The 57,671-nt window shown below is 51.8% G+C and carries 45 protein-coding genes, 1 tRNA gene and 2 other RNA genes (2 of these 48 cut by a window edge); 32 read left to right on the forward strand and 16 right to left on the reverse strand.

Annotated features, from left to right (window positions below):
* Positions 1 to 698 carry the 5' portion of a formate dehydrogenase accessory protein FdhE gene (fdhE, locus tag NR177_RS12375; RefSeq protein WP_109717921.1) on the reverse strand. It extends 226 nt beyond the left edge of the window, so only the first 698 of its 924 coding nucleotides appear in the window; the start codon lies at positions 696 to 698; its stop codon lies off the left edge, out of view.
* 474 nt (positions 699 to 1,172) lie between these two features.
* On the opposite strand from fdhE, the gene fdhD reads away from it, so the two are divergent.
* Positions 1,173 to 1,997, forward strand: a complete 825-nt coding sequence (fdhD, locus tag NR177_RS12380) for a formate dehydrogenase accessory sulfurtransferase FdhD (RefSeq protein ID WP_342353043.1) — start codon at positions 1,173 to 1,175, stop codon at positions 1,995 to 1,997.
* A gap of 263 nt (positions 1,998 to 2,260) precedes the next feature.
* Positions 2,261 to 2,878, forward strand: a complete 618-nt coding sequence (sodA, locus tag NR177_RS12385) for a superoxide dismutase [Mn] (protein ID WP_006121393.1) — start codon at positions 2,261 to 2,263, stop codon at positions 2,876 to 2,878.
* Between the two features lie 18 nt (positions 2,879 to 2,896).
* Here the strand turns inward: sodA and NR177_RS12390 are convergent, their stop codons facing one another.
* Entirely contained in the window at positions 2,897 to 3,160 is a 264-nt protein-coding gene (locus tag NR177_RS12390) for a hypothetical protein (RefSeq protein WP_256852989.1), read from the reverse strand.
* Positions 3,161 to 3,226: 66 nt separating this feature from the next.
* Here NR177_RS12390 and NR177_RS12395 point away from each other — a divergent pair, with 66 nt between their 5' ends.
* The gene (locus tag NR177_RS12395) at positions 3,227 to 4,189 is read left to right on the forward strand and encodes a VirK/YbjX family protein (protein ID WP_096012909.1); all 963 of its coding nucleotides are present in this window, start codon (positions 3,227 to 3,229) and stop codon (positions 4,187 to 4,189) included.
* 8 nt (positions 4,190 to 4,197) lie between these two features.
* Here NR177_RS12395 and NR177_RS12400 read toward each other — a convergent pair whose 3' ends face one another.
* The 5 genes from NR177_RS12400 to NR177_RS12420 form a co-directional block, all read right to left on the reverse strand.
* On the reverse strand, positions 4,198 to 4,560 hold the full coding sequence (locus tag NR177_RS12400) for a YibL family ribosome-associated protein (RefSeq protein WP_063877845.1): 363 nt from the start codon (positions 4,558 to 4,560) through the stop codon (positions 4,198 to 4,200).
* 102 nt (positions 4,561 to 4,662) lie between these two features.
* Positions 4,663 to 5,265 (reverse strand): MltR family transcriptional regulator, encoded by a 603-nt coding sequence (locus NR177_RS12405; RefSeq protein WP_074180985.1) that lies wholly within the window; start codon positions 5,263 to 5,265, stop codon positions 4,663 to 4,665.
* Between the two features lie 7 nt (positions 5,266 to 5,272).
* On the reverse strand, positions 5,273 to 6,421 hold the full coding sequence (gene mtlD, locus NR177_RS12410) for a mannitol-1-phosphate 5-dehydrogenase (protein ID WP_109717918.1): 1,149 nt from the start codon (positions 6,419 to 6,421) through the stop codon (positions 5,273 to 5,275).
* Positions 6,422 to 6,515: 94 nt separating this feature from the next.
* The gene (locus tag NR177_RS12415; protein WP_256852990.1) at positions 6,516 to 8,450 is read right to left on the reverse strand and encodes a PTS mannitol transporter subunit IICBA; all 1,935 of its coding nucleotides are present in this window, start codon (positions 8,448 to 8,450) and stop codon (positions 6,516 to 6,518) included.
* 437 nt (positions 8,451 to 8,887) lie between these two features.
* On the reverse strand, positions 8,888 to 9,604 hold the full coding sequence (locus NR177_RS12420; protein WP_063877849.1) for a DUF3053 domain-containing protein: 717 nt from the start codon (positions 9,602 to 9,604) through the stop codon (positions 8,888 to 8,890).
* Positions 9,605 to 10,662: 1,058 nt separating this feature from the next.
* On the opposite strand from NR177_RS12420, the gene NR177_RS12425 reads away from it, so the two are divergent.
* The gene (locus tag NR177_RS12425) at positions 10,663 to 10,956 is read left to right on the forward strand and encodes an HTH-type transcriptional regulator (protein WP_063877850.1); all 294 of its coding nucleotides are present in this window, start codon (positions 10,663 to 10,665) and stop codon (positions 10,954 to 10,956) included.
* A gap of 122 nt (positions 10,957 to 11,078) precedes the next feature.
* Here the strand turns inward: NR177_RS12425 and tnaB are convergent, their stop codons facing one another.
* From tnaB to NR177_RS12440, 4 genes are all read right to left on the reverse strand, one after another.
* A complete protein-coding gene (gene tnaB / locus NR177_RS12430; protein ID WP_063877851.1) occupies positions 11,079 to 12,326 on the reverse strand; it encodes a low affinity tryptophan permease TnaB in 1,248 nt (415 codons plus the stop codon).
* 114 nt (positions 12,327 to 12,440) lie between these two features.
* Positions 12,441 to 13,856: a tryptophanase gene (tnaA, locus tag NR177_RS12435; protein WP_109717915.1), complete on the reverse strand. Its 1,416-nt coding sequence runs from the start codon at positions 13,854 to 13,856 to the stop codon at positions 12,441 to 12,443.
* A 267-nt stretch (positions 13,857 to 14,123) separates the two neighbouring features.
* Complete coding sequence (gene tnaC, locus NR177_RS24010; RefSeq protein ID WP_074181043.1) at positions 14,124 to 14,201, reverse strand: tryptophanase leader peptide; 78 nt, start codon at positions 14,199 to 14,201, stop codon at positions 14,124 to 14,126.
* Between the two features lie 374 nt (positions 14,202 to 14,575).
* Positions 14,576 to 15,169, reverse strand: a complete 594-nt coding sequence (locus NR177_RS12440) for an HD domain-containing protein (protein ID WP_063877853.1) — start codon at positions 15,167 to 15,169, stop codon at positions 14,576 to 14,578.
* Between the two features lie 60 nt (positions 15,170 to 15,229).
* Between NR177_RS12440 and NR177_RS12445 the strand changes: the two genes are divergently transcribed.
* The 21 genes from NR177_RS12445 to NR177_RS12545 all read left to right on the forward strand — a co-directional run bounded on the left by NR177_RS12445 (position 15,230) and on the right by NR177_RS12545 (position 43,374).
* Entirely contained in the window at positions 15,230 to 15,694 is a 465-nt protein-coding gene (locus tag NR177_RS12445; RefSeq protein WP_063877854.1) for a MarR family winged helix-turn-helix transcriptional regulator, read from the forward strand.
* A gap of 94 nt (positions 15,695 to 15,788) precedes the next feature.
* On the forward strand, positions 15,789 to 16,217 hold the full coding sequence (locus NR177_RS12450; protein WP_028725402.1) for an organic hydroperoxide resistance protein: 429 nt from the start codon (positions 15,789 to 15,791) through the stop codon (positions 16,215 to 16,217).
* A 250-nt stretch (positions 16,218 to 16,467) separates the two neighbouring features.
* The gene (gene eptB / locus NR177_RS12455; protein WP_063877855.1) at positions 16,468 to 18,159 is read left to right on the forward strand and encodes a kdo(2)-lipid A phosphoethanolamine 7''-transferase; all 1,692 of its coding nucleotides are present in this window, start codon (positions 16,468 to 16,470) and stop codon (positions 18,157 to 18,159) included.
* Positions 18,160 to 18,282: 123 nt separating this feature from the next.
* A tRNA-Pro gene (locus tag NR177_RS12460) sits at positions 18,283 to 18,359 on the forward strand.
* A gap of 34 nt (positions 18,360 to 18,393) precedes the next feature.
* A non-coding RNA gene (locus tag NR177_RS12465) (RtT sRNA) lies at positions 18,394 to 18,523 on the forward strand.
* 33 nt (positions 18,524 to 18,556) lie between these two features.
* A non-coding RNA gene (locus NR177_RS12470) (RtT sRNA) lies at positions 18,557 to 18,672 on the forward strand.
* Positions 18,673 to 19,581: 909 nt separating this feature from the next.
* On the forward strand, positions 19,582 to 21,192 hold the full coding sequence (gene dppA, locus NR177_RS12475; RefSeq protein WP_241568127.1) for a dipeptide ABC transporter periplasmic-binding protein DppA: 1,611 nt from the start codon (positions 19,582 to 19,584) through the stop codon (positions 21,190 to 21,192).
* Between the two features lie 203 nt (positions 21,193 to 21,395).
* On the forward strand, positions 21,396 to 22,415 hold the full coding sequence (gene dppB / locus NR177_RS12480; RefSeq protein ID WP_063877857.1) for a dipeptide ABC transporter permease DppB: 1,020 nt from the start codon (positions 21,396 to 21,398) through the stop codon (positions 22,413 to 22,415).
* Positions 22,416 to 22,424: 9 nt separating this feature from the next.
* The gene (dppC, locus tag NR177_RS12485; protein ID WP_063877858.1) at positions 22,425 to 23,327 is read left to right on the forward strand and encodes a dipeptide ABC transporter permease DppC; all 903 of its coding nucleotides are present in this window, start codon (positions 22,425 to 22,427) and stop codon (positions 23,325 to 23,327) included.
* A gap of 12 nt (positions 23,328 to 23,339) precedes the next feature.
* On the forward strand, positions 23,340 to 24,326 hold the full coding sequence (dppD, locus tag NR177_RS12490; protein WP_063877859.1) for a dipeptide ABC transporter ATP-binding protein: 987 nt from the start codon (positions 23,340 to 23,342) through the stop codon (positions 24,324 to 24,326).
* Positions 24,316 to 25,344: a dipeptide ABC transporter ATP-binding subunit DppF gene (dppF, locus tag NR177_RS12495; protein WP_096012917.1), complete on the forward strand. Its 1,029-nt coding sequence runs from the start codon at positions 24,316 to 24,318 to the stop codon at positions 25,342 to 25,344. Before dppD ends, dppF begins: the two co-directional genes overlap by 11 nt.
* An 860-nt stretch (positions 25,345 to 26,204) precedes the next feature.
* Positions 26,205 to 26,804: a cellulose biosynthesis protein BcsO gene (gene bcsO, locus NR177_RS12500; RefSeq protein WP_145394598.1), complete on the forward strand. Its 600-nt coding sequence runs from the start codon at positions 26,205 to 26,207 to the stop codon at positions 26,802 to 26,804.
* Positions 26,795 to 27,598 carry a cellulose biosynthesis protein BcsQ gene (bcsQ, locus tag NR177_RS12505; RefSeq protein WP_063877863.1) on the forward strand — a complete coding sequence of 268 codons (804 nt, stop codon included), beginning with the start codon at positions 26,795 to 26,797 and terminating at the stop codon, positions 27,596 to 27,598. The genes bcsO and bcsQ overlap by 10 nt, the downstream gene beginning before the upstream one ends.
* A 54-nt stretch (positions 27,599 to 27,652) precedes the next feature.
* Positions 27,653 to 29,758: a UDP-forming cellulose synthase catalytic subunit gene (gene bcsA, locus NR177_RS12510; RefSeq protein ID WP_063877864.1), complete on the forward strand. Its 2,106-nt coding sequence runs from the start codon at positions 27,653 to 27,655 to the stop codon at positions 29,756 to 29,758.
* Positions 29,755 to 32,616, forward strand: a complete 2,862-nt coding sequence (bcsB, locus tag NR177_RS12515; RefSeq protein ID WP_256852991.1) for a cellulose biosynthesis cyclic di-GMP-binding regulatory protein BcsB — start codon at positions 29,755 to 29,757, stop codon at positions 32,614 to 32,616. The genes bcsA and bcsB overlap by 4 nt, the downstream gene beginning before the upstream one ends.
* An 11-nt stretch (positions 32,617 to 32,627) precedes the next feature.
* Complete coding sequence (locus NR177_RS12520; RefSeq protein ID WP_256852992.1) at positions 32,628 to 36,434, forward strand: cellulose biosynthesis protein BcsC; 3,807 nt, start codon at positions 32,628 to 32,630, stop codon at positions 36,432 to 36,434.
* A complete protein-coding gene (bcsD, locus tag NR177_RS12525) occupies positions 36,434 to 36,880 on the forward strand; it encodes a cellulose biosynthesis protein BcsD (RefSeq protein WP_063877868.1) in 447 nt (148 codons plus the stop codon). Before NR177_RS12520 ends, bcsD begins: the two co-directional genes overlap by 1 nt.
* 9 nt (positions 36,881 to 36,889) lie before the next feature.
* Complete coding sequence (locus tag NR177_RS12530; protein ID WP_256852993.1) at positions 36,890 to 37,897, forward strand: glycosyl hydrolase family 8; 1,008 nt, start codon at positions 36,890 to 36,892, stop codon at positions 37,895 to 37,897.
* Between the two features lie 205 nt (positions 37,898 to 38,102).
* Positions 38,103 to 40,112, forward strand: coding sequence for a biofilm formation regulator HmsP (gene hmsP / locus NR177_RS12535; protein WP_109717906.1), 2,010 nt, complete (start codon positions 38,103 to 38,105; stop codon positions 40,110 to 40,112).
* 218 nt (positions 40,113 to 40,330) lie between these two features.
* Positions 40,331 to 41,620, forward strand: coding sequence for a dicarboxylate/amino acid:cation symporter (locus NR177_RS12540; RefSeq protein ID WP_172823917.1), 1,290 nt, complete (start codon positions 40,331 to 40,333; stop codon positions 41,618 to 41,620).
* Positions 41,621 to 41,865: 245 nt separating this feature from the next.
* A complete protein-coding gene (locus NR177_RS12545) occupies positions 41,866 to 43,374 on the forward strand; it encodes a pitrilysin family protein (protein ID WP_256852994.1) in 1,509 nt (502 codons plus the stop codon).
* 4 nt (positions 43,375 to 43,378) lie between these two features.
* On the opposite strand, the gene NR177_RS12550 is transcribed toward NR177_RS12545, so the two are convergent.
* Both NR177_RS12550 and NR177_RS12555 read right to left on the reverse strand, forming a co-directional pair.
* Positions 43,379 to 44,251 (reverse strand): alpha/beta hydrolase, encoded by an 873-nt coding sequence (locus NR177_RS12550; protein ID WP_256852995.1) that lies wholly within the window; start codon positions 44,249 to 44,251, stop codon positions 43,379 to 43,381.
* Between the two features lie 559 nt (positions 44,252 to 44,810).
* Positions 44,811 to 45,743, reverse strand: coding sequence for a sugar kinase (locus NR177_RS12555; RefSeq protein WP_256852996.1), 933 nt, complete (start codon positions 45,741 to 45,743; stop codon positions 44,811 to 44,813).
* A gap of 268 nt (positions 45,744 to 46,011) precedes the next feature.
* On the opposite strand from NR177_RS12555, the gene pdeH reads away from it, so the two are divergent.
* Together pdeH and NR177_RS12565 are read left to right on the forward strand one after the other, a co-directional pair.
* Entirely contained in the window at positions 46,012 to 46,785 is a 774-nt protein-coding gene (pdeH, locus tag NR177_RS12560) for a cyclic-guanylate-specific phosphodiesterase (protein WP_063877878.1), read from the forward strand.
* A gap of 63 nt (positions 46,786 to 46,848) precedes the next feature.
* Complete coding sequence (locus NR177_RS12565; RefSeq protein ID WP_172898151.1) at positions 46,849 to 48,906, forward strand: AsmA family protein; 2,058 nt, start codon at positions 46,849 to 46,851, stop codon at positions 48,904 to 48,906.
* On the opposite strand, the gene ppiC is transcribed toward NR177_RS12565, so the two are convergent.
* Positions 48,907 to 49,188, reverse strand: coding sequence for a peptidylprolyl isomerase PpiC (gene ppiC / locus NR177_RS12570; protein WP_063877880.1), 282 nt, complete (start codon positions 49,186 to 49,188; stop codon positions 48,907 to 48,909).
* A gap of 157 nt (positions 49,189 to 49,345) precedes the next feature.
* Between ppiC and rep the strand changes: the two genes are divergently transcribed.
* Complete coding sequence (gene rep / locus NR177_RS12575) at positions 49,346 to 51,367, forward strand: DNA helicase Rep (RefSeq protein ID WP_256852997.1); 2,022 nt, start codon at positions 49,346 to 49,348, stop codon at positions 51,365 to 51,367.
* A 30-nt stretch (positions 51,368 to 51,397) separates the two neighbouring features.
* Here the strand turns inward: rep and gppA are convergent, their stop codons facing one another.
* Positions 51,398 to 52,882: a guanosine-5'-triphosphate,3'-diphosphate diphosphatase gene (gene gppA, locus NR177_RS12580; protein ID WP_063877882.1), complete on the reverse strand. Its 1,485-nt coding sequence runs from the start codon at positions 52,880 to 52,882 to the stop codon at positions 51,398 to 51,400.
* A gap of 7 nt (positions 52,883 to 52,889) precedes the next feature.
* On the reverse strand, positions 52,890 to 54,182 hold the full coding sequence (gene rhlB, locus NR177_RS12585) for an ATP-dependent RNA helicase RhlB (protein ID WP_063877883.1): 1,293 nt from the start codon (positions 54,180 to 54,182) through the stop codon (positions 52,890 to 52,892).
* Positions 54,183 to 54,299: 117 nt separating this feature from the next.
* On the opposite strand from rhlB, the gene trxA reads away from it, so the two are divergent.
* The 4 genes from trxA to wzzE all read left to right on the forward strand — a co-directional run.
* A complete protein-coding gene (gene trxA, locus NR177_RS12590) occupies positions 54,300 to 54,632 on the forward strand; it encodes a thioredoxin TrxA (protein ID WP_003851963.1) in 333 nt (110 codons plus the stop codon).
* 342 nt (positions 54,633 to 54,974) lie between these two features.
* Positions 54,975 to 56,234: a transcription termination factor Rho gene (rho, locus tag NR177_RS12595; protein WP_063877884.1), complete on the forward strand. Its 1,260-nt coding sequence runs from the start codon at positions 54,975 to 54,977 to the stop codon at positions 56,232 to 56,234.
* A 278-nt stretch (positions 56,235 to 56,512) separates the two neighbouring features.
* Entirely contained in the window at positions 56,513 to 57,598 is a 1,086-nt protein-coding gene (gene wecA, locus NR177_RS12600; protein WP_241568134.1) for a UDP-N-acetylglucosamine--undecaprenyl-phosphate N-acetylglucosaminephosphotransferase, read from the forward strand.
* 27 nt (positions 57,599 to 57,625) lie between these two features.
* On the forward strand, positions 57,626 to 57,671 hold the start of the coding sequence (wzzE, locus tag NR177_RS12605) for an ECA polysaccharide chain length modulation protein (protein ID WP_256852998.1). Its footprint extends 1,004 nt past the window's final position; 46 of the gene's 1,050 nt are visible here — the first part of the coding sequence; it begins with the start codon at positions 57,626 to 57,628; its stop codon lies off the right edge, out of view.

Here is a 57,671-nt window from a genome sequence, read left to right on the forward strand (position 1 = left end):
TCACAGTTGGTGCATTTGCTCCGCACCACGTACCACTCACTTTCGCACAGGTTGCAATGCAGGTAACGCGCCCCTTCATGTGAGCCCATGTGCACCATGCTGGCAACCGGCATGCTGTTGCACACCGGGCAGAACTGGCGCTGGTTGCCCATCTCCGCCTGAGCTTTGCCGGGAATCAAGGCCGCCATTTGCGCCCAGTAGATCGACAGTGCAGCCCAGATAAAAGGTGCTTTGTCACTGCTGACCTGAGCATATTCGCCCGCAAAGAGCGCGCTGGCCATCGTTTCCAGCTCAGTGGCAGAGGCTTTTTCCAGGTTCTCCAGTACCGCCAGTGCCTGGCCGCTCATCTCGGGCTTGAGCTCGGCAATCAGCGAATGCAGCAGGCGGTGCCAGTGTGTGTCCCGCGGTAAGGTATGAATATCCAGTGGCGGCTTAGCTTCCTGATTGCTTTGCACCAGACGCGCGTGCAGATTCATCTGCAGGGGATGGTCGTACAGGACAATTTCCTGTGCCTGTGCTATCACCGCGGCAAAGCGTAAATAATCCCCAAGGGGATTTTTAGCAGCCAGGTCGCGCAGTCGCGCAGCACGACGGCTATATAAATTTTTCAGCCGGGGAAAAAGTAACGGCGGAATCGTCTCCGCTGGGTTTTTTTCGCTCTTCTCCAACTGATCTTGCGGGATAATGCGGATGCTCATAGAAGGCATTTTCCTGTTTTGTTGGCTGATTACGCTACTCACGACACCAGCAAGAATAGGGTTCTCGGTACTCACGCGCGCCATATTGACGTGCGCGCTCTTGCCCGTTTGCTCTTTCTGTTCTCGCAGCTTGTCACGCCGGCTGCTGACATCAAAGCAATCATATTTGTGAGTCAGGAGACCGCGGCATGGCTGGATGCCACGATCCGACCCGACAGGCTGATCATAGCAGCCCAAATCCTGTCCTTCTGTGTGAAATGCATTTTTTCCCTGACTGACTGCGCGTGAACCGGATGATTGAACATCGACTTGCACAACGGATGCCAGGCCATCAGGAAGCAATTTCACGCTTTATGCTCTCGGGGTGACATGCGCTTGTTGCCGCCTTTGACCCGGTTCAGAATAGGCACTATTCAGGATAGCGGAATACTATTACCTTTTAATCCATGCGGAATTAGCCAGGATCAGAACAAAGTGAATAAAAACAAAGCGAGATGTGATGCTGGTGTAAGCGAGCTGGATGGTCTGCGTGAAACTCAGGTGTGGCAACGTGACGATTTACACCATTCCCAGGCTGACTGGTTAGCAGAAGAGGTGCCGGTGGCGCTGGTTTACAATGGCATTTCTCACGTCGTGATGATGACGACGCCCAAAGACCTGGAGGCTTTTGCCATCGGTTTTTCTCTCTCAGAGGGCATTATTGACGCCCCGACAGATATCTTTGGTATGGATGTCGTCGCGGGTTGCAGTGGTATTGAGGTGCAGATTGAGCTATCCAGCCGCCGTTTTATGGCGTTGAAGGCGCATCGGCGCGCTCTGGCAGGGCGAACGGGCTGCGGCGTTTGTGGCGTGGAGCAACTGGACCAGATTGGTAAGCCGCTTACGCCGCTGCCGTTCACTCAGCGCTTCACGTTAGCGCACCTGGACCGCGCGCTGGGGCAACTGAAGCATTTTCAGCCCGTGGGGCAAAAAACGGGCTGCACTCATGCTGCCGCCTGGATACAGCCTGAGGGTGAGCTTGTTCACGGCTGCGAAGATGTGGGCCGTCATGTCGCGCTCGACAAGCTGTTGGGCTATCGCAGTCAGGCCACGTGGGGCGACGGTGCTCTGCTGGTTTCCAGCCGCGCCAGCTATGAAATGGTGCAGAAATCAGCCATGTGTGGCGTTGAAATTCTGTTTGCCGTTTCCGCAGCAACCCGACTGGCCGTAGAGGTTGCAGAACGCTGTAACCTTACCCTGGTGGGGTTCAGTAAGCCGGGCCGTGCAACCATTTACAGCCATCCACAGCGGCTCATGTAAATCCTGTTTTGTGCAGGTGCGTTGCGCGCAGAACCAATGAGTGCGGCGACACGCGCCTGCTGATCAGCCGCCGCATCGGCCATTTTGCGGGCAGCATAAAACTTAAAATTGCGCAGTCTTTGCATGTTTTTTCAAAACCTTATGTTTAATAGGGCATTGATTACGCTTTTACCGATCATGAATTTAACTATAATGATACGACTGCTTACGCGGCACGTGCCGACATTGTCGTGCTGCTCAAACACTAAATGGAGAGGAAGAACATGAGTTATTCACTGCCATCCCTGCCTTACGCTTACGACGCACTGGAACCGCACTTTGACAAGCAGACGATGGAAATCCATCACACCAAACATCATCAGACCTATGTCAACAACGCCAATGCGGCGCTGGAAGGCACTGAATTTGCTGATCTGCCTGTTGATGAACTGATCACGAAACTGGATCAGCTGCCAGCAGACAAAAAAGGCCCACTGCGTAATAACGCAGGTGGTCATGCTAACCACAGTCTGTTCTGGAAAGGCCTGAAAACGGGCACAACGCTTCAGGGTGAGCTGAAGGCGGCGATTGAGAAAGATTTTGGTAGCGTTGAAAAATTCCAGGAAGAGTTTGAGAAAGCGGCGGCAACCCGTTTCGGTTCTGGTTGGGCCTGGCTGGTTAAAAAAGGTGACAAACTGGCCGTGGTTTCGACCGCTAACCAGGACAACCCACTGATGGGTGAGGCTATCGCTGGCGTTTCAGGTTATCCGATCATCGGTCTGGATGTGTGGGAACACGCATACTACCTGAAGTACCAAAACAAGCGTCCAGATTACATTAAAGCATTCTGGAACGTGGTTAACTGGGACGAAGCGGCAGCCCGCTTTGCCTCCGCTAAGTAAGCGATAACCACACGAGTCTCAACCGGCAGAATCTGTTCTGCCGGTTTTTTTTCGCCTGAACGTCACGTTTTCTCTCTTCGCCGTTGGCATGATGCCACTACGATTGCCGATTGCCGATTGCCGATTGCCGATTGCCGATTGCCGATTGCCGGTGCAGTTTTCCGTTGCAGGCGGGCTGCCTGCAAATCGCCGCAATAGAAAAGTCCCTTGCGATAAATCAGTTAAACCATTTTTAAACGAAGCGTAAGTTGACCCCGTTAAGTTTTTAACAATTTGAGTCATTAACCTGTCGTTGATGCCGGTCGTTTTATCATCAATGCCACGATCAGACTAATAAGAACTTACACCATGTCCATTTACACTACACACGATCCGGTTGCCGATTCGTATGCCTCTTTATTTTTTCAATTAATCAGCGGAAAGTACGTACCCAATAAAATCTGGCTGAGTCGTCGTTTTCGTCTCAAATTTGCCTTAAGGACGCTGATTGCACCCATTACCACGTTGCGCTATTTACAGCAGCTCTCTGAGTTACCCAGAATTTCGCAATTAATGCGCGTACAGGGTTTATTACCCGCTAAGTTACATCGCCCTTATCTGCACGCCGGAATGCGCGTAGCAGCACGTGCGCAGGCTATTCTTGATCACTACCATTTGCTGAGTAATCTGGAAAACATGTCACTCCGTCAGATCCTGCAAAGCGGTGAAGAGAATGTTCTGGCCAGACTGTCGGGCAAAAATAACGAAGAATTCGTCATTGCCTGTAGTGCGGGCTATTACGATCGCGAGGGGGAAGTAACCTTAGTGCTGCGTTATCAGGATGAAGGCATCGCGTCTCTGACATTTACGATCTTAAATGAGGAAAACGCACGGACTTTATTAATCGGTGGTTTACAGGGGCCGCGTAAAAGCATCAGTAATGATGTTATTCGCGATGCAACCAAAGCGGCGCATGGCTTATTTCCTAAACGCTTACTGATGGAAGTCGTGTTTATTTTAGCGCAGCAATGCGGCGTCCGAAAAATAGCAGCGGTAGGAGACAAGACGCATGTTTTTCGTAGCCTGCGTTATCGCCAGAGTAAAGGGGATAAATTCCATGCCAGCTACAGTGAATTTTGGCTGACGGTTAACGGGCAAGAACGTGCAGATGGCATCTTTATCCTGCCGCTGACGTTGCCGCGTAAAACGCTGGAGGACATTGCCAGCAAGAAGCGTGCAGAGTACCGTCGTCGTTATACGCTGCTGGATTCGCTGGCAGAGCAGGTAGGGACTGCTACTGGCCAGCAAAATAGCGAACAGGCCGCCGCCTGACCCCGATATTAAAAGGCGCTTTTCGCAAATCCGGTCATGACGTCAAGACCCATTTCTCGTCCCAGCGCGGTCATTGGATGTACCACCACCAGGCCGCGCACGCTTTTCTTCAATGCGCCTAAATTTGCCTGCTCTTTTTTGGTAATCGCCCGGCTAAACGGTAGCTTTTGCAGTTTCTGCGCTTCCAGACTCAGTTTAACCTCGCGCTGACTGCGAAGACGCTCGATTTCAGTCACCAGCGTTTCTTTCTCTTTCAGTAGCGCACCCAGCTTTTCAGCATCACCGGATTCTAGCAACTGAGGCTCTTTACGATTCAGGGCGTCCAGTTGATCGCTGAGGCGTTTAATTTCGTTCTTTTCTTGCTCTTTCATGACAACAACTCGTTGAGGAAAACAGGCTAAGGATACACCAAATTTAACGTAGATTCTCGGTGGTTAGCGCGAAAAGGGGAGCCGTCAGGCTCCCGGCAGGATTTAGCTGGCTGACTTCTTAAAAGCCTGTTTCAGGCTGATGCGGGAAATCAGTTCGGTGAGTGACAGGACCATGGTGGAGCGCACCATTTGCAGATAACGCTGCTGCTGCATAGCCTGCAGTGCAGCATCCTCAGCATGTAACGCGGGCACCGGCGGCCAGGCCGCTACGCAGTGTAACTCACCAAACGGTCCCAGGATTTCATCGTCGGTAAAGCGGTAATCGCCTGCATCGTGATTGAGCTCTTCGCGCAGGGCCAGAAGTAACTCGCAGTCTTCATATTCATGCCGGCTAATAACGCCAAGACCATAAATCAGCTTGAGCCGGACAGAGAGTTCCCCTAACGGGCCATCGCCCAGCAACAGGGGCTCCACGGCGTATTTCACCGCGTAGTCATCTTTACGGAATACCTGCAGTACCAGCAAATTGACAGCTTCAGCTAACAGCTCGACGGCGGCGAACAAAAAGCTTCTCACCGAGCGTCCAGCGTTCAGGCGTTCAAGCACCCGGTTTTCAAAAGCCTGCTTCTCTTCCATTATTGCCTGCGTCAATGTAGTGCTGCTGTCGAGGGCCCGTTCATCGCCCCCGATCTGGGTCGCTAACATGGGCCTGTTATGCCATGGCGTGCCAGGCACTCACGGCCTCTTTGATAATTTCACTCTCAGGATCGAGTCCTGAAACCTGCGCCAGGGTCGCCTGTGGGCCTTTTTCTGCCAGTAGCGTAGCCAGCTCCTGCGCCTGGGGATCTTGATCGCTGCGGTAATGCATGGCAGCCGCAATCCCCTGCACCAGGTTCGCGTGTGGCAGACCGTATTCCAGCGTCCCCAGGGTCGGTTTAATCAGGCGATCGCCCGCGCTCAGCTTGCGAAGTGGCTGGCGGCCTACGCGCTCAACGTCGTCTTTCAGATACGGATTTTCAAAGCGACCAAGAATTTTTTGAATATAGGCAGCATGTTTATCCGCTTCAAAACCATAACGCCTGATGAGCACCGCGCCGCTTTCTTCCATTGCACCCTGAACGACAGCACGAATTTTACCATCGAGGATCGCATCGCGAATAGTCTGGTGACCCGCCAACTGCCCCAGGTAGGCCGTAATAGCATGACCGGTATTCAGTGTGAAAAGTTTACGTTCCACAAATGCCATCAGGTTATCTGTCAGTTCCATGCCCGGAATAGTAGGCAGCTCGCCTTTAAACTGGGTTTTATCCACAATCCATTCGCTGAAGGTTTCGACCGTGACTTCCAGCAGATCCTGGCTGCCTGCTTCAGAAGGCGGAACGATACGGTCTACCGCTGAATCCACAAAGCCGACATGTTGTTCAAGCCAGACATGATACTCAAAGGGCAGCGCTTGCAGTACATGTTGTTTTAACTGACTGGTGCCGCGCACCATGTTTTCACAGGCGATAATATTTAACGGCCGAACATTGCCGTTATCACTGCGTTTGGCCAGACCTTTTGCCACGCTGGCAGCAATGCGCTCAAGGATTTGCGGACCAACGGCAGTGGTAACGAGATCGACGTCAGCGACCAATTCGATAATCTCGTCGCTGGTACTGTTAACGGCGCTAACGCCCTTAACCACTTCAACTTTGGCCTGTTCACCCACGACGTGGACGGGATATTCATGACGTGCATTAAGGGCATCCAGCACTGCCTGATTGACATCTGCAAAAATCAGTTCAATACCGGCATCAGCCAGGAGTTTGCCAATAAAACCGCGACCAATGTTGCCTGCTCCGAAATGTAACGCTTTCATAAAATTGACCCATATCAAATGACGATGGGGCGGGCATGTCCGCCCCAAAAAAGTGGGACGGGCACAACCGCCCCAGGGAAAATGTCGAACCGGATTATGCTACAGCGGGCTTGCCTGATAACAGATCCAGAACATCCTGTACGCTCTCAGTGTGCGCCAGTTTTTCAATGACCTGATCATCATCCAGCGCGTTCGTCAGGCTGGTGATCACCTGAATATGTTCGTTATTGCGGGCAGCAATACCAATCACCAGACGCGCCACTTCATCAGGTTCCTCGCCAAACTGTACGCCGGCAGGATACTGACAGAAAACCACGCCCGTTTTCAGTACACGATCTTTCGCTTCAACGGTACCGTGTGGCACGGCAATCGACTCGCCAAGATAAGTCGGGGTCAGCTTTTCGCGCTCCAGCATGGCATCAATGTATTCAGGTTCTACGTAGCCGCCTTTGACCAACTGCTCACCGGCGAAGCGAATCGCCTGCTCTTTATTGCTGGCACTCAGTCCCAGGAAAACGTTGCTGTGACCGAGCTTAAACAGGTTGGCATGGCTGTTATCGTAGCTGTCACCCAGCGTCTTCTGTACGGCTTCACGGTTGGCTTCACTGCGATTAGCCGCGACCAGGCGCTCTGTCAGCGTGCTGTAGAGCGCACTGTCCAGGAAGTTGTTTAAGGAAATATGCTGAGCATGGGGTGCCTGACGGATAGCCCGCTCAGTTAAATCGCGATGGGTAATCACCAAATCAACATCGCCCGGTAACGCATTAATGGCGCTGTTGGTCACCGAGATATTACTCAGCCCGGCATCATGGACTTTCTTACGCAGCACACCTGCGCCCATTGCACTCGACCCCATGCCCGCATCGCAGGCGACAATGATTTTGCGCACATGGTCCAGGTCAACGCTCATCGCATCACTGGCAACCGGGGCACCTGTCAGACTCTGCCCTTTCGACTGCGCTTTCATGTCGTGCATACGTTGCGTCGCGGCTTCGATATCGTCATCTTCTTTCACTTTGCTCGTTTTCAACAAAATGGCAGAAATAACAAAAGACACGGCGAAAGCAGCAAAGATGGCAGCAATATTGGCGAAGTAAGCGCCTTTTGGCGTCATCGCTAATACCGCTAAAATTGAACCGGGTGAAGCAGGCGAGACCAGGCCACCGTGCAGCACGGTCAAGGTGAATACGCCGGTCATACCGCCCAGGATCACCGCCAGCAGCAGGCGAGGTGCCATCAGCACATAAGGGAAGTAGATTTCGTGGATACCGCCAAGGAAGTGGATAATCGCTGCACCGCCAGCAGACTGCTTAGCACTGCCCCGACCAAAGAACATATAGGCCATCAGTACGCCCATACCCGGACCTGGGTTTGCTTCGATCAGGAAGAAAATCGATTTGCCTGCTTCGCTTGCCTGCTGAATACCCAGCGGCGAGAAAATGCCGTGGTTAATCGCATTGTTGAGGAACAGGATTTTTGCGGGTTCAACAAAGATCGACGTCAATGGCAGCAGGTTGTTCTGCACCATCAGGTTAACGCCCGTGGCAAGAATATGTGACAGGCCTTCAACCAGTGGACCAATCGCCATAAATGCCAGGATGGCTAACAACATACCGATGATACCGGCAGAGAAGTTGTTCACCAGCATTTCAAAGCCGCTTTTGATTTTACCGTCAACCATACGGTCAAAGGATTTAATCGCCCAGCCGCCAAGCGGACCCGCAATCATTGAGCCGAGGAACATTGGCATATCGGCACCGACAATCACGCCCATGGTTGTGATTGCGCCTACGACACCACCGCGATCGCCACCGACTAAACGTCCGCCGGTAAAGCCGATCAGTAATGGCAGCAGGTAGGTGATCATCGGGGCGACCAGCTTCGCCAGCGTTGCGTTAGGAATCCAGCCTGTTGGAATAAACAGCGCGGTGATAATACCCCAGGCGATAAATGCGCCAATATTAGGCATCACCATATTACTCAAAAAGCGACCAAAGCTTTGTACTTTGACCTTTACTGATGAGGACATAAGCCCACCCCTTGTTGAGACGCGCTGCAACAGGAGCGCGCGTTTGTTTTTGTTTAGCCACTACGGCGATAAACCGTCAGTATTACTGTATGCAGGCGGACTTTATCACGCGAATATGGGGCTGCGTAGTACAGGCAGTTTGATGTGATCTTAATCACGTTTATGGTGGGGTGGTAGGGGGATGTTTAGTGATACATATCACAAAAACAGGCTATTTCCGGCCTGGACTGAACAAATTTACACCGCTAACAATGGATTTTAGTGATGCTCATCACATTTATAGCCCGTGGCTTTGTTTGATAAATGAGATATAGATCACAAAGTAATTTAATGAAAAACGGCCCTGATCACACTTTGATCAGGGCCGTTTAAATAAATGATCTTTATTAAATGATGTTCAGATCAGCCAGGCAGAACAGGGGGTGCCGGAGCGATGTTTATTGCACATTCCCCTGAACGGCATTTTTAGCCTGCGTCAGCGCCTGCACATTGGCAGATAAGCTGTTCATCAAGTCATTATATTGTGTTGCCTGCTCCTGAGTCGGGAACTGAACGCCACCGTTATTGAAACTGACTCGGGTGCCCTGAGCCTGTAAAAACTCACCGGTTTGCACCGCATCCTGGCTGAGTGCCTGAAGTTTGGGTAACAGCGGGATAAGCTGACTGGCGGGCTGCGACACGACTTTATCGTAAGCGGTGTCGAAGACTTTCTTCAGATCGTCCGTTTGTTTAAGCGCGGCTTTGCTTTTATCTGCCTGCATTTTGGCGCTTTCCAGCTGCTGCGTGGCTACCGTTAATGCGCTGTTAGCCTGAGCAAGAGAGTCGCGGCGGCTCAGATAGTCTTGCGGTACGTGGATCGCTGAAAGTTCATCCACTACCGGGCGCATGCCCTGATCTACCGCTTTGTTAGCCTGCTGCGAGAAGCCATACAGAATGGCGTAATCCCCTGCGAAAGGACCAAAACTTTGTTTCTGGTTTTCGCTCAGGCTGGGCAGATGCTCGCCGCTACGCATAACGGTATTTTGCAGGAAATCGATAAACGCTTTGCGCTGGTCGCCCTCTTTGTCACCACATGCGGTGAGCTGTAATACGAGAAGCACGCCAGTCAGCAAAATGCCGCCGCGTGCCAGAATACGGGAAATTCCTGAAGCCATGATGTCAACTCCTGTCGGTAAAGCTGGCTGATGTCCGGAAAAGCAGTGGCCTAAAGAATAGAACAAACGTGAACTGCCACACAATGTGAAAGCGCTGTGTAAGGCCATTACCTGCAAGAAAGTTTGCTTGCAGCGGGTTTATAAGGCCATTTGAGACTTCAGGCACCCGAGGCCGGGAGCTGAATGAGGATAACAGGGCCTTTACGCCGCGACGAAGACGGGCTGCTGAATGGGCTGGCGCGCCAGCATTGACGTGGAGCACCTGCAAACTGAGCCGGAATGGGCCATAAATACATGGTCTGAATAATTAACACCAGCTTAAGTTTTAAAGCGAAGCACGTGCGCGGTGTGGTGCATTACCGTTAAATCTTCATTAACGAGTTGCCCTAAAATTGTTCACTTGCATTAAAGTGGTGCGGGTTGTGCCATGTGCTCGCGTCTGGCATGAACGGCACAAATTATCTTCTCCGCTATAATCGTAACGTCACATTGCCCTCCGAAGATAGTGTTGATCACCCATTCAGCGCGGCTCTTGCTCGCACTATCAGGCCCGGTAAGCGTTTGCTCAGTATCAGTGGGCGGGATCGAAGATGGCTGGCAGTGAACTGCCGCATTTCTTTGTATTAAAAAATGAAAGCCTGGCGCATATTTTGCAATCATTATGAGTGACAGGCACGGTTTTCGGTGTGCGTTGAGTCGAAAAAGGTTGGCAAGGACAAAAAAGCGATCTGTACTTTTCATGTACCGTGTGGCAACAAAATCAATGGCTTCAACTGGTTAGGTTGTTTAACCATTTTTCAGAATTGTAAAGTTAAAAAAAATGTTTAATTTGCACTGCAAATTGTCAGGTATCTATCCATAATTAGTCTCCCGGCATTTGTTGCATTGTTTTGATATGTTTAACAGCGATGCAGGTCAGGCTGTGTCCCATAAGGGTTTTCTTACAATAAAAACAAACTCTTAAGGGATGCAGCTTGCTTAATCCGGTTTCTGAGCCTGATTTCAGGTTCTTGTACCTTCTTTCACGTGATTCATAGTGAGTTTTTAAGGAGTTCTCTATGGAATTAAAAGACCCAATGTTTGAATTGCTCAGCAGCCTTGAGCAGATTGTTTTGACACGTGATAACAGCCCTGTGGCGCTGCAAGCTCAGCGTCAACCCGCGATGCCAGAGCCACAGCGTTTACGCGAAATGGCAGGAATGCAGGTTGACGAATTTGCCAGGATCATGGGCGTTAGCGTTTCTTCGGTTAAAAGTTGGGAAGCACAGCGTACGCGCCCTTCCGCAACGGCACGGAAATTGATGAAATTACTTCACGCCAATCCTTACCTTGGGCGTCAGTTACTCGATTAAGTCATTAAGTATTAAAGCGTTATCCCGGCTATTGTTGAAGCCGGTCACATGAGTGACCGGCTGTTTAACACCTCTTCCCGATAACGCTTCCCTTCAAAATAACGCTCAGGCCTGTCGGACAATCAGCTCAACTTGGGTAAAACGTTGAGAACATTGCCAAACCAGCAAACAATAACCACGACACCAAATAAAATAACAAACACGGGAATTACCTTGCCGCCCCAGACGGTGAACGTTTTGTCGGGAAAGCGTTTTCTGGCTTTCAATGCCAGCAGCGCAGGGACAATCACTGCCCATATGGTTGCGCATAATCCCGCACCACCGATGCCGTAGAGAAAGCCGTCAGGGTAGAACACATACAGGATGCTGGGAGGAAGAAAGGTCAGCAGTACCGTTTTAAAGCGCCCTGCATGGGAATTGTCAATGTTGAACAGGTCAGCCAGATAATCGAATAACCCCAGCGTCACGCCAAAGAAAGAGCTTGCTACCGCAAGGTTAGAAAAAACCAGCAGGAAGAATTCTATCAGGCTACCGGGATGGGTTCCCATAAAGGATTTCACCAGCACGTCAACATTTCCGCCCGAGGCAATAATCCCCTTAAAGTTTTCACGCGGGATATTTCCCATTGTGCAATACAGCCAGAAAAGGTAAATAAGCAGCGCCAGCAATGAACCCAAAACAATACTTTTAACCAGTTTATCTTTTTTCTTTCCATAACAAATAATCAGGCTGGGAATATTTCCATGGAAACCAAATGAAGCCAGGCAGACAGGTATTGCCATAAATATATAAGGAAAGTAACGGTTGTTTTCACTGATGCCGCGCACATCCCGCAGAAGGGACATATCGACTTTAAAAAATAGTGAACCAAAGACAATCACAAAGGCTAAAATTTTAATACCTAAAAATAGCGAAGTGATTCTGCTGGCGGCCAGTGAACTTATCCATAATACACAGGCAACGAAAACCGCTGTTCCTAAACCAATCAATTCTGACTTTATATTGATACTGGAATGCATCGAAAGCGTTTCGCTGATAATTGCACCGTTAGCGGAGATATAAGCATATGTCAGTATATACAGCACAAAGGCGACGGTAATACCGCTGATGATATTCCACGTTTTACCCAATAGATCTTTGGTTAACGTGTTGAAACTCGAACCTACGGGATAGTTTAAGTTAGCTTCCAGTAACAATAAACCGGAATGAAGCATTGAAAACCAGGCGATGATTAAGATAAATGCGCCCCAGAAGAACCAGGCACCTGCGAGATCGACAGGGAGTGCAAACATCCCACCACCGATTACCGTTCCTGCTATAACCATTACGCCCCAGAAGGAGGAATGTTTCTGATCTGTATTGTCTTCCATGGTGTCCTCTCAATACGCTTTTTTACTTTTATCATTTTTATAATTTTTCAGGTTGACCAGCAGAGTGACGGAGCAGCTGTTGCCAGACAGCTGCTCACTGTACAGGTATGACTATTAGATCTCTTTAAGTTTTGCGGTGAAGTGGCGCAAAACTTTAGGCTCATAGGTAAACGCTAAGCCTTTTATGTTCGCGGCATTCTCTTTCACATGCTCAAACGCTTCAATAATGAAATCCATATGCGTTTGTGTGTAGGTGGCTCGGGGAATGGTTAAACGCAGCAGTTCTGCCGGGCAGGGCAGCTGTTCACCGGTTTTTGGATCACGGCCGAGTAAAAACGATCCGATCTCTACTGCCCTGATACCGGCCACTTTATACAGTTCACAGGCGAGTGCCTGAGCGGGGAAGTGATCCGCCGGTATGTGCGGCAATAATTTTCCGGCATCGACAAAGGCGGCATGACCGCCGGCTTGTTGGCAGGTCACGCCAATTGATTCAAGACCATCGACCAGATACTGAATCTGACTGATGCGATAAGCCAGCCAGTCCTGATTCATGCCGTCATACAGGCCAACCGCCAGGCGTTCCATCGCCCCACCTTCTAAGCCACCATAGGTGGGGAAGCCTTCCTGAACCACGCAAAGCGTTCTGCAATCGGTGTACACGTCAAAGAAGCTGTCGTCTTTAAATGAGAGTAAGCCGCCCATCGGTACCATGGCATCTTTTTTGGCCGACATGGCCAGCATGTCAGCATATTTATAGGTTTCTCGGGTGATCGCTTCAATTGTCCAGTTTTTATAGGGTTTTTCCCGTTGCTGGATAAAATAGGCGTTTTCAGCAAAGCGTGCTGAATCCATGACAACGGGGATGTCGTATTTTTGTGCAATCTGGTACATGGCTTTTAAATTTGCCAGCGATACAGGCTGTCCACCCGCGGAATTACAGGTAATCGTGGCAACAATGTAGGGCACATTATTCGCCCCCACGTCCTGTATACCCTTTTCCAGACTTTCAAGGTCAAAGTCGCCTTTGAAGTCATGGCGAACCGCCGTATCGAAAGCTTCTTTGATATAAACATTCCTTACGGTACAACCATTTATCTGGCTGTGGCCTTGGGTGGTATCGAAAAAGTAGTTAGAAAAGGCCACCATTTTGTTTCGGTCCAGGCCTTTTTCTTGTTCGCGTTTCTTTATTAAAACCGGGATATAAATTTGTTCTGCACCGCGCCCCTGATGCGTAGGAATCGTATAGGCATAGCCAAAAATCGCTTTTACCGCTTCTGCCAGGGCGTAATAACTGCGGCTGCCACTATAGGATTCATCGCCCCGCATCATCGCAGCCTGCATATTTTGCGTTACGGCACCGGTGCCGCTATCGGTGAGCAAATCGATAAAAACGTCTTCGCTGTCCAGCAGAAATGGATTCATTCCGGCTTTGATAATTGCTGTGTCCCGGTGTTCACGCGTGGTACGTTTGACAGGCTCAATCACCCGAATGCGAAATGGCTCAGGTAAATGTCTAAAATTATTCATAATGATGTCCTTTAATGCAGACATGTCGAAGCCGTGGTTTTTTAACCGAATTAATAAAAACCAGGTCGAATGCTGTTATTACTGTATTTCAGCCGATAAAAGATCGTAACTGCATTACGTGCAACATTGCGTTTTCAATGCCCTGATCGGCAAATAAACGGACGTCATCGACGAGGCAGTTTTTTTTATGACTGAATGATTGAAAATACACCCGATAAATCACGGCCATATCAGCCGGAACAGAAGGGTGAAGAAAGCAAGGGGACGTTAAGGCAGGTGGTTGACAATGATATTATCAATGTTAAACCATTTTGAAATTACACAGGTGCTGTTTAAGATGATCATAATATTTCAACTCTCATTAAACATAGCGCTACCCTATTATATTGATTGGGTATGTCCAGGGTTACTTTAAATTATCGTGATTGGTATCACAGTAAAATCTCTTTTCGCCATGACGATTATTTATTTATGATATTAAAAATACTGTTTTTTGACAGTTTTCCAGCCAATAAATTACATTTTTTTGGATTCAATCCTTCTTAACATTTCTGTTTTACAGAGACATATTGAGGCAGCGTGAAAGCCTCATGGTTTGCCCTTAGGCACGAAAGCCATACCGCGCCCGCCGGCGCGCTTTAAGCCGTATAGCCGGCGCCTCATTTCCAGGCTAACGTACGCCGTTGGCATCAATGAATCAGCGCATGGCGAGGATGGCGTTAGCTTAATCCACCGTATTTGGCCGCTTGTTTAACAAACCATTTTTCAGGCACGTTATAGGGCGCATCGGCCAGCTGAGCAATACCACTTTCAATGTTGGCGGAAGCCTGGCGCCAGAGTTCTGCGTTGCCCTGCTTAAGCAATTCAATTTGCACCTTTTTTTCAATCAGATAAACGCGGGCAAAATGGGGATCGAAGCGAACAATAGAGCGCGTATTGTCAATGATGTCAGCCAGCTTGATGGTTTGTGCGTCAGGGCTGGCCTGCGCAGTATGGCGAAAATGGGCCATTTTGCGTTCTGTACGATTCCCTGCACTTTGCGGTGCGGTATTGGTCAGCATTTCAACCAGCTTCGCGACCTCATTACCGAAGTGATTTTCGATATCGCTAAGTGTCGTCGTCGTATCTTCCACGGTATCGTGTAGCCAGGCCGCAGCCAGTAAGACGGGGTTATCCGTAATGCTTCTGACCAGTTCCACAACGGCTGCAGGATGGACGATATAAGGTTCGTCGGTGTATTTACGGCGTTGGCCCGCTGCTGCATGGGCTTGCGTGGCATAGCGTCGCGCCTGTTCTTCCAGAGAATCCTGCATGCACTACCTCGTTTTCATAAATTGCTTGCAATTAACTAGTGCGCTATTTATATTGCGTCCATGAACAGTAATAAAGATGACAAAAAAGTGAAAGCTGCGCCACTGTTGCTCGATCAGCAACTTTGCTTTGCACTGTATTCCGCCAATCTGGCGATGCATAAAGTGTATCGTAAGTTACTTACGCAGATGGATATTACCTATCCGCAATATCTGGTGATGCTGGTATTGTGGCAACAGGATTCACTTACCGTTTCTGAGATTGGTGAACGCCTCTTTCTGGATTCAGCGACATTAACGCCGCTGTTAAAACGTCTGGAAAATGCGGGCTTACTCAATCGCCAGCGCTCCCGTCAGGATGAGCGTCAGGTGGTCGTCAGCTTAACGGATACCGGACGTCTTTTGCGTCAGCAGGCTGAGAGGATTCCCGATGAAATCCAGTGTGCCTCTGATTGCAGTGAGGATGAGATGGCGGCGCTTAAACTGCAGTTGAACCAGTTACGTGACAAACTGATGGTGCCGCGCTAAATTTTTATCTGGATGTATGAAATAAGTCAGACTTCGCAGCTCGACTGCTGACCAATAAGTAGCGAGCGATTAAATAGTACAATGGAGATAAGATATGTCTTTAGAACAAGTGGTTTACCGTGCAAAAGCTAAAGCTACCGGTGGTCGTGATGGTCGTGCAACCTCATCTGACGGCGTTCTGGATGTCAAACTGGGCGTACCAAAAGAGATGGGCGGTGCAGGTGGTGAAGTCACTAACCCAGAGCAGCTTTTTGCAGCGGGCTACTCAGCTTGCTTCCTGGGCGCAATGAAGTTTGTTGCTGGCCGCGACAAAATCGCGATGCCAAAAGACGCATGGATTGAAGGCGAAGTCGGTATTGGTCCAATCCCTAATGGTTTTGGCATTGAGGCGACGCTGAATATTCACCTGCCTGAGATGGACGAAGCAGAAGCACAGAAACTGGTTGATGCTGCTCATATCGTTTGCCCATACTCAAATGCGACACGTAACAACATCGACGTAACGCTGAATATCCTTCGCTAAATGATTAAGGGCCTGAACACCGGCCCTTTTTTCTTTTCACCCACGCTGTTAATTGCCCCTTCTCCAGACTATTTTCTGGCCTAAATGCATGTCACATGCTTAACTGTGCCACTTCGCGTGATGACGTGTAAAAACGTTCAGAATATTCTTCTTTATTTAACCGGCCCGCTTAATTCGCGAACTCTGCCGAAATATGGCAGTCAGATTAACGTTTAGTTAAGCGCTTCGTTCCGGGGAAACACCATTTTTCATGAATTATATAAAATCATTAACACAGCAAAAGCTGTCGCTCTTGCTGGCTCTGTATCTCGGTATCCTGCTGAATTTGCCGATCTTTTACCGCCGTTTTGATGGCTTTCTGACGAAATCAACCGTGACAAACTGGCTGACCGCCTTTACCGAGGTCGTAGCAATTGTGTTACTGACGTTTTTCCTGATGCGACTGTTATCATTGGGCGGAAAGTGGCTGTACCGTGTTCTTGCGACCTTAATTGTATTGATTTCCGTCGCTGCCGGTTATTACATGGCCTTTTTCAATGTGGTCATTGGCTACGGCATTGTGGCATCAGTCATGACGACGGATACCGATCTGTCTAAAGAAGTCGTGGGTTATCACTTTATCCTGTGGATGGTGCTGGTCAGCGCGCTGCCGCTGTTTATGATTTGGCGTAACAACCTCAGCATGACGCTGAATGAGCAACTGCGTACGCCAGGGCAGCGACTAAAACCCGTTTTACTTTTGCTGGCCTGCGTCGCGTTGGTGTGGTTACCCATCCGTTACTTCGACAAGTTGCAAAAAACCAACGAGGAAGTGACCAATATCGACCTGCCGAGCTATGGCGGTATTGTGGCGCACTCTTATTTGCCGTCTAACTGGCTGGCTGCACTGGGTCTGTTTACCTGGACGAAGGTTGACGAGACGCTGGAAAATCACGAACTGTTGGACCCTGCGCAGAAATTTACCTACGTTGCACCGCCGGGGTTAGATGATACCTATGTGGTGTTTGTCATTGGTGAAACCACGCGCTGGGATCACATGGGCATGTTGGGTTATGAGCGCAATACCACACCTAAGCTGTCGAAAGAGAAAAACCTGGTCGCGTTTCGTGGTGAATCTTGTGATACCGCGACCAAACTGTCTTTGCGTTGTATGTTCGTGCGTGAAGGCGGCACCATGGACAACCCTGGCCGTACCCTGAAAGAGCAAAATGTTTTCGCGGTGATGAAAGAGCTGGGCTTTACCTCTGAGCTGTTCGCGATGCAAAGTGAGGTTTGGTTCTACGATAATATCAATGCGAATAACTTCTCCTTCCGCGAGCAAATTGGTTCAGAGCCACGCAATCAGGGTAAATCAGTGGATGATATGCTGCTGGTCCCGGAGTTGCAGGCATCACTCCAGCGCTATCCCAAGGGTAAACACCTGGTGGTTTTGCACACCAAAGGCTCACATTACCTTTACTCGCAACGCTATCCGCGCAGTTTTGCGCGTTATCAGCCTGAATGTATGGGCGTCGATGAAACCTGTAGCAAAGCACAGCTGATTAACGCCTACGATAATTCGGTTCTCTATGTCGACAGTATGCTGGACAGTGTGTTGGATCAGCTGCGTGATAAGAAAGCGATCGTGTTCTATGCGTCTGACCATGGTGAGTCGATCAGCGATAATATGCATCTGCATGGTACACCGCGTGAAATGGCACCGCCGGAGCAGTTCCGTGTTCCCATGATGGTGTGGGCATCGGATAAATATCTGGCTGACCCGACCAACCGCGACAACTTCGAGCGTCTGCAGGCGCAACAGCGCACGGGTAAAACCCATCGTCACGTCGAGTTGTTTGATACGATCATGGGCTGCCTGGGTTATACCTCTCCAGATGGTGGTATTAAGGCGGCCAATAACTGGTGCCAGGCACCCGCCGGAACAACCGCTAAACCGCTGTAGTGGCGTAGCGATGCAGCACGGAACGGGGAAAAGCCGCTGACCGCCTGCTTTCCAGGCGATCAGGCGCGAAAGCGCAAAAAGCGGTTGACGCTTCCCAGGGGTAGCAGTAACATGCGCCCCCATCGGCGAGTAGCGCAGCTTGGTAGCGCAACTGGTTTGGGACCAGTGGGTCGGAGGTTCGAATCCTCTCTCGCCGACCACTTTTAAGAAACCTGTCTGAAAAGACAGGTTTTTTTTCGCCTGAATAAAATGAGGATGAGAACCTCCGAAGGAGGTTTGCGCCGAGCGAAGCGAGACAACGTTGCGAATGCAACGGCCCGAAGGGCGCGTCCCGCAGGGGCGCGTAATCCTCTCTCGCCGACCATATTTAAGAAACCTGTCTGAAAAGACAGGTTTTTTTTCGCCTGTGTAAAATGAGGATGAGAACCTCCGAAGGAGGTTTGCGCCGAGCGAAGCGAGACAACGTTGCGAAGGCAACGGCCCGAAGGGCGCGTAATCCTCTCTCGCCGACCATATTTAAGAAACCTGTCTGAAAAGACAGGTTTTTTTTCGCCTGAATAAAATGAGGATGAGCACCTCCGAAGGCCGTTTGCGCCGGGCGAAGCGAGACAACGTTGCGAAGGCAGCGGCCTGCGCCTCATCCCATCCCTTTAGTAAACCGACCCAGGCAACGCCACCGATAGCGGGGTTTTTGCCTGCGCGAGCAGCTAATCGGCCTGGCAAAAGGCGTTCATCTCAACACAGGCAGGGTGAAAAACGCTTTTCAGGCTTTATTGCCCCGCTCTGCTATTAGAATATCTCATGCCAGATTTTTCCAAAAAACCAATAATTCTTCCTTGAAATCAATTTCACCGACAGACAGCCGTTTTTCGGTTTAATCCCGACACAGCCCTTCTCGCCTGAGGGATGTCGGCGGATCAAAGATAAGTTTTGGTTATGCCACAAAAAGAATAATTGTTAATTTTTCACTCAAAAATGACAGCATTTTTCGCTAGATGAACGTCATAACGCACGGGTAATCGTTCAGATATCCAACATTTGGCGCTAAATGATGCACGATTTTTTTTAGCGCGAATCACTACTGTCTGCCGCCTCTCACAGCAGAATAGATGGCGAATAAACCCGTCCCGCTATGCAATGTATGGCATAACGTCAGTAAGGGTTTTTTTTATCGTTGCTTGCTATTCCTCACACTCTGTGTAAATAACTAACCGTTGTATTGACGTTCTTTGCAACTGTTGACAAATTGATGCGTCAATAACAGTGCAGATACAGATTTTTCTGATGGGTACTTATCAATCAGCATTATCAAAAGAAAACTATCTCACTCTTATCACACCCGCTGGGTGGACCGCCTGAACCGCATAAAAAAACCAGAGGTCAGGCAATGCACACAACAACACATCACAATGGAGCAAAAGCATGATCAACTCCCTGGCTAAATCCAGGATGCTGAAGGTCGGTCTGAGCCTGATAGCCATGACCATAGCCGCAAGTGTTCAAGCGAAAACCCTGGTTTATTGTTCTGAAGGTTCTCCGGAAGGGTTCAACCCGCAGCTCTTTACCTCTGGTACGACATACGATGCCAGCTCTGTGCCTATCTATAACCGTCTGGTTGAATTCAAAACCGGTACCACCGAACTGGTGCCGGGCCTGGCAGAAAAGTGGGACGTCAGCGCTGACGGCAAAACCTACACCTTCCATTTACGCAATGGCGTGAAATGGCAAACCACTAAAGATTTTAAGCCTACGCGTGAATTCAATGCTGATGACGTGGTGTTCTCTTTCGAGCGCCAGTTAGATAAAAGCAACAAGTACCACAATGTCTCTGGCGGCAGCTATGAGTACTTTGAAGGTATGGATATGCCGAAGCTGATCAGCAAAATCGAAAAAGTGGACGATCACACGGTACGCTTTGTGCTGACGCGCCCTGAAGCGCCTTTCCTGGCCGATCTGGGTATGGATTTCGCTTCCATCATGTCCAAAGAATATGCCGACAACATGCTGAAGGCCGGTACGCCAGAGAAAGTTGACCTGAACCCTGTCGGTACCGGGCCATTTGTGCTCCAGCAGTACCAGAAAGACTCGCGTATTCTGTATAAAGCTAACCCGGATTTCTGGGGAACCAAGCCAAAAATTGATCGCCTGGTCTTCTCTATCACGCCAGATGCGTCAGTTCGCTATGCCAAGTTGCAGAAAGGCGAATGTCAGATCATGCCGTATCCAAATCCGGCCGATATCGCCAGCATGAAAAAAGACAGCAAAATTAACCTGATGGAACAGCCTGGTCTGAACGTCGGTTACCTGTCATTTAATACCGAGAAAAAACCGCTGGATAACGTGAAAGTGCGTCAGGCGCTGACCATGGCGGTTAACAAGCAAGCCATTATCGATGCGGTATATCAGGGCGCTGGCCAGCCAGCGAAAAACCTGATCCCACCAACAATGTGGGGCTATAACAAGGACGTTAAAGACTATGCTTACGATCCTGAAAAAGCCAAAGCCCTGCTGAAAGAAGCGGGTATGGCGGACGGTTTCTCTATCGATCTGTGGGCAATGCCGGTTCAGCGTCCTTACAACCCGAACGCGCGCCGTATGGCGGAGATGATTCAGTCTGACTGGGCAAAAATTGGCGTGAAAGCCAAAATCGTGACCTATGAGTGGGGCGAGTACCTGAAACGCGCCAAAGCGGGCGAACATCAAACTGTGATGATGGGCTGGACCGGTGATAACGGGGACCCAGATAACTTCTTCGCAACGCTGTTCAGCTGTGCGGCGGCCAAAGATGGTTCGAACTATTCCCGCTGGTGCTATAAGCCGTTTGAAGATTTGATTCAGCCAGCACGTGCAGAATCCGATCACAACAAACGTATTGAGTATTACAAGCAAGCTCAGGTAGTGATGCATGACCAGGCGCCTGCGCTGATCATTGCTCACTCAACCGTTTACGAGCCTGTCAGTAAGAAAGTCACTGGCTATGTCGTCGATCCATTAGGTAAACATCACTTCGATACCGTCGATATTCAGGAATAACCTTTCGGATTATTGCAGTAAGGGCCGGTTTTGCCGGCCCTCAGGCGATCTCCTCCGATCGCCTGTTATCTGCTCTTTTTTTCCGGCTATTTACTTTTACCTAAGAAGCGCTTCTTGCGTCGCGTCCGGCTTTCGTTGGATGCGGTTAATGAGCAATGTTATCTCTGGCCAGGGCCAGGGGAAAACGACTGAGAATTACGCCTATGCTGCAGTTCATACTCCGGCGTCTGGGGCTTGTCATCCCAACGTTCATCGGTATTACATTATTGACCTTCGCGTTTGTTCATATGATTCCGGGCGATCCGGTGCTTATCATGGCAGGCGAGCGCGGTATTTCCCCAGAGCGTCATGCTGAATTGATGGCGATGATGGGGCTCGATCAGCCGCTGTGGAAACAGTATCTGCACTATATCTATGGCGTGCTGCATGGTGATTTAGGCATTTCACTGAAAAGCCGCATTCCCGTCTGGACCGAATTCGTCCCGCGCTTTAAAGCCACGCTTGAGCTGGGGATGTGCGCAATGCTGTTTGCGGTATGCGTCGGGATTCCGGTCGGCGTTATGGCTGCGGTGAAACGTGGCTCGGTGTTTGATCACACCGCCGTCGGTATTTCCCTCACCGGCTACTCCATGCCGATTTTCTGGTGGGGCATCATGCTGATTATGCTGGTCTCGGTGCAGCTCAACCTTACCCCGGTTTCTGGCCGTGTTGCGGATACCGTGTTCCTGGACGACAGCCATCCACTGACCGGTTTCATGCTGATTGATACATTGATCTGGGGTGAGCCTGGCGACTTCAAAGATGCGGTCATGCACATGATTTTACCCGCTATCGTGCTGGGTACGATTCCGCTGGCGGTCATCGTGCGTATGACGCGTTCTTCCATGCTGGAAGTGCTGGGTGAAGATTATATCCGCACGGCGCGTGCGAAAGGCCTGACGCGTATGCGCGTCATTGTCATCCACGCTCTGCGTAATGCGATGTTGCCGGTTGTCACCGTGATTGGCCTGCAGGTCGGCACCTTGCTGGCAGGCGCTATCCTGACCGAAACCATCTTTTCCTGGCCGGGCCTGGGGCGCTGGTTAATCGAAGCGCTGCAACGCCGTGATTATCCGGTCGTGCAGGGCGGTGTGCTGCTGACGGCAATACTGATTATCCTGGTCAATCTGCTGGTTGATCTGCTGTATGGCGTGGTGAATCCGCGCATACGTCATAAGAAATAAGGGGGCATCATGTCTGTTGTTGATCCCGCAAGCGTAAATATTGCACCCAAGCCGATGACCCCGATTCAGGAATTCTGGCACTACTTCAAACGTAATAAAGGTGCGGTAACCGGCCTGGTTTACATCGTGTTAATGCTGTTGATCGCCATCTTTGCTGATGTACTGGCACCGCACGGCCCAGCCGAACAGTTTCGTGATGCTCTGCTGCATCCTCCTGTCTGGCAGGAAGGCGGAAACTGGAGCTACATCCTGGGCACCGACGATGTCGGCCGCGATATTTTATCGCGCCTGATGTATGGCGCGCGCCTGTCGTTACTGGTGGGCTGCATGGTGGTGGTGCTGTCGCTGATTTTTGGCGTCATCTTTGGTTTGCTGGCCGGTTATATCGGCGGGGCGGTTGATGCCACGATTATGCGCCTGGTGGATATTATGCTGGCGTTGCCAAGCCTGCTGTTAGCGCTGGTGCTGGTAGCCATTTTTGGCCCGTCGATCGTCAACGCTTCTATCGCGCTGACGTTTGTCGCGCTGCCCCACTATATCCGTCTGACGCGCGCGGCGGTGCTGGTTGAAGTCAACCGGGACTACGTGACCGCTTCTGGTGTGGCGGGGGCCGGTATGCTGCGCCAGATGTTCGTGAATATTTTACCTAACTGTCTGGCACCGCTGATCGTTCAGGCTTCGTTAGGCTTTTCCAACGCCATTCTCGACATGGCGGCGTTGGGCTTTCTCGGTATGGGTGCGCAGCCGCCAACGCCGGAGTGGGGCACCATGCTCTCCGACGTATTGCAGTATGCGCAAAGTGCCTGGTGGGTGGTGACTTTCCCTGGGTTAGTCATTCTGCTTACCGTGCTGGCATTTAACCTGATGGGCGATGGTTTGCGTGATGCACTCGACCCGAAACTCAAGCAGTAAAGAGGCACCGAGATGGCGTTATTAAATATAGACAAATTGTCGGTGCATTTCGGCGACGAGAAGGCACCGTTCCGGGCAGTCGATCGCATCAGTTATCAGGTTGAGCAGGGCCAGGTCGTGGGCATTGTCGGCGAGTCTGGCTCGGGTAAATCCGTCAGTTCTCTGGCTATCATGGGATTGATTGATTTTCCCGGCAAAGTGATGGCAGAAAAACTCGAATTCAATCAACGGGATTTGCAGCGTATTTCTGAAAAAGAGCGTCGCCAGTTAGTGGGCGCTGAAGTCGCGATGATTTTTCAGGACCCGATGACCAGCCTGAACCCGTGCTACACCGTGGGCTATCAGATTATGGAAGCCATTAAGGTGCACCAGGGCGGTAATAAAAGTACCCGCCGTCAGCGGGCAATCGACTTACTGGATCAAGTGGGCATTCCCGATCCTGCCTCGCGTCTGGATGTTTATCCTCACCAGCTCTCAGGCGGGATGAGCCAGCGCGTAATGATTGCGATGGCGATTGCCTGTCGTCCAAAGCTGCTGATTGCTGATGAGCCCACCACCGCGCTGGACGTAACGATTCAGGCGCAGATCATTGAGCTGTTGCTGGATCTGCAACAGCAGGAAAACATGGCGCTGATCCTGATCACGCACGATCTGGCGCTGGTGGCAGAAGCCGCACATCACATTATTGTGATGTACGCCGGACAGGTTGTGGAGAGCGGCAAAGCGACCGACATTTTTAAAGCACCACGTCATCCTTATACGCAGGCTCTGCTCCGGGCGTTGCCGGAATTCGCGGCGGATAAAGCGCGGCTGGCCTCCTTACCCGGTGTTGTGCCTGGAAAATACGATCGTCCGTTAGGCTGCCTGCTTAATCCACGCTGTCCTTATGCCAACGATCGTTGCCGTAAAGAAGAACCTGAACTGCGGACGATTCCGGGACGTCAGTCCAAATGTCACTATCCGCTGGACGATGCCGGGAGACCAACTTATGAGTCCTGATAATACTAAGCACGAGTATCTGCTACAGGCCATCGACCTGAAAAAACACTATCCGGTGAAGAAAGGATTGTTTGGTCAGGAGCGGCTGGTAAAAGCGCTGGATGGCGTCTCTTTTAATCTGGAACGCGGTAAAACCCTGGCGGTTGTCGGTGAGTCGGGTTGTGGCAAGTCTACGCTGGGCCGTTTACTGACCATGATAGAAACACCGACAGAAGGGCAGCTCTATTGGCACGGCCAGGATTTGTTAAAACACGATCCTCAGGCGCAGAAGCTGCGTCGGCAGAAAATTCAGATCGTGTTTCAGAATCCGTACGGCTCGCTGAATCCGCGCAAAAAAGTCAGTCAGATCCTGGAAGAACCTCTGGTGATTAATACCTCACTCAGCAAAGCGGAACGTCGCGAAAAAACGCTGGAGATGATGGCCAAAGTGGGGCTGAAAACTGAGCATTACGATCGTTATCCGCATATGTTTTCGGGTGGTCAACGTCAGCGTATTGCGATTGCCCGTGGCCTGATGCTTGAGCCAGACGTGCTGATTGCCGATGAGCCGGTTTCGGCACTGGACGTGTCGGTACGTGCACAAGTGCTTAACCTGATGATGGATCTACAGCAAGAGATGGGGCTGTCCTATGTTTTCATCTCTCATGATCTTTCCGTGGTAGAGCATATTGCCGATGAAGTGATGGTGATGTATCTGGGTCGTTGTGTTGAAAAGGGCAGCAAAGAGGCGATTTTTGCCAATCCGCGCCATCCTTACACACAAGCGCTTCTCTCTGCCACGCCGCGGCTCAATCCTGACGAGCGCCGCGAACGTATCAAGCTGACCGGCGAACTGCCCAGCCCGCTCAATCCGCCTCCGGGCTGCGCATTTAACGCGCGCTGCCGGCGTCGCTTTGGCACCTGCGTTCAGCTGCAGCCTAAGCTCAAGCAGTACGGTGATCAGCAGATCGCCTGCTTCGCAGTTGATCAGGATGAAAACCAGTTGATTGAATCAGGTGAAACTGCCAGTCAGCCTTAACATACTGGCGGGCGGAATCCTTGCGGGTAGAAACGGCCAGGATTCCGCCATCAAGATGACAGGTTACAGCTACGCTTTCATCGTATTACCCGGCCCGATAACATTACGGGCCTTCCCCTTCAGCCCCGCCTGTCTGTAAGCGCCCCGATAATGCCTGGTGTTTTGTTCAATGCGACAGCTCATCCAGTGAAAAACACCCTGTGACGTATTCGAATGGGGTCATGCCTGGCGCGCTGCGTTAACGCAACCTTTGCGACAAGCCGAATCATTAGCCTCACTGTCCAGAATGGAGATGAAGCGGGTTGGATTAAATGGTCAAACAAACAGCGTTTTTCTCTGTGCTTTTTCAGACTTTGAGTTCCATTCATTTACGAGAGAATAACCTCTCAATTTTTTTAATTTTCTGATGGAAGAAAAAAAGTCACTGTTCCGAAAAGGCGTAAAAGGCAACGTTTTCAACATTGAACGGTTTTTATCCGGTGATAATTAGCACAGTAATACTTTACCAACCATAATTCGATAACGTAAAAGTCTCTCCAGACGGGCACAAAAAGGCCTGTAAAACCCGAAAGCGAATGAGGTTTTTTTTTACCAGTAAATACAAAAGGTTGTAACAGCAGCTATCCTGATGTTAGCGATCGCTAAGATGTTAATCATTTGTGATGATATTTAACTTAAAGTTGTCTCAACAATTTTTAGTGATATATGTGAAAAGGTACTCATTTATTGCTAAAGAATGGCTATTAGCATTAAGCTTTCTTATTGAATATGTCGGTTTTGTAATCAGAATTATCTCACTGTGTTTAAATTATTATGATATATTCCTGGAAAAATCCTCCCTCTGTTGTAGGCCATGGTCTATGAAAAATTACGACGACTTACAGCGTTTTAAGGAAAAGACAAAAACGCTCGACATCGCCTTTCAGGATATGTCAGGCCAATCGCAGGAAGCGGCGGATAAAAGTAAATGGTCTCTCATTCGTCAACTGGCGTGTGAAGAGACGCAAATGCCTTTCAGTGGTGGCCAACGCATTGATCTGCCACAGCCACAACCGATTCAGGGTGATGAATTCAGCACGACTGCTGTGGCCGCGTTATCTCCGAATGTGACCAAGCCCGCAGCGGCGTCTTCCAGCTCCATCATGAGCAGCCTGAACGGCAATGAACCTCATGTTGAAGTGGTGGTGCCCGTTTCAACCTCCTCCACTTCATCTCTGTTCCCGGCACCCACAGCGCAATCCGTCTCTGCAGAGGTGCAGAAAACAGCAGAGGCTTCTCCCGTACAGGAGAACGCAATACCGACACCGCCTGTCACGGCGCAGCCGAATCGTGACGCGCCTGCCGAGACGGACAATGGCCGCTTTAGCGGACTGTTCCGCGCGCGCAACAGTGGATCAGAAAATTTACCGAAAGAAACGTTATTAAAACCGCTACTGGAGAAGATTGCCTTATGCCGTTAGTTTGTGTGTGCTCGCCCAAAGGTGGGGTGGGGAAAACTACGTTGGCAGCCAATCTGGCCTGGAGTCTGGCCCGCTCGGGTAGCAAAGTGTTGGCAATCGATTTTGATGTACAGAATGCATTGCGCCTCCATTTTGGCGTGCCGCTGCATGATGGGCGGGGCTTTGTTGCACGTTCTGAGGAACAGGCGGACTGGAGCCAGTCTATTCTGACCACCGGCGGGAATATTTTTGTTCTCCCCTATGGCAATGTCACTGAATCCCAGCGTGAACGGTTTGAAGAGAACCTGGCGAAAGATCCTCACTTTATCAAGCGAGGTCTCGACACCTTACTGAACTATCCGGGTCTGGTCATGGTTGCGGATTTTCCTCCGGGCCCCGGGCCAGCGCTTAAAGCAATCAAGGCATTAGCCGATATGCATTTGGTGGTGATGTTAGCCGATACCGCCTCAGTGTCGTTATTGCCCCATATTGAGGAAAATCGCCTGATTGGTCAGCCGCTGAATAGTAAACATGGGCATTATTTTGTTCTGAATCAGTGTGACAATCGTCGAAATATTAATCGTGATGTGACCGCTTTTATTCAGCAACGTCTCGGCGATAATCTTTTGGGCCAGATTCATCGCGATGAAAGCGTGGGCGAAGCCAATGCATCACAGCAGTCTGTTTATGATTTTAGCCCTTCATCCGCCGCTGCCTTTGATATTGAACTGATCGCCAAACGTGTCGCCAGTACGCTGAATATCACTGTAGGTAATGGCGAAGTTCAGGCTCAGATTCACACCAGCAACTACTAAATGTAATGACCTGGCTTGCCAGGTTTAAAAAAACAGCTCTTTTCAGGGTGGGACATGAGTAAAATCGGGTTTTACCTGCTGCTGCTGGTGCTTGCACCTGTTGCCGCGGTGATCATTATCACGCCGATGGATAGCCAAAAGCAGTATATTTTTGGCTTGATCAGCATTGGTATGGTGTTTTTGTTAGGGGTAAGCAAAAGCCGTAAAATAACGGTGGTAATGGTTATTCTGTCCGCCCTGATGTCATCCCGGTATATATGGTGGCGAACGACTGAAACCCTGTATTTTAATTCGGAAATCGAAGCGATTCTTGGCATCGGCTTATATATTGCCGAGCTGTACGTCTGGCTGATTTTAATCCTGGGTTTCCTGCAAACCACATGGCCCTTAAAACGTACTATTGAACCCTTGCCGGAAGACACCAGCTTATGGCCGACGGTTGATGTCTATGTTCCGACCTATAACGAAAGCCTCGACGTCGTGCGTGATACGGTGCTGGCGGCTCAGTGCATCGACTATCCACGCGATAAAATAAAGGTTTACCTGCTTGATGACGGTAAACGCAGAGAATTTGCCGTTTTCGCTGCCGATGTCGGCGTGGGTTATATCACGCGTGACGATAACAGCCATGCTAAAGCCGGTAATCTTAATCACGCGATGAAGATCACCAAAGGTGAGCTGATCTGCGTGTTTGACTGTGACCACGTCGCGACCCGCACTTTCCTGCAGGCCACGGTTGGCCCGTTTCTGACCGATCCTAAGCTGGCTCTGTTGCAGACGCCGCACTACTTTTATTCTCCCGACCCTTTTGAGCGCAATCTGCGTGCGGCTCGCAGTATTCCGAATGAGGGATCGCTGTTTTATGGCCCGGTTCAGCAGGGCAACGACAACTGGAATGCGACTTTCTTCTGTGGTTCCTGTGCCGTGATTCGTCGTTCAGCGCTGGAAGAGATCGGTGGTTTCGCTGTAGAAACGGTCACCGAAGATGCGCACACTGCGCTGAAAATGCAGCGTCTGGGCTGGGGCTCGGCGTTTCTGGCGATTCCGCTGGCTGCGGGGCTGGCCACAGAGCGCCTGGGGCTGCATGTGATTCAACGCACCCGCTGGGCACGCGGTATGACGCAGATTTTTCGCGTGGATAACCCATTGTTGGGACGAGGCTTAAAATGGCAGCAGCGGCTGTGTTACCTGAATGCCATGTTGCATTTCCAGTTCGGTCTGCCACGTGTGGCCTTCCTGACGGCACCGCTGGCCTATCTGTTGTTTAATCTGAATATCATCCATTCGTCGGCGTCGCTGATTTTCGCCTACGTTTTGCCGCATCTGGTGCTGTCTCTGTACGTTAACTCACGCATGAATGGCCGTTTCCGCTACACCTTCTGGGGCGAAATTTATGAAACGGTGATGTGCTTCCATCTTGTCATCCCGACGCTTATCACGTTGCTTTCACCGAAACATGGGAAATTTAACGTGACGGATAAGGGCGGGGTGCTGGATCAGGGCTTCTTCGATTTCCATATCGTACGTCCACACGTGATTGTCGCCATTCTGCTTAGCATTGGCATTGTCGCGGGCGTTGTACGTGCCACGATGCATGACTATTTTGGCGTTGACCCCTACGTGATTGCGCTCAATGTAGGCTGGGCTGTCTTCAGCTTAATCATTTTAATGGCGGCGATTGCCGTGGCACGCGAAACCAAGCAGGTACGAAAAACGATTCGTATTGAAGTGCAGATTCCGGCCATTATCCATTACGCCAGCGGTATCTCATCCCGCACCATGACCAGCGACCTGTCGATGGGCGGTGCGAATCTGGATGCACCGGATAACCGTCATGAGCAGGATACGATTGAAGAGATCGATCTGTTACTGAAGTCAGGCACCATTACTATCCCGGCGACTAAAATCTCGGGCGATGAAGAAAGCATTCGTCTGAGCTTTGGCGCGATGCCGCTGGCGCGTCGCCGTGAACTGGTCCGTGTGGTGCTGGCACGTGCTGATGCATGGATCCAGCCTGAATATAAGCAAGACAACCCGTTAACTTCTCTGGGAACCATCATTCGTACGGTTTTCGAACTGTTCTGGCTGACCTGGATAGATCGTCGTGAGAAACGTAAGAGCGGCCCGGACGTTGCGGCGAAAGAGGACAGCGCAGTATGAGGATCTTGATACAGTCGATGCTGGCGGGTTCTCTGTCGGCTGTGCTGTGGGTCATGCCGGCCTCGGCTGAAACGCCTCTTCCAGAGAGCAGCGTAGTGCCGAATAAAAGCGCGGCACCGAATAGCAGTGCTGCGCCGAATAACAGTGCCGCACCGAATAGCAGTGATGCGCCGATTAACAGTGCCGCACCGAATAGCAGTGCTGCGCCGATTAACAGTGCCGTACCGAATAATAGTGCTGCACCGAATAGCAGTGATGCGCCGAATAACAGTGCCGCCCCGAACAGCAGTGCTGCGCCGAATAACAGCGCGGCACCGGGCAGCGATCCTGCTCTGACTCGCCACACTGACGGTACGACAGGTAACCCGGCGGCACCGGTTGGCAGTTCGGGTTTGACTGAGAACAGTACGGCACCCGCCAGTAGCACCGCGCCCGTTAATGAAGTGACTTCGGGCGCAACCGCCTCGGATACGCCAAAACCGAACGGCGAAGGGGCACCCGCCTCCGTAGAGACATCGTCCGACAGTAGCCGTTCGCCCGTTACCCAGGACAGCAGCGCGTTATCACATGTTCCACCGCCAGCCGGTCTCGATAATGCGGAACCGGGTCTGGAGGCCGCCGCTGGCGCCACGCCTTACAGGCCAGGCGAGGCCGTTACCGCTGTCGGCACGACATCCTTCGCCAGCAGCATGCTCAACCAACCGGTGAGCAGCACGCTGAACGTGGCACAGATGGGACAGCGCCAGGGCATTACGCTGACCGGCGGTCAGCTGCAGTCAGGCATTATTTTTACGCTGCCAAGCGATGAGGTGGTGACCAACGCCCGTCTTAACCTGTCACTGCGCGTCTCTCAGGCGCTGGCTGCGCGCAACACCTCACTGCAGTTGATGTTAAACGGACAACCGCTTGGCACGCTCCCCCTGGGGTCGGGTGACAGTGATGAAAGCGATTATCAGCTGGATATTCCGGCGGCGATGATTGTGTCTAACAACAATTTGAGCTTTAAAATTAACGACGCCGATAAGCTGCTGTGTGAAAAAGACAGTGCAGAGCAGTATCAGGTAACCATTCTGCCTAAAACAATGTTGAGCCTTGAGGGCCAGCAGTTAAACATTGGTACCAGCCTGCGTAATTTCCCGCGGCCATTTGTCGATCCGCAGCGTATGACCGCAGCGGAGGTGACGTTTGGCTTTACCAGCAATGTCGCGCCAGATGCGGTGACGGCGGCGGTGCTGGTGGCCTCCTGGCTGGGCATCCAGAGTGATTACCGTGGCATTAATTTCCCTGTGGTGCGCGGTAATCTGCCGGAAAAAAACGGCATTCTGTTTGGTCACCCCGGTGACAAGATTGGCACGTTAACCTTTCCTGCCAGCAGTGGCCCATCTTTGCAAATGGTTGATAACCCGGGTAATCCGGTTTATAAGCTCTTGCTGGTCAGTGGTGAGGATGAAAGTCAGCTGCGCCAGGCCGCCAATCGTCTGACCATCCAGCCTCTTACCACTGACGGCAACAGCTTGCAGGTCAAACCGCAATCCATAGCCAGCCGTACGCCTTACGATGCACCGCACTGGATCAACACGGCGCATCCGGTACGACTGAGTGAGCTGCTGCGGAAAGATCAAAGCCTTACGGCGACCGGTATCTGGCACGATGCGATGCGGGTAAATTTCCGGGCAGCACCCGACCTGTTCCTGTGGGATGGCGATTCGGTTCCGCTGTATCTGCACTACCGTTTTCCGTCAGAAAACTGGATTGACGAGAAAAACTCGCTGCTTAACGTTACGTTAAACGGCACTTTCCTGCGTAATCTGACGGTCAATAAAGTGGGATTGCTGGAGAGCGCGTGGCACCGCTTAGGCGGTGATGCGCGTCAGGAGCACTATCAAATCAACCTTGATCCCTATCTGATTTATGGCGACAACCAGCTGGCGCTCTATTTCAACATCAAGCCAAAAGCCGATGCGCCCTGCGGTGTATTGTTGAATAACAACATCAAAAGCCGTATTGAAGACGACTCATGGATTGATTTAAGCCATACGCGGCACTTCAGTATGTTGCCGAATCTCTCATACTTTGTCGGTGCCTCCTTTCCGTTTTCCCGACTTGCTGACTTTTCACAGACCACGCTGCTCCTGCCTGCGAATCCCAGTGATGCGGAGATATCAACACTATTAAATCTGTCCGCCAGGGCTGGCAATGCCACGGGCGTGGCGCTGGCACAAAACCAGGTACTCTTTGGCTTGCCAAATGGGGGCAATAATCTGGCCCGCGTTCAGCAAAGCGACTTACTGGCAGTGAGTACCACAGGCAACAGCGCGTTTAACCAGGCAATGCTGGCAAATTCACCCTATGACGCCAGCGGCAGTGCGATAGGGGTTAAAGAACCCACGACGCTCGAAAAGTTACGCAGCTGGCTGATGGGTGACTGGAATCGTCAACCGCTGGATGCCGATCGCTATTTCTCTTCGAATGAGTCCTGGCGTGGCTTTTTAAGCTATCGCTCAATGTGGAATCCGGATCGCCTGGTGGTGATGGCAGTGGCGACTAGCGATGATCAACTGCTGCGCCTGCATGATGATTTGGGCTCCGCCCGCATCAACGCCGCGGTGCGGGGTGATACCGCGATTATGACTGATGAGAACGGTATCCGGAGCTTCCGGGTAGGTCCGCAGTTCCCCAGCGGTGAAATGCCGTGGTACATGATGGTGGTGTGGTATGCCAACCAGCACTCGGTATTGATGGCGCTGACGGCGCTGTTGCTTTCCGCCGTCGTAGGGAGTGCTGCGTGGGTTATGCTGAAACGACATGCTTCGCGGCGACTACAGCCAAAACACGATCGCGATGCCGGTAAGAAGTAAGGGCCATAATAATGAATAAAAACCAAATCAGTGCCGGTATCTGTCGTGCGTTGTTACTGGGTAGCGCGCTCTCACTGTCTCTGCCGCTGCAGGCGGCGGAGAGCAGCAATCCAGCGTTACAGGCGCTCTTTGATCAGGCGGCTTACTGGCATCAAAAAGCCCATGACGATCTGGCAAAAGCGTCGCTGCAAAAAGTGTTAATGGTTGAGCCGAACAATAGCCAGGCGCTTTATCTGCTGGCGCTCTATTCACAGCAAAGCGGTGACAGCGCAGGGGCGATGCAGTATCGCACGCGTCTGAGTCAGGTTTCGCCTGACGATCCGCACCTGTCTGAACTGGATAATGCCCGTCAGTTGCAGACCATTCCTCAGGCGCAGCTCTCTTTGGCTCGCCAGCAGGCAAGAAGCGGGAATATCGCGGCTGCCTTACAGACCTGGCGTAATACGTTCAGCGGCAATGAACCGCCACCCAGCGTTGCCGCCGAATATTACCTCACCATGGCCGGTGACCGCACGCTGCTGCCGCAGGCTATTGAAGCGTTACGTGCTTTTTCAGCGCAGCATCCGCAGGATACGGGTGCCAAACTGGCGTTGGGTAAGGCGCTGACTTATCAGGACGCTACCCGGCGTGAAGGCATTGACTTGCTCAGTACGCTGGCAAGCGGCAATCAGGATGCCGATCGTTCTCTTCGTCAGGCGCTGTTGTGGCTCGGCCCGCAGACGTCGGACGCGCCGCTCTATCAGACCTGGCAGCAGCGGCACCCCCAGGATAATGCGGTAATGGACTATTACCGTAAAAACGTGGGAGGGGCAGAAAAAGGCGCAGGTTTTAGCGCGCTAAACAGCGGCGACGTGAACAGCGCGCAAAGCAATTTTGGAAAGGTGTTACAGGCCAACCCACAGGACGCGGATGCGCTTGCCGGAATGGGATATGTGGCACAACGAGAAGGCCGTTACCAGGACGCAGCGGATTATCTGGAGCGTGCGGCGCAACTGGGCGGCGATCAAAGCGCCGATCGCCAGAAGCAGGCAGCCGATGCCCGTTTTTATGCACAGTTAGCCAGCGCCCAGCAAGCATTGAAAAATGGCGACAGTGCACAGGCACTGGCGATCAGCGAACCGCTTACGCATGCAGAAGGCGAGAAGGGCGTGGCGGCGGGCTTATTCCGCGCCGACATTTTGCGCCGCAGTAATCAACCCGACCAGGCGGAGCAGGCTTATCGCGCGATACTGAAAAACGATCCCGATAACCGCAGCGCGCGCGAAGGGTTGTTCTATGTACTGCGCCAGCAGAACCGCAGCGCTGAAGCCAATACGTTACTGGCTTCGCTGCCCGAAAGCGTCAGGCAAAGTGTGGCACCGCGAGGCAGCAGCGTTGACCCGATTCGCCAGCAGGCGAAACGTCAGGTTGCGGCAGGTAATATCAGTGCCGCTATTGCAACACTGCAGCAGGGCATTCAACGTTATCCGCAGGACGGCTGGTTGCGTCTCGACCTGGCGCGTCTTTACCGCCAGCAAGGGAATACCATGCTGGCTGCGGGCGTCATGCAGCCGGTCATGCGCAGTGGTGCCAGCATCACAGAACGCTATGCGGGCGCGATTAACGCCAGTGAAAGCGGTGCCTGGCAGCAGGCAAGTTCGCTGCTGGCGCAGATCCCTGCCAGCGCCCAAACCCGTGATATGCGGGAGCTGGCCCAGCGTGTGAATTTCAATCTGCAGATGGCGACGGCCGATCAGTATCTGGCACAAGGATCGAATGCGGCGGCGGCAAACACGTTAAAAGCGCTGGCGGTGAATCCGCCAGATAACCCGGTTGATGCCGGAAACCTGGCGCAGAAGCTGGCGAAAGCGGGCGATATCACCACGGCGGTGGCCGTGGTGCGCGGTAATATGCAGCGCGGTGTTCAGGGTAATGTTGGTGATTATGCTACTCAGGTAGCCGTACTGAATCAGGCCGGACTGGACAATGAGGCACAGCGTTTTCTCAGCTTGCCAGAACTGCAGGCACGCAGCACACCAAAACAGCTGGCAGATATACGCGAAGGCTATCTGATTAACGATGTTGATCGGCTACGACAGCAGAAACAGTATGCCGCTGCCTACGATAAGCTGGTTGGTGCACTGCAGCGCGATCCGCAAAACCGTGATTTGATGTTTGCCATGGCCCGTCTCTACCAGGACGGCAAAATGAACAAAGACGCGGGCGTGGTTTACGATTACCTGATGACGCAGGATACGCCCTCCCAGGACGCGCGCGTTGGGGCCATCAATGTCGCCCTGGCACAAAACAACGTGCAGCGTGCCAATGAACTGACCCGTGGCCTTACACAGAGCCAGACACCACAACGTCAGTTGCTGCTGGCTCAGGTCGCCGAGGCCAATGGCGAACATACGCAAGCCATGCGTTATTTGCGCGCTGCACGCGGGCAGATTATTGGTCTGCAAGGCGCACAGGCTGGCGCAACACCTACCATTGGTGGACTGGCGCTGGCCGACAATCCCTTTATTGACCGCAGCACCTCCCCTGTTGGACACACGCCGTCCAGTTATGGCACCGTGCTGCCGTGGCAGGTTGCCCCGGTCTCGGCAGAGGGATCGCAGGATGTCGCCGTTGCCCGTGCCAACACGGTTCCTTCGCAGCAGGCACAGACGTTGCACGACATTGACACCATGATGGAGACCCTGCAGGAGAAAACCGGCACCTGGGCGCAGGGCGCGGTACAGGTCCGCGGGCGTGACGGTGAGTCAGGGCTGAGTCAATTGACGGAAGCTAAAGCACCGTTGACCTTCTCCACCGTGCCGTTTGGCGATGTGCGGTTCAACTTTATGATGACACCGATTTCACTCACCGCCGGAAGCGGTGCAGGCGATGCCTGGCGTCGTTTTGGTACGAATGCGTTGGAACAGGGCAAAGTGGTCGCGTCCCGTGTTGCCAAAGTGGATGATGTCCCGAATGCCTCGACAGACTCGCAAAGCGCATCCGGCGTCGAGCTGAATCTGGCACTCCAGGGCGATAGCTACAAAGTCGATCTCGGCAGCACGCCGCTGGGCCAGGATCTCAATACGCTGGTGGGTGGTGTGCAATGGTCGCCGAAACTCACGGATTTCCTGACGCTGATTCTGACCGGTGAGCGCCGTGCGATTACCGACAGTCTGCTGTCTTATGTCGGCACGGCAGATAAATCCAGCGGTAAACGTTGGGGTAACGTCACCAAAAACGGTGGCAATGCATTACTGAGTTATGACAATGGCGATGCCGGTCTGTTTGTCGGGGCAGGGGCTTACAGCTACGTGGGGAATAACGTGGCCAGTAACAACAACCTGCAGGCTAATGCCGGTGTTTATGTCCGTCCCTTCTATGCTGACGATCGTGAACTCAAGGTGGGCATGAGTTTGTCGTGGATGAACTTCTCGAAAAACCTCAGCTACTTTAGCTATGGTCAGGGCGGCTATTTCAGCCCGCAGGACTATGCGTCCATCTCCTTCCCGATCGACTTCTCGCGCACGTTTGACGATCTTAAAGTCAATATTGGCGGTGCCGCGGGCTATCAGAGCTACAGCCAGGATAAGAGTGCGTATTTCCCAGGCGATGCGTCCCGCCAGGCGCAGCTGGAAGCGCTGGCTGCCAACGGCAATGTGAAAAGCGCCTTCTATGACGGCAACAGCAAAAACGGTGTAGGTTATAACCTGCATGCGGGCGCGGATTACAAAATTGATAAAGATGTCACGATTGGCGGGCAGCTGGGTTATGACACCTTTGGTGATTATAACGAGAGCACCGCACAGCTCTATTTCCGTTATCTGTTCGGAGAGAAGTAATGAGTGAAGCATTTGGCGGGGGAACCCACCCGCATCAGCCCGGCTGGTTTGATCTGGTCAGCGTACTGGTCGAAGGCATGATTGCCAACGCCGGTCAGGAGCAGGCAGAGGCTTTTCTGTACAGCATGGGTGAATCGCTGGCGGCGCGCTATCCTTTACCTGAATCGCGTACCGTGCAGGATCTTGAACGCGAGTTTAACCTGCAACTGGCCCGGTTTAACTGGGGATTTGTTCAGTTACAGCCGCAGGAAAATGCCGTGTTAATTAAGCATTATGCATTACCTGCAGGCGACAGCAATCAGCCAGCCGCACACTGGCAGTCGGCATTGGGTGCCATACTGGCGGGATTGTTTTCCGGCTGGTTTCAGGGGCAGGGCGGCAGCAAAGCAGTGCCGGTTGTGCTGGAACTGAACGATGGCAATACCATGCATTTTCGATATCAATAAGGTGCTCTGATGAGAGTTAAGCCAGTGTGGTCAGGTGTTCTGGTTTGTTTTATGGTGATGTTTTTCAATGCCCAGGCAATGGCAAATGGCTGGGATACGTATAAGAGCCGTTTTCTCCAGTCAGACGGACGCATTATTGATACGGCGAATAATAATGTCAGTCATACAGAAGGCCAGGGTTATGGCATGTTGCTGGCGGTAGCTTACAACGACCGTGCAACCTTCGATCGGCTCTGGACATGGACGCGTACCACCCTGCGCAATCCGCAAAACGATCTGTTTTACTGGCGCTATGTTCCCACCGCTCAGGACCCCATCGCGGATAAAAATAACGCTTCCGATGGCGATGTGCTGATTGCATGGGCATTACAACGCGCGGCGCAAAAGTGGAATGTGGCCGACTACCAGCAGGCATCAGATCGTATTCAACGTGCGATAGTCAAACTTGATGTGGCGGACTTTGGTGGTTACACCGTGCTGATGCCTGGCGCGCAGGGATTCAATAAAAACAGTTATGTTGTTTTAAATCCCTCTTATTTCTTGTTTGTCGCCTGGCAGGAGTTTGGTCAGCGCAGCCATTTACAGGTCTGGAACAAGCTGATTGATGGTGGGATGACGCTGCTGGGTAAGATGCATTTTGGCAACAGCGATCTTCCACTGGATTGGGTTGCGCTGAATGCGGACGGTTCAGTGGCCCCGGCGGTCGGTTATTCGAACCGCTTTAGTTATGATGCCATCCGCGTACCACTGAATATCTGGTGGTACGATCCACAAAGCCTGGCGCTGGGCCCTTTCCAGCGTCTCTGGCAGGGTTACGGTCGTATGAATACGCCGGCCTGGTTCGATGTCCTGGCCAATACGGCAGCACCTTACCATCTGGAAGGCGGCTTGCTGGCGGTGCGCGATCTGGTGCTCAACGAAACGGGCTACCTGAGTGACAGACTGGCGCCTGAGCAGAACTACTTTTCTGCCAGCCTGCAGCTACTGACCTGGATGGCTTATCAGGAAAAGCATTGATAACTGTCTGAATCGCAATGGCGGCATCCTTTCGTTGTTCGACACTGAAAGGATGCGGCTGTGGCAAATTTCGCTTTTGCTGTCTCCGCCTTTCTGAATCCTCTGCTTCCGCCGCCTTAAGCCACAAAAAAACGCTGCGATAGGATATACTTGACGCGCTTTTCTTGACGGATATCTACGCTCTTAGCGAGCCGGGAGTAAATTTTTGCGCGTAAGCCGATCACTTACGATAAAACAGATGGCGACGGTTTCTCTCATTGCGACGGTGACCATCAGCATTTTTATCGTTATTCAACTGTTCCATTTTGTGCAGCAGCGCAGGATTGAATACGCCCAGCAAATGGAAAATATCGCGCACACCGTGCGTCAGCCCCTGTCTGATGCCGTATTAAAAGCTGATATCCCTCAGGCCGAACGCATTCTTAACTCACTTAAACCGGCAGGCATTTTGTCGCGTGCGGATGTGGTGTTGCCCAATGCTTTTCAGGCGCTACATGCGAATTTTGAAAACGAAAAACCGGTGCCCAGGCTGGTGGCCCGCCTGTTTGAGCTGCCGGTACAAATCACGCTGCCGCTCTATTCGGTGGAGCATACGGGCTTACCCAAGCCGCTGGCTTATCTGGTGCTGCAGGCCAACTCATCGCGTGTTTATCAGTTTATCCTGAGTACGCTCTCTACGATGATTGTCACCTATCTGCTGCTGGCGCTGATCCTCTCCGTCTCCATTAGCTGGTGCATCAACCGGTTGGTTGTACATCCACTGCGGCGTATTTCACGTGAAATACAGGAATTGCCGCCCCAGTCGATTCTTACGCATAAACTGACGCTGCCGGCGGATCACCGCGACGACGAAATCGGTATGTTGATTCGCAGTTACAACCGCAATCAACATGTACTGGAGTCCATTCATGACGAGATGAGCCGGTTAACAACGCATTTTGACGTCACCGACCTGCCTAACCGGGCGCTGTTTGTGGCGTTGCTGGAGCAGTTCATCGGTTATCGACGACAGGCCTTTAGTGTCATGGTCATCCGTATTGAGACCTTACAGGAAGCGAATGGCGTACTAAGCGATGAGCAGCGCGATACGCTGATGTTGACGCTGGTCGAGAAAATTCGCAGCACCCTTGATGACCACACCGTATTAGCGCAGATCACCACCAGTGATTTTGTCTTGCTGATGAAATCGGCCAACACGCCGTTCCGCGCCCTGCGTCTGGCCCGCAATCTGATGATTCGCCTGAATCAACCTGTAAACCTGCATCAGCTACAGCTGCGGCCAAACGCCAGTATCGGTCTGGCACTAAGCGAAGAGCGCGATACGACGGGCGCCGTTGAGATGCTGGACAGAGCGACCTCGGCAATGATGTCCGCGCGCCGGCTGGGAAAAAATCAGATCCTGTTTTTTGACGCTGCATTGACCGAACGCGCGCAAAAACGGTTGACCCAGGAACACGATATTTTACAAGGCCTGCACGACGACCAGTTTGCCCTCTACCTGCAACCACAGATCGATATGAGGACCGGTAACTTAGCCGGGGCGGAAGCGCTGTTGCGGATGCGTCAGGCTGACGGGAGTTACGGTTTACCCGAGGAGTTTATTGCCAGTGCCGAAGAAATCGGGGTGATTTCTGCTATTGGACGCTGGGTATTTGAAGAAGCCTGTCGCATTCTGGCGGGCTGGCAGCGCCATGGCATGACGGTGCCGCTAAGCATCAACATTTCAGCCGTACAGTTACGTGATGCCAGCATCGTCAGCCATTTGCAATCGCTGTTGGCGCGCCATTCTATCGCGCCAGGCTCGCTGGTGCTGGAGATGACCGAAACGGCGGAGATCGGCGATGCTGAACAGGCCATTTCCCTGCTACGGATGCTGCAAAAAACCGGTGTTGCTGTCGCGCTTGATGACTTCGGCATGGGGTATTCCAATCTCAACTACCTTCATCAGTTCAAGTCATTACCTGTTAACAAGCTGAAAATGGATCGCAGCTTTGTCGCCGCCTTACCCGAGGATGACACCATGGTTCGCATTGTTGCTGCCATCGCGGATATTATCGACCTGGATGTGATTGCCGAAGGCGTGGAAACCTGCGAGCAACGCGACTGGCTGCTTGCGCGTGGTATCACGATTGGTCAGGGCTATCTCTATTCTGAGGCCGTCCCGCTGGCGCAGTTTAACGAACAATGGATTGGCAAGCCGCCCCTGCACGAATAACCCTCTGATTCCTTGATTTTGCAAGAATTTTAGTTACAAAACCCCTTGCTGAAGCGTTTCAGTTCAGAATTACGCTTGTATCATTTCCCCTGACTTTGCAGCCCTGTATTAATCACGTAAACAGAGTGTTATTTTCTGTCAACTGTCTGGTCCGGCCTGCCTTGCCAGCCAGTCACAATAAAAAATCCGACAACATTACCCTATTCGTTAGTGGATACCTGTTTATGAAACTATTTAAAAGCCTTTATTTCCAGGTTCTGGTCGCCATTGCCATTGGTGTACTCATGGGCCATTTCTATCCAGAATTAGGTACCCAAATGAAGCCGTTAGGGGATGGCTTCGTTAAATTGATCAAGATGATCATCGCACCCGTTATTTTCTGTACGGTTGTGACCGGTATCGCCGGAATGGAAAGCATGAAAGCCGTGGGCCGCACGGGTGCGGTTGCGCTGCTCTACTTTGAAATCGTCAGTACCATCGCGCTGATGATTGGTCTGATCGTGGTTAACGTCGTCCAGCCTGGTGTGGGCATGAACGTCGATCCCGCGACGCTGGATGCGAAAGCCGTGGCCATTTATGCCCAGCAGGCCGAGCAGCAGGGCATCGTTGCCTTCTTACTGGATGTGATTCCGGGCAGCGTGATTGGTGCCTTCGCCAGCGGTAATATCCTGCAAGTATTGCTGTTTGCCGTTCTGTTCGGTTTTGCGCTGCATCGTCTGGGCAACACCGGCACCTTAATTTTCAACGTGATCGAAAGCTTCTCCAAAGTTATTTTTGGCATCATCAATATGATCATGCGCCTTGCACCTATTGGGGCATTTGGTGCCATGGCCTTTACCATCGGTAAATATGGCGTCGGTTCACTGGTACAGCTTGGGCAGCTCATTATCTGCTTCTATATCACCTGTATTCTGTTTGTGGTGGTGGTACTGGGGCTGATTGCGCGCGTGTTCGGTGGCTTCAGCATCTTTAAATTCATTGCCTACATTAAAGAAGAGCTGCTGATTGTGCTGGGAACCTCCTCATCAGAATCCGCACTGCCACGTATGCTGGATAAAATGGAACGGCTGGGTTGTAAGAAGTCCGTTGTCGGATTGGTGATTCCAACCGGTTATTCCTTTAACCTGGATGGCACCTCAATCTATCTGACGATGGCGGCCGTCTTTATCGCCCAGGCAACCAATGCCCACATGGATATCTTCCATCAAATCACGCTGTTGGTCGTGTTGCTGCTCTCTTCGAAAGGCGCAGCCGGGGTAACGGGCAGTGGCTTTATTGTCTTGGCGGCGACGCTTTCGGCAGTGGGACATTTACCGGTTGCAGGTCTGGCACTGATTTTAGGCATTGACCGCTTTATGTCCGAAGCACGTGCGCTGACCAATCTGGTGGGTAACGGTGTTGCAACGGTGGTCGTGGCAAAATGGGTCGATCAGTTGGATAAAAAACAGCTGGGCGACACGCTGGCGGGCAAAAATAAGGCAAAAAACCCGTCAGAATCGGCGATTTAACGCTTGAATGTGATTTAATCCTCTCAAATGCCCGCTGTCACTTGCCCTGACAGCGGGCATTTGGATAATAAACCCCACTTGTTTTTTTCAACGTTTTTCACTTCGTTGCGTGACATCCCGGTCTTCCTGTGGTCAAACCTGTTGTTAATGATCGGCAGCGCGAATCGGCAATGATCGGTCCGCTTATAAACGCGGCTAAACGTGCCAGTGATAACGATTTTTGAATTGTTTGAGTAGGGGTTCACATGCAGGGCACCAGAATTCGGCTTTTGGTTGGTGGATTAGTGCTGGCAGCGACCAGTTACGGTGTGCCAGCAGAAACGCTGCAACCTGATCCAGCCTGGCAACAGGGAAGACTGGATAACGGATTTAACTGGCAACTGTTGGCAACACCGCAACGGCCAAGCGATCGCATTGAATTGCGTATGGTGGTAAACACCGGCTCACTGGTAGAAAGTGCGCAGCAAACCGGTTTCAGCCATCTTCTGTCACGTCTGGCGATGGTGCATAACACGGCGCTGGATACTAACCAGCAGCGCGCTTTGTGGCAGCAGAGTATCGATCCACAGCGACCTTTACCGCCCGTTATTTCTTCGTATGATTACACGCAATACAACTTAAGCCTGCCTAACAACCGTCCTGAGCTATTGAAAGAAGCCTTGAACTGGCTGGCGGCCACGGCAGGGGATATGGCCATTACCAATCAGGTGGTGGACACAGCCTTGTCCGCTTCTGACCCGGTAAGAACCTGGCCGGCGGATACTCAGGATGTCTGGTGGCGCTATCGGCTGAAAGGGTCGGCATTGTTAGCGCATGACCCGGCTGAAAAACCGCGCGCGCCGGTGGACACCGCGCAGCTGAAAAGTTTTTACCAGCAGTGGTATACGCCAGATGCGATGACACTGTATGTCGTCGGTAACGTAGACAGCCGCAGCCTTTCCGAGCAGATCAACAAAGCGTTCTCACCGCTGGAAGGTAAGCGCAGCACGCCAGCGGCGATGCCTACGCTGTCGCCTTTACCGCACGATCCCGTCAATCTGGTCAGCGGGGCATTAACGCAGGACAGGTTGTCGCTTGTCTGGGATACACCGTGGCAGCCCATCCGGGATTCGCAGAACTTACAGCGTTACTGGCGAGGCGATCTGGCGCGTGAAGCCCTGTTCTGGCACGTTCAGCGGGCCATGAGCAACAGGAAAGCACAAGGTGTGCAGGTTGGCTTTGACTGTCGGGTGCTGTACCAGCGCGCGCAGTGTTCCATCAATATGGACACACGCAATGACAGTCTTGAACAGAACATGAATCTGGTCGCTCGTGAGCTGGCTGCCGTTCGCGATAACGGTTTGCCTCAGGACGAGTTTGATGCCCTTATGGCGCAAAAGCTGCTGGAGCTGAATAAGCTTTTCACGACCTATGCCCGCACAGACACTGACGTATTGATCAGCCAGCGCTTACGTTCTCAGCGTAATTCAGTGGTGGATATTGCCCCAGAGCAGTATCAAAAGCTGCGTCAGGATTTCCTTGCTGGCTTAACGCGCGATCAGCTGAATCAGGAGCTGCGTCAGCAACTCAGCCAGGAATTAATGATGGTGTTGATTCAGCCGGAAGGCGAAACCGAAACCAATGTGAAAAGCCTCAAGTCGGGCTGGGATAAGCTCATGACGCCGCCCGCGACAGCGTCTGCACCGGCGACCGGCAGTGATGCCAGCCAGCCGGAGAGCAGCGCCGCAGGTGACGCAGCGCCTCCGGCTTCCTGATCCCTCAGGTTTTTGCCCTGAGCCATTCGGTCACTAACATCGGCCAACTGGCGAGGGGCAAATCCGCTACGCCACGGATACCAAAACCGTGCCCGCCCTTCTGGTAGAAATGCACTTCAACTGGCACATTGTGTTCCCGTAATGCGCTAAAAAATACCATGCTGTTGTTAACGGGGACGGCATCATCATCGGCGGCATGGATCAGCAAGGTCGGCGGTACCTGATTGTGCACCCGGGTTTCAAGAGAGTAAGCATCAATGGCTTTCTGATCGGGCCATGCTCCTAATAAGCGGGTGCGTGCGCCTTCATGGGCCAGACCGTCACGCATACTGATGACCGGATAAACCAGCACCATAGCTTCCGGGCGGGGTGACAAGTTTTCAGCACTGTCCTGAACCGGATAGAGTTTCTCGGCGAAACGCGTACCCAGACTCGCGGTAACGTGACCGCCAGCCGAAAAGCCCATCATGACGATGTACTTACCGTTCAGCCCACGCTGTGCACGTTCACGCAGTACGCGAACGGCGCGCTGTGCATCTGCCAGCGGTGCATCTGGCCCTTCATGATGCCCGTCGTAGGGCAGGCGATAGGTCATCACGGCCAGCGTATAACCCATTGAAGTAAAAAAGGTGGCGAGCGCGCTGCCTTCACGATCGATCATGATGCGTTGATAGCCGCCGCCTGGCGCGACCAGTAACGTAATTCCATTGGATTCCACGGGGTGCCAGATAGCCATTTCCGGGCAGCGCACGCCGGTTGCCACGCGATCGTAGGGTTCGTACTCTTTTGCTGTATCCACTATCTGGGGCTGAGCACGAGAATCGCTGGCACCGGGCGCATCACCATTTGGCCAGATATTAATAATTTCTGTATTCATAGCTGTGTCCTGATGCGAGAGATGTTGTCGTTGTTTTGTTCGCGGCCGTGAAAACAGCATCCTGCTGTCGCTGTTTAAAAGATGGCTTCTTTTAGCCTAATCGTCCAACTTAAAACCGCGCAAACGCCGAGATTCAGACTATACCTGGCATCAGTGATATTGCGCTAACCTGATAATTTTAAAGGAATAAAAAATAATTAAGATTAGCGGTTATTAACGGACGAGGGCGGGATGGCGCAAGAATAAAACGGGATGACTGACTTAAGCTAAATGCAGGGGGTTTCATGTTGCCCTGACGGAAACGGCAGACATAGTTCCCCCGTTTTTCTTTAAAGAAAGTGATGTGTTCCTGCGCGGCTCGCGTTGTGCAACTGGCAAGCCGGGCGCCGCTGAGCCAGAACTGCGGTGCTATAGGCTTGCATCGATCACCAGCCTGTCCCGATCGCCAGAAGGATGCCCAGCCAGTCTCCCAGTCATCGCCTCCAGGATCGCGGAAGTATGTTCCCTGGCCACTTCATGAGGCTTTTAAGGTCTTCCCCTCCTGGGCGATGCGCGGCGATTACGTGGGCATCGCTTCCCGCGGGATAATTGCCCCACGAAACTGAATAACCGTGCTGGCCGTAAGATGACCGCGCAGCGCGGCATCTTTAACAGATGCGCCCACAAGGCGTTGTGCCAGATAGCCCGCGCTGAACGAATCGCCGGCTGCAGTAGTATCGATTATCTTATCTTTCGCCAGCGTGATTGACGGAACCTCCGTTACTGGCTGGCCTTCAACGGCAATCAGACAGGATTCTGCTCCGCGCTTGATAACAATCTCGCTCACGTCCGCCTGGCGCGCCCGTGCAATGACATCCTCCACAGGCTGATTGCCCCATAACAGATGCTCATCATCTAACGTCAGGAAAGCAATATCCGTATTTTCAAGCATTTGTTGGTAGGCCTGGCGGGTACTGGCGTTATCTTTCCACAAGCGAGGCCGGTAATTATTGTCAAATATCACCTTGCCCCCGTTCCTGCGGCAGTTTGCAAGCAACTGCATGAGTGCTGCACGGCTCTGATCAGGCAGAATCGCAAGGCTGATACCGCTGAGATACAGATAGTCGTAATGCTCAAGCTGCTGACAAATCGCTTTTGCCTCAGGGCCATCAAGCCAGTATCGGGCCGCCGCATCGCTGCGCCAGTACCAGAACGAGCGTTCGCCCTCTTCATCGGTTTGGATCATGTACAGGCCTGGCATTTTGTTTTCAAGCCGTTGAATCAGTCCGGTATTGACGTTTTCCTGCTGCCAGCTGGCAATCATTTGTGCGCTAAAGGGATCGTTCCCCAGCGCCGTAACGTAATCCACCTTGATAGTGTGTTGATCGACCTGCCGGGCAAGGTAAACAGCGGTATTGAGCGTGTCACCGCCAAAGCCGCGTTTGATGTTGTCACCTTTCTCGGATAGCTCAATCATGCATTCACCCATAATGGCGATGTTTATGTGCGTCATGGTTTCAGGCCTGTCGTTAACGTTTGCTTCAGTCTCGCGTTTGTCAGCGTTGTCGTCAACGTTTTAAAACGCCGTTTTAATTTAATTTATGGTGATGTAAAGCGATAATTAACCCGATAAAGCGGCTTGTTTCGGCGATTGTCGCAATAAAAGAGGCGTAGACTCGTTGCTTCAACGTGGCCCGGTTTTCACTATGTTATCGAAACTTAAGCGATAATTACCGCTGAGCCGCCAGATGAAGGCGCTTACTATCAACCAGGAAAAGACCATGGTTATGGAGAATATTAGTCAATGGCTACCTTCTTCAACTGACATCAATCCCCAGCAGAAAAAACGTCTCTTCTGGCAGCAGTGTCAACGCCGCTATACCTTTCAGCCTATCTATAAAGTCTCAGGGCGACTGTTGGCGGTTGAACTGCTGACGGCGGTTACACATCCGTCTGAACCGACGAAAAATCTGTCTCCTGAAGCCTATTTTTCTGCGCTGGAAATCGCGCAACGCCTTGATATTGTGCAGGAGCAGTTAGAGCTGCTCGCCCAGTGGGAATCTTTTTTTGCCTGCAATAACGTCATGGCTTCAGTGAATATTGACGGCCCTTCATTGTCATTAATACAACATCATTTGCCGATTCGTAGTCTGATTACCCGTTTACCCTGGGTGCGCTTTGAACTGACCGAGCATCATGTCTTGCCTCAGGAAGAGATGGTGGCGCAAATGCCCGAGCTGGGACCATTGTGGCTGGATGATTTCGGCTCAGGTATGGCGAACTTCTCTGCATTAACTGAGCTTAAATACGACTACATCAAGCTGTCACGTGAACTTTTTATTCTGTTACGCGCGTCAGATGAAGGCCAGGTGTTGTTTCCCATGCTGCTGTCGTTGATCAATCGCTATTGCAACGGCGTGATCGTTGAAGGCGTCGAAACGCAACATGAGTGGGAGCAGGTTAAGTCGTCACCCGCGATGGCAGCGCAGGGATACTTTTTTTCACGCCCGGCGCCTTTTTCCGAACTGGAGCATCTGCCTGTACAACTTGATTGATCCCTTCCCGCGCGCTCTCGACTATCTTTAACGGAGACCGTGAAAGAGCAGGGAGGAAGCCTAATGTCACGCGCCGGAAAAACTGTAAGCTGGATTGGCGGGATTTTAGTCGTGCTGATCGTCGTGGTGGTGGTGGTCATTGCAACATTCGACTGGAATCGCCTGAAACCAACAATTAACCAGAAAGTGTCTGCGGAACTTAACCGGCCCTTTGCCATTCGTGGTGATTTGGGAATCGCATGGCAGCGTAACCGTGAAGAACCCGGATGGCGTGCCTGGATACCCTGGCCTCATCTGCACGCCGAAGACATTATGCTGGGTAATCCCCCTGATATTCCCGATGTCACTATGGTGCATTTGCAACGTGTGGACGCCACACTTGCGCCGCTGGCATTACTGCATAAAGAGGTTTTTATCCCCTGGATAAAGCTGCAGCAGCCGGACGCGCGTCTGATCCAAACCGCGGATAAGAAAAACAACTGGACCTTTACCCTCGCGAACAGCGACAGCAAAGACGACAAGGCGCCGCCATCGGCCTGGTCATTCCGTTTGGATAATATCCTGTTTGATCAGGGGAAAATCCTTTATCGCGATGCCGTTAACAAGGCTGATGTGACGCTTAACGTCAACCCACTGGGTAAGCCTGTGCCTTATTCGCAAATCGCGGGCGGTGACGACAGACAAAAAGGGGCAGGTGATTTTGTCTTTGGCTGGCAGGCAACGGGCAGCTACAACAATGAAAAACTCACGGGTGAGGGCAAGATCGGCGGCATGTTATCCCTGCGTAGCCAGACAACGCCTTTCCCGGTACAGGCAGACGTGCATAATGGCAGTACGCGCGTTCAGTTGACTGGCGGTGTGCAGGACCCACTGAATCTGGGTGGACTGGATGTGCGCCTGCGTTTTTCGGGTGATACGTTGGCGAATCTGTATGGCCTGACCGGCGTTTTATTACCTGATACGCCGCCTTATGAAACCGATGGTCGCCTTATCGCTAAATTTACGGGGAAAGAGGGCGGGGTTTTCCGTTACCAGGGGTTTAATGGTCATATTGGCGACAGCGATATCCACGGTTCCCTGACCTACAGCCAGGGCAAGCCGCGACCAAAACTGGTGGGTGAACTCCGCTCGGATCAATTACGCATGGCGGATTTAGGCCCGCTAATCGGGGTTGATTCTGGTAAGGGCAGCGAGAAAACCGCACTGGCCAAGGCGAAACGCGGTGAAAAAACCACGCAGCCTGCCGATCGTGTCCTGCCTCACGACAAGTTTGATACTAAAAACTGGAACGTCATGGATGCGGATGTGAAGTTTAGCGGCAAACGTATCGAACACAGCAATTCGCTGCCATTAAGCGATCTTTATACCCATTTACAGCTGGATAACGGTAATTTGCTGCTTGATCCGCTACGTTTCGGCATGGCTGGCGGTAACCTCAACAGTACGATTCGGCTGGAAGGCGATCGCTCGCCCATGCGGGGCCGGGCTGATATTCATGCCCGCAAACTTCGTCTGCGCCAGCTGTTTCCCAATGTGCAGGCAATGCAGAACAGCCAGGGACAACTGAACGGTGATGCCAGCTTAACCGGCACCGGTAATTCCGTTGCTGACCTGCTGGCAACCAGTAATGGTCAGTTAAAGCTGCTGATGAACGACGGGCTGATCAGCCGCAATCTGATGGAAATCGCGGGATTAAACGTTGGTAATTATCTGGTCGGCAAGCTGTTTGGTGACGATGAGGTCCGTATTAACTGCGCGGCAACCGATCTTAAGCTGCAAAATGGCCTGGCCACCCCAGGACTGTTTGTGTTTGATACGGAAAATGCCGTCATCAACGTGACAGGAACTGCAAACTTCGCCAATGAACGCCTGGATCTTTCTGTTAATCCAGAGAGTAAAGGTATTCGCGTCGTGACCTTACGCTCTCCTTTGTACGTTCGCGGCACGTTCAAAAATCCGGATGCCGGCGTGAAGACTGGTCCCTTACTGGCACGCGGTGCGGCGGCGGTAGCGCTGGGTGCCGTCGTCGGGCCCGCAGCGGCGCTCCTGGCGCTGATTTCGCCCAGTGATACGGACGATAACCAGTGCAGCCGGGTACTGCAGCAAATGAAGAAGAAGTGATCAGTTACGATAGAGCACTTTTATAATGTGGTAACCAAAAGCGGTTTTCACCGGCCCAAAAGGTTGTAACAACGGGCAGGTGAACGCCGCTTTATCAAAGGCCGCGACCATTTTTCCCCGACGGAACTCTCCCAAATCCCCCCCGTTCCGGCCAGATGGACAGAGCGAATGTTTGCGGGCAAGTTGCTGGAAGTTTTCGCCTTTTTGCAGTTTTTCCAGCAGGGCAGTCGCCTGCGCCTCGTGTTTCACCAGAATATGTAAAGCCGCGGCAGTTTTCGCCATGATGATGTCTCTGTTGTGTATAATCGTCCCCCATTATAAACCTGTCTTTTCAAATCGCAGATGCGTTAACGGCGCATATTCATTGAGTCAGTGCTGACGGGCTACCGCCCTCACTGCGGTTCGAAATCGGTCTTCTATTTCAACAGAGCGATTCCCTATGCGTTTAAACTCCAGCCAACAACGAGCCGTCGAATTTGTTACCGGTCCCTGTCTGGTTCTGGCGGGTGCAGGCTCGGGGAAAACCCGCGTGATCACCAATAAAATCGCGCATCTGATTCGTAAATGTGGCTATCAGGCTCGCCATATTGCTGCTGTCACTTTCACCAATAAAGCCTCGCGCGAAATGAAAGAGCGCGTGGCGCAAACGCTGGGACGCAAAGAGGCACGCGGCCTGATGATCTCCACGTTTCACACGCTGGGGCTGGAGATTATCAAGCGCGAATATGTGGCGCTGGGGATGAAATCCAACTTTTCCCTGTTCGACGATCAGGATCAACTGGCGTTGCTCAAAGATCTGACCAGCGAATGGCTGCAAGAGGATAAGACATTACTGCAGCAGCTGATTTCCACCATTTCTAACTGGAAAAACGATCTGGTCGATCCGCCGAAAGCGGCAGCATTAGCCCGCTCAGAGCGCGATAACCTCTTTGCCCACTGCTATGCACTTTACGATCGGCATCTTAAATCCTGTAACGTGCTGGATTTTGACGACTTAATTCTGTTACCGACGCTTCTGCTACAGCGTAATCAGGACGTCCGCGAGCGCTGGCAACAACGAATTCGTTACCTGTTGGTGGATGAGTACCAGGATACCAACACCAGTCAGTATGAACTGGTCAAGCTGCTGGTCGGTGCCCGGGCGCGTTTCACCGTCGTAGGGGATGACGATCAGTCTATTTACTCCTGGCGCGGTGCGCGCCCGCAAAATCTGGTCCTGCTTAATGAGGATTTCCCGGCGCTGGAAGTGGTTAAGCTTGAGCAGAACTACCGTTCTTCACAACGTATCCTTAAAGCGGCGAATATCCTGATCGCCAATAATCCGCATGTGTTTGAGAAACGTCTGTTTTCTGAACTGGGTCTGGGCAGTGAACTCAAGGTCCTCAGCGCGAACAGCGAAGAGCACGAAGCAGAACGGGTGACGGGCGAACTGATCGCCCATCACTTTATCAATAAAACCCAGTATAAGGATTACGCCATCCTGTACCGCGGTAACCATCAATCCCGCGTGTTTGAAAAATTCTTGATGCAGAACCGCATCCCTTACCGCATTTCCGGTGGGACCTCCTTTTTCTCGCGTCCCGAGATCAAGGACCTGCTGGCATACCTGCGAGTGCTGACGAATCCCGATGATGACAGTGCTTTTTTGCGCATTGTGAATACACCACGGCGCGAAATTGGTCCGGCAACGCTGCAAAAGCTGGGCGAGTGGGCCAATGTACGTAACAAAAGCCTGTTTAATGCCAGTTTTGATGTCGGTTTGGGACAAACGCTGACCGGGCGTGGGCTCGAACATTTGCAGCGTTTTACCCATTGGCTCAATGACATTATCCAGCTCAGCGAACGTGAGCCGGTTAATGCCGTGCGCGATTTAATACGCGGCATCGATTACGAAAGCTGGCTGTTTGAAACGTCGGGCAGCCCTAAAGCTGCCGAAATGCGCATGAAAAACGTCAATACTCTGTTTCAGTGGATGACGGAAATGCTGGAAGGTAGCGATCTGGATGAACCCATGACGCTGGCCCAGGTCGTCACGCGCTTCACGCTGCGCGACATGATGGAACGCGGTGAGAGCGACGAAGAGCTCGATCAGGTACAGCTCATGACGCTTCACGCCTCTAAAGGGCTGGAGTTTCCCTACGTTTTCCTGGTTGGCATGGAAGAAGGGCTGCTACCGCACCAGAGCAGCATCGATGAAAATAACATTGAGGAAGAACGCCGTCTGGCGTATGTCGGCATCACCCGCGCGCAGAAAGAGCTGACGTTTACCTTATGTCGGGAGCGCCGTCAGTATGGCGAACTGGTTCGTCCCGAGCCCAGCCGCTTTTTGCTGGAACTGCCGCAGGACGATGTGATCTGGGAAACCGAGCGGAAAGTGGTGAGTGCAGAAGAGCGCATGAAAACCGGCCAGAGTCGCGTGGCCGGATTGCGTGCAATGCTGGAAAAGGCGAAAAAGAGCTAATCAGTCGCTGAGCGGATGAGGTAAGCGGGATCAGGAAAGCGTCAAAGACCAGTGGACATAGGACTGATAATGGCTTTCCTGTTCAAGCAGCTCGGCCCGCAGCGGATGGACGTCCAGCCAGCCTGCCGGTAGCGTAACATGCAGGGCTTCATCATCTGCCTGCATACGAACGGCGGGTAAGGTGTCATCACGACGGCGAGTGGAGAAGATAATGGACAGTCGCAGCAGACGACATAAACGCTCGGCCAGACGCGGTGGCAGGGCATTTTGTTGCGTCAGTAGAGCAAGGTCGATGCTGCCACTTTGATTTTGCAGTAAGCAGGCAAGCAGCTTTTTCTGCGCCGGTGTAAAACCCGGAAGGTCGAGATGGCGAACCAGATAGGCCGCGTGCTGCGGGGCCTGACGAAAATCGACACTCAGCCCGATTTCGTGAATCATACAGGCACTAAGCAGTAGCTCCCGACAGCGCTGGTCTAGCTTCCAGCTAACACTCACCTGACGAAAAAAGCTTTCCGCCAGCTGGCGTACCCGGTCGGCCTGACAGACATCAATATTGAAACGGCGCTGCACATTTTGCAGCGTGCGGCTGCGAATGTCGCGATCAACAGGCAGATGCAGCATACCGTACACCAGACCTTCGCGAAGCGCGCCACCGGCCAGGGTCATGCTGTCAATATTGAGTTCCTGGAAGATGGCAATAAGAATGGAAAGCCCACTGGGGAACACTAACGCGCGTTCCAGCGTCAGGCCTTCAATTTCAAGCTCTTCGAGTTTGCCACACTGAATAGCGCGCTGCTTTAACTGTTGCAGCTTGCTCAGGGTGATGCGCTCATCCATGCCCTGGGCCACCATGATTTCCTGGAGGGCCTGAACCGTTCCAGAAGCACCAACGCAAACCTCCCAACTCTGTTTACGCAGTTCTGCTGTAACAGGTTTTAGCATCGCTTTGGCTGCTTCTTCTGCCTGGTCAAAATTTTCTTTAGCCAGGTGGCGATCGCCAAAGAAACGCTCCAGCCAGGTGACACAGCCCATTTGCAGGCTATACAGCACATTGGCATGCGAACCATCGCCAGTGGCTAACTCTGTGCTGCCACCGCCAATGTCTACCACCAGGCGTTGATCAGAACCGCCGGTGGTATGCGCTACGCCCTGATAAATCAGACGCGCTTCTTCTTCGCCACTAATCACATTGATGGCGCAACCCAGAATCTGCTGTGCCTTATCAAGGAATTCCTGCGCATTCGCCGCGATACGCAGCGTGGCGGTTGCTACCACCCGAATCTGATCGGGGGGAATATCCTGAAGCTGTTCAGAGAAAAGCCGCAGACATTGCCAGCCGCGAGCCATGGCGTCGGCGGACAGACAATTCGATTTATCCAGGCCAGCGGCCAGGCGCACCTTGCGTTTGATTTTAGCGATGGTCTGAATACTTCCCGACACTTCGCTGACTACCAGCATGTGAAAGCTGTTAGAACCTAAATCAATGGCAGCATAGAGAGTCGATGCGCTTAGCATGGTCAACTTAACCCGAACGTTTACGGTTGTTATGACGTGGTGCACCGCGGCGGCCGGTATTGTTGCCTCCACGACGCTGACCGTTGCCTGAACGACTACGCGTCAGACGTTTCGGTGGCGGTAATTCACTTAACAGCGCATCGCTGTTGTACTTGCTCACCGGGATACTGTGACCAATGTACTCTTCAATGCCAGGCAGATTTAACGCGTACTCTTCGCACGCCAGGCTGATAGAGTGACCGCTTGCGCCCGCACGGCCAGTACGGCCAATGCGATGAACATAGTCTTCGCGGTCGTCAGGCAGATCGTAGTTAAACACGTGGGTAACGGCGGGAATATGCAGGCCGCGTGCTGCCACATCAGTTGCCACCAGGATATCAATATCACCTTTCGTGAAGTCATCCAGGATACGTAAACGTTTCTTCTGCGCCACGTCGCCGGTCAGCAACCCGACCCGATGGCCGTCTGCAGCCAGATGGCCCCAGATGTCTTCGCAACGGTGCTTGGTGTTAGCGAAAATGATTGCCCTGTCGGGCCACTCTTCTTCTACCAGCGTCTGCAGCAAGCGCATTTTCTCTTCGTTTGACGGATAGAAAAGCTCTTCTTTGATGCGATGACCGGTTTTTTGTTCAGGCTCAACTTCAACGTATTCGGCACTGTTCATGTGCTCGAATGCCAGTTCACGCACGCGGTAAGAAAGCGTGGCAGAGAAAAGCATGCTCAGGCGTTGGGTCGCGGCAGGCATGCGGCGGAACAACCAACGGATATCTTTTATAAAGCCGAGATCGAACATGCGATCGGCTTCGTCCAGCACCATGACCTGAATGGCACCAAGGTTGACGTGATTCTGCTTGGCATAGTCAATTAAACGGCCGGTGGTGCCCACCAGAATGTCGACACCTTGTTCCAGCACTTTTAACTGTTTGTCGTAGCCATCGCCACCGTAAGCCAGACCTAATTTAAGGCCGGTCGATGCCGCCAGAGGTTCCGCATCGGCGTGAATTTGCACTGCAAGTTCACGTGTCGGTGCCAGAATTAAGGCGCGCGGTTGGTTAACCTGGCGGCCCTCTGGAGCAGGGTGAGAGAGAAGATGATGAAACGTTGACGTTAAAAACGCCATCGTTTTGCCGGTACCGGTTTGCGCCTGACCTGCGACATCACGCCCTGAAAGCGTAAATGGCAGTGCTAACGCCTGGATAGGCGTGCAGTTATAAAACCCTTTAGTATCAAGGGCTTCCACCACCAGAGGGTGCAGGGCGAAGTCGGAAAACTTCTGTTCAGTTAAGTGTGTTTTGCTCATAGTGTGGTAGAATATCAGCTTACTATCGCTTTACGAAAGCGTATCCGATGAAATAAAGTCAACCAACATTGGTTTATATTACGCCAATTCGCCAGGCACAATCTTGTGGAGTAAAACATGAGCAGCGATAAAATCGTTCATCTGACCGATGACAGTTTCGACACCGACGTGCTAAAAGCCGACGGCGTTACACTGGTAGATTTCTGGGCTGAATGGTGTGGTCCTTGTAAAATGATCGCGCCCATCCTTGATGAAGTTGCAGAAGAGTATGATGGCAAACTGACCATCGCTAAGCTGAATATTGACGATAACCCAGGTACTGCGCCGAAATACGGCATCCGCGGTATTCCTACGCTGCTGCTGTTTAAAAACGGTGAAGTCGCTGCAACGAAAGTGGGCGCATTGTCCAAAGGTCAATTAAAAGAGTTCCTGAACGCCAACCTGGCGTAATCAGGCAGAACGTCCGGCAGTGGTTAAATTTTTGCCTGCTGCTGGACGTTCGCTTTCAAGCGTGCTAACTTATTTTCACTGCACTATGAACATACCTTGTAGTTAGCATTCAAAGTTTTCTCTTGTTAGACCCTGTCATACTGTACCTACCAGCGGTTTAGCAATCTAACGACTAGCTCTACTCTGACTAAGTCGACCGTCTCCTCGCTCCCAGTCATTATTCAAGACGATGATCGTTGAGAAGAGTTGAAAAAAGTCATTAACAGAACAGGCATGGATTAACTGCCATACCATTCACGACAAACATTTCGAGTATTACCCCGAGTTTAAGAACCCATCAATATGAATCTTACCGAATTAAAGAATACGCCGGTTTCTGAGCTGATTACCCTCGGCGAGAATATGGGGCTGGAAAATCAGGCTCGTATGCGCAAGCAGGACATTATTTTCTCAATCCTGAAGCAGCACGCGAAAAGCGGCGAGGACATCTTCGGTGATGGTGTGCTGGAGATATTGCAGGATGGATTTGGATTCCTCCGCTCTGGAGACAGCTCCTACCTCGCCGGTCCTGATGATATCTACGTTTCTCCCAGCCAAATTCGCCGCTTTAACCTCCGCACTGGTGACACCATCGCCGGCAAAATCCGTCCACCTAAAGAAGGTGAGCGCTACTTTGCCCTGCTGAAAGTTAACGAAGTTAACTACGACAAACCAGAGAACTCGCGTAACAAGATTCTGTTCGAAAACCTCACGCCGCTGCACGCTAACAGTCGTCTGCGTATGGAGCGGGGTAATGGCTCTACTGAAGACTTAACCGCTCGCGTACTGGATCTGGCGTCACCGATTGGTCGTGGCCAGCGTGGTTTGATTGTGGCACCGCCAAAAGCCGGTAAAACGATGCTGCTGCAGAACATCGCGCAAAGCATTGCCTACAACCATCCCGACTGCGTGCTGATGGTGCTGCTGATCGATGAACGTCCGGAAGAAGTCACCGAGATGCAACGCCTGGTCAAAGGTGAAGTTATTGCTTCTACCTTCGACGAACCGGCTTCGCGTCACGTTCAGGTGGCCGAGATGGTGATCGAAAAGGCCAAGCGCCTGGTTGAACATAAAAAAGACGTCATCATTTTACTCGACTCCATCACGCGTCTGGCCCGTGCCTACAACACCGTTGTCCCGGCTTCCGGTAAAGTCTTAACCGGTGGTGTGGATGCCAACGCCCTGCATCGTCCTAAGCGTTTCTTCGGTGCGGCACGTAATGTGGAAGAGGGCGGAAGCCTGACCATCATTGCGACGGCCCTGGTGGATACGGGTTCGAAGATGGATGAAGTGATTTACGAAGAGTTTAAAGGTACCGGTAACATGGAACTGCATCTCGCGCGTAAAATTGCTGAAAAACGTGTCTTCCCGGCGATTGATTACAACCGCTCCGGTACACGTAAAGAAGAGCTGTTAACTTCTCAGGAAGAACTGCAGAAAATGTGGATCCTGCGTAAGATCATTCATCCAATGGGTGAAATCGACGCAATGGAGTTCCTGATTAACAAGTTGGCCATGACCAAAACCAACGATGAATTCTTCGACATGATGAAGCGTTCTTGATCCTTTAAGGCGTCATCCAACCATGATGGCGTTTTTTTGCTTTAAATGATCATAAAATAGCCCTGACGCCACGTTCTGACGTGGCGTTTTTCATTTCCGGGCTATAGGATTGAATCCTGGCAAGCGTAATAATAATGACGGTGGAAGTGGTGGACGTTTAACCGTTCGTGCACCTCTTCATGCCGAATTCGGAATCTGGAACAGTGATATGCGCGATCTTTAGCGTATTGTGAGTTCCAGGATGATAGCTGAGAGCGTTTAACGTGAATTTACTCACTATGAGTACTGAGCTTGGTTTAGTTTTTATCTTTTCCTTGGTGTTTCTTTTCCTTGCTCGCAAAGCAGCTAAAAAGGTAGGTCTGGTAGACTCACCTAACTCGCGTAAACGCCATCATGGCGATATTCCATTGGTTGGCGGTATTTCTGTTTTTGCTGGCATCGCTTTCACCTTTGCTATCACTAACTATTATCTGCCACATGCCACGTTGTATCTGGTCTGCTCGTCTATTTTAGTCATCGTCGGTGCGCTTGATGATCGGTTCGATATCAGCGTAAAAATTCGTGCGGTGATACAAGCTGCGGTGGCTATTGTGATGATGGCTGGCGCGAAGCTATATCTGCTGAGTTTGGGATTTATCATCGGTCCGGTTGAGTTGATTGTCGGACCGTTCGGTTATGTGTTGACGCTCTTTGCCGTCTGGGCTGCCATTAATGCCTTCAATATGGTTGATGGGATTGATGGGTTGCTGGGAGGACTCTCTTCGGTAACGTTTGGTGCAATGGGGGTCATTCTGTCCCTGGATGGTCAGTACAGCCTGGCCATGTGGTGTTTTGCTATGATCGCCGCCATTCTGCCCTACATTATCCTCAATCTTGGTTTGCTGGGTCGACGCTATAAAGTATTCATGGGTGATGCAGGCAGCACGATGATTGGTTTTACCATCATCTGGATTTTGCTGGAAACCACCCAGGGGTTGAGTCATCCCATCTCGCCGGTGACCGCGTTGTGGTTGATTGCCATCCCCCTGATGGACATGGTCGCTATTATGTATCGCCGCCTGCGTAAGGGAATGAGTCCTTTTTCGGCCGATCGACAGCATATACATCATTTACTCATGCGGGCCGGTTTTAGCTCGCGTCAGGCGTTTGTACTGATAACGGTCGCAGCTGCCTTACTTGCAGGTATTGGCGTTCTGGGTGAGTACCTCGCATTTGTACCTGAATGGGTGATGTTAGTCCTTTTTCTGCTTGCGTTTATGGCTTATGGCTATTGCCTGAAGCACTCCTGGCGTATAGCGAGACGAATTAGGCGGTTTAAGCGTCGCATGAATACCCCTGATGATACTGATAAAGATAAAGTTTGATTAGACTTAACAAAGGATAACGCTCTGATGCGCGCTAACGTTGTGGAGAACGAACTGGATATTCGCGGCCTGG

It is taken from the genome of Pantoea sp. Fr+CA_20, from assembly GCF_024520835.1.
GTDB lineage: Bacteria > Pseudomonadota > Gammaproteobacteria > Enterobacterales > Enterobacteriaceae > Pantoea > Pantoea allii.

Coding starts and splice junctions, on each gene's coding strand:
- NR177_RS12420 (WP_063877849.1), bottom strand. CDS start 9,604: ATGGCTTCAGGAATTTCCCGTATTCTGGCACGCGGCGGCATTTTGCTG.
- rhlB (WP_063877883.1), bottom strand. CDS start 54,182: ATGAGCAAAACACACTTAACTGAACAGAAGTTTTCCGACTTCGCCCTG.
- NR177_RS12555 (WP_256852996.1), bottom strand. CDS start 45,743: ATGACGCACATAAACATCGCCATTATGGGTGAATGCATGATTGAGCTA.
- NR177_RS12390 (WP_256852989.1), bottom strand. CDS start 3,160: ATGACTCAAATTGTTAAAAACTTAACGGGGTCAACTTACGCTTCGTTT.
- tnaB (WP_063877851.1), bottom strand. CDS start 12,326: ATGGAAGACAATACAGATCAGAAACATTCCTCCTTCTGGGGCGTAATG.
- eptB (WP_063877855.1), top strand. CDS start 16,468: ATGAATTATATAAAATCATTAACACAGCAAAAGCTGTCGCTCTTGCTG.
- NR177_RS12450 (WP_028725402.1), top strand. CDS start 15,789: ATGTCTTTAGAACAAGTGGTTTACCGTGCAAAAGCTAAAGCTACCGGT.
- dppF (WP_096012917.1), top strand. CDS start 24,316: ATGAGTCCTGATAATACTAAGCACGAGTATCTGCTACAGGCCATCGAC.
- ppiC (WP_063877880.1), bottom strand. CDS start 49,188: ATGGCGAAAACTGCCGCGGCTTTACATATTCTGGTGAAACACGAGGCG.
- dppD (WP_063877859.1), top strand. CDS start 23,340: ATGGCGTTATTAAATATAGACAAATTGTCGGTGCATTTCGGCGACGAG.
- gppA (WP_063877882.1), bottom strand. CDS start 52,882: ATGCTAAGCGCATCGACTCTCTATGCTGCCATTGATTTAGGTTCTAAC.
- NR177_RS12550 (WP_256852995.1), bottom strand. CDS start 44,251: ATGAATACAGAAATTATTAATATCTGGCCAAATGGTGATGCGCCCGGT.
- trxA (WP_003851963.1), top strand. CDS start 54,300: ATGAGCAGCGATAAAATCGTTCATCTGACCGATGACAGTTTCGACACC.
- dppB (WP_063877857.1), top strand. CDS start 21,396: ATGCTGCAGTTCATACTCCGGCGTCTGGGGCTTGTCATCCCAACGTTC.
- wecA (WP_241568134.1), top strand. CDS start 56,513: ATGAGTACTGAGCTTGGTTTAGTTTTTATCTTTTCCTTGGTGTTTCTT.
- NR177_RS12565 (WP_172898151.1), top strand. CDS start 46,849: ATGTCACGCGCCGGAAAAACTGTAAGCTGGATTGGCGGGATTTTAGTC.
- sodA (WP_006121393.1), top strand. CDS start 2,261: ATGAGTTATTCACTGCCATCCCTGCCTTACGCTTACGACGCACTGGAA.
- dppA (WP_241568127.1), top strand. CDS start 19,582: ATGATCAACTCCCTGGCTAAATCCAGGATGCTGAAGGTCGGTCTGAGC.
- NR177_RS12530 (WP_256852993.1), top strand. CDS start 36,890: ATGAGAGTTAAGCCAGTGTGGTCAGGTGTTCTGGTTTGTTTTATGGTG.
- bcsQ (WP_063877863.1), top strand. CDS start 26,795: ATGCCGTTAGTTTGTGTGTGCTCGCCCAAAGGTGGGGTGGGGAAAACT.
- bcsB (WP_256852991.1), top strand. CDS start 29,755: ATGAGGATCTTGATACAGTCGATGCTGGCGGGTTCTCTGTCGGCTGTG.
- dppC (WP_063877858.1), top strand. CDS start 22,425: ATGTCTGTTGTTGATCCCGCAAGCGTAAATATTGCACCCAAGCCGATG.
- NR177_RS12405 (WP_074180985.1), bottom strand. CDS start 5,265: ATGTTAGCGACCCAGATCGGGGGCGATGAACGGGCCCTCGACAGCAGC.
- NR177_RS12400 (WP_063877845.1), bottom strand. CDS start 4,560: ATGAAAGAGCAAGAAAAGAACGAAATTAAACGCCTCAGCGATCAACTG.
- NR177_RS12545 (WP_256852994.1), top strand. CDS start 41,866: ATGCAGGGCACCAGAATTCGGCTTTTGGTTGGTGGATTAGTGCTGGCA.
- NR177_RS12445 (WP_063877854.1), top strand. CDS start 15,230: ATGAACAGTAATAAAGATGACAAAAAAGTGAAAGCTGCGCCACTGTTG.
- bcsA (WP_063877864.1), top strand. CDS start 27,653: ATGAGTAAAATCGGGTTTTACCTGCTGCTGCTGGTGCTTGCACCTGTT.
- tnaC (WP_074181043.1), bottom strand. CDS start 14,201: ATGATCATCTTAAACAGCACCTGTGTAATTTCAAAATGGTTTAACATT.
- tnaA (WP_109717915.1), bottom strand. CDS start 13,856: ATGAATAATTTTAGACATTTACCTGAGCCATTTCGCATTCGGGTGATT.
- mtlD (WP_109717918.1), bottom strand. CDS start 6,421: ATGAAAGCGTTACATTTCGGAGCAGGCAACATTGGTCGCGGTTTTATT.
- bcsD (WP_063877868.1), top strand. CDS start 36,434: ATGAGTGAAGCATTTGGCGGGGGAACCCACCCGCATCAGCCCGGCTGG.
- NR177_RS12415 (WP_256852990.1), bottom strand. CDS start 8,450: ATGTCCTCATCAGTAAAGGTCAAAGTACAAAGCTTTGGTCGCTTTTTG.
- rep (WP_256852997.1), top strand. CDS start 49,346: ATGCGTTTAAACTCCAGCCAACAACGAGCCGTCGAATTTGTTACCGGT.
- rho (WP_063877884.1), top strand. CDS start 54,975: ATGAATCTTACCGAATTAAAGAATACGCCGGTTTCTGAGCTGATTACC.
- NR177_RS12520 (WP_256852992.1), top strand. CDS start 32,628: ATGAATAAAAACCAAATCAGTGCCGGTATCTGTCGTGCGTTGTTACTG.
- NR177_RS12425 (WP_063877850.1), top strand. CDS start 10,663: ATGGAATTAAAAGACCCAATGTTTGAATTGCTCAGCAGCCTTGAGCAG.
- pdeH (WP_063877878.1), top strand. CDS start 46,012: ATGGTTATGGAGAATATTAGTCAATGGCTACCTTCTTCAACTGACATC.
- bcsO (WP_145394598.1), top strand. CDS start 26,205: ATGAAAAATTACGACGACTTACAGCGTTTTAAGGAAAAGACAAAAACG.
- NR177_RS12395 (WP_096012909.1), top strand. CDS start 3,227: ATGTCCATTTACACTACACACGATCCGGTTGCCGATTCGTATGCCTCT.
- NR177_RS12440 (WP_063877853.1), bottom strand. CDS start 15,169: ATGCAGGATTCTCTGGAAGAACAGGCGCGACGCTATGCCACGCAAGCC.